Here is a 57671-nt window from a genome sequence, read left to right on the forward strand (position 1 = left end):
TACACCGTCACCACCATGCCGACGCGGCGCCGGCCCGACCGGCCCTTCGACCCGCCGGCCGAACTGCTCGAAGCCCGCCGCCACGGCCCCATCAGCCGCTACGTCTTCCCCGGCGGCGTGGACGGCTGGCTGGTCACCGGATACGACCTCATCAGGTCCGTACTGGCCGACGGGCGGTTCAGCTCACGCTGGGAACTGCTGCGCCACCCGACCGTCGACCACGGGAACGTCGAACTGGAACCGGCGCCCCCGGGCGAGTTCCTCTTCATGGACGAACCCCGCCACGGCCGCTACCGCAAGCCGCTGATGGGCAAGTTCACCGTCCGGCGCATGCGGCTGCTCACCGAGCGCATCGAGGAGATCACCGCCGAACACCTCGACGCCATGGAACTGGCCGGACCGCCCACCGACCTCGTGACCGCGTACGCCAAACCCATCCCCGCGGTCACCATCTGCGAACTGCTGGGCGTCCCGCACGACGAACGCGCCTCGTTCCAGAAGCAGGTCGACGCCTTCCGGGACCTGGAGTCCGACCGCGACGACCTCATCGCGGCCTACCACGCGACCCGCACCCACCTCGGCGCACTGGTCGCCGCGAAACGCGCCCACCCCACCGACGACGTGCTCAGCGAACTGACCGACGGCGACCTCACCGACGAGGAACTGGTCGGGATGTCCCTCTTCCTGCTCGCCGCCGGACTCGACACCACCATGCACATGATCGGCCTCGGCACCTTCGCACTGCTGCGCCACCCCGAGCAGCTCGCCGCGCTGCGCGCCGAACCCGCCCTGGCCGAGCGGGCCGTGGAGGAACTGCTGCGCTACCTGAGCGTCGGCAAGACCTTCATGCGCACGGCACTGGCGGACGTGGAACTCGGCGGGCACACCATCAGGGCAGGCACCTCGCTGATCCTGTCCTACAACACCGCCAACCGCGACCCCGACCGCTTCACCGACCCGCACGTGCTCGACCTGCACCGCCAGGAGGGCGCCCACATCGCCTTCGGACACGGCATCCACCAGTGCCTGGGGCAGCAACTGGCCCGCGTCCAGATGCGGGTGGCATTCCCCGCCCTGGTCGGCCGCTTCCCCACCCTGCGTCTCGCCGTACCCGCCGAGGAGATCGCCCTGCGCCCCGAGGCGGAGATCGCGGACGTCTACGGAGTGAAGAGCCTCCCGGTCACCTGGGACGCGTAACTGTGGCGAACGTGGATGCCGTTCGGCGGCCGGCGCGGCAGATTGTGACGCAATCCGCTGCCTCTCCGTTCCCCTGTGAGGGATGTCGCCATGGGTGATCAGACCGTGACCCGAGCACCGCGCCGGTACAAGTCGCCGCAACAGGACAGTGCCCGCTGGGACGACTTCCCGCTGCGCGAGGGCGACATCGTCGTCAGCAGCCCCGCGAAGTCCGGCACGACCTGGGTGCAGATGATCTGCGCGCTGCTCGTCTTCCAGACCCCCGAACTCCCCAAGCCGCTGTCGGCCCTGTCACCGTGGCTGGACCAGCTCTTCACCCCGCAGGACCAGATGTACGCGCAGCTCGCCGAGCAGGAGCACCGGCGCGTCCTCAAGACGCACGTCCCGCTCGACGGACTGCCGCTCGACCCGCGCGTCAGCTACCTCGTCGTCGCCCGGCACCCCCTCGACCGGGCCCTGTCCATGTACCACCAGGCCGCCAACGTCCGCGCCGAGTGGCTGCACGCCTTCAACAGCGACCAGGACTCCACGGAGTACTCGGGGCCGGCCTCCCTCACCCTCCCGCCGGCCCGCGAGTACCTGCTGAACTGGTGCCGCGCCGGCGAGTCCGACGCCTGGGAACAGGACGTGGCCGCCGCCGAACTCCACCACCCGCTCGACGCCTGGAACCGGCGCGAGGAGCCCAACATCAGGCTGCTGCACTACGACGACCTGAGCGCCGACCTGGAGGGCCAGATGTCGGCGCTGGCCGGCTGGCTGGGCATCACCGTGGACGAGACCGTCTGGCCCCAGCTGGTGCGGGCGGCGACCTTCGACGAGATGAAGGGCCGGGCCGCCCATCTGGCGCCGGACAAGGAGATCCTCACGGACCCCGCGGAGTTCTTCCGGGCCGGACGCTCCGGCGGTGCCCGCGACATCCTGACCGAGGACGACCTCGCGGCCTACCACGAGCGCGTCGCCGCCCTCGCCCCGAAGCCGTTCCTGGACTGGCTGCACGGCGGAACGGCGGGCACCCGCCCGTGATCCCCGCCGACGCTTCGGCCCGCCGCCCCCACCACTCGAAGGAGACCCCGCTGTGACCCCGTCCGCAGCACCGCAGCCCGCCACCCGCACCGCGCCCGCCGACGACCTCGACATCCGCCGCGTCTCCGGCGCCCTCGGCGCCGAGGTCCGCGGAATCGACCTCGACGACCTCACCGACGCCCAGTTCGACCGGATCCACGAGCTGATGCTCGAACACCTCGTGCTGTTCTTCCCGGACCAGGAGAAGCTGACCCCCAAGGGGCACGTCGCGTTCGGCCGGCGCTTCGGCGAGGTGGAGGTCCACCCCTTCCTGCCCAAGCTCGCCGACCACCCCGAGATCACGGTCATCGAGCCCGACAAGGGCGGCAAGGCCGACGAGTGGCACATCGACGTCAGCTTCAGCCCCAGCCCGCCGATCGCGTCCATCCTGCACCTGATCGACACCCCCTCCGCGGGCGGCGACACCATGTGGAGCAACCAGTACCGGGCGTACGAGACGCTCTCCGAGCCGTTTCGCGACATGCTCGAAGGACTCACCGCCGTCCACGTCCTGAAGATCCCGCCGGTCGTCGAGATGTCCGCCGAGCACCCCGTCGTACGCGTCCACCCGGTGACCGGACGCAAGTCGCTCTACGTCACCCGGATGTGGACCTCGCACATCCCGCAGCTCACCCGGCAGGAGAGCGACACCGTCCTCCAGCACCTGTTCGAGCACTCCGAACAGCCGGCCTTCACCCTCCGGTACCGCTGGAACCCGCACACCGTGGCCCTGTGGGACAACCGCGTCACCCAGCACATCGCCATCAACGACTACCAGGAGCACCGCCGCGGCCAGCGCGTCACGGTCAACGGCGACCTGCCCTCCAGCAGCACCCCGCGCCGGCCCGAGTACCGGCGCAACGGCGACGAGCGGTACTACCCGCGCCGCATCAACGCCAAGGTCGGCTACTGAGCGAGCCGGCCGGGCCCGCCCGGCCACCGGGCCGTCGCCACCGGACCACGCGCCCCACGGAGGAAGAAGTGCGCGCAACCCAGCAACCGGTCGGCTGGGCACCCGGCCCGCCGCAGCGAGCGGCCGCCGGCCCACCGGGACTGGTCGGTGTCGGTACCGCCGTACCGCCCCTCTCGTACACCCAGCGGGAGGTCCTCGACATCTTCGGCATCACCGACCGCCGCATCCGCTCCGTCTTCCTCGGCGGCGGCATCGAGCGCCGCAGCCTCACCCTGCCGCCGATCGGCCCCGACGGGACGCCCGTCGAGGAGTCCCAGGGCGACCTGCTGCGCAAACACACCGAGACCGGACTGCGGATGGGCCGGGAGGCCGTCGAACGCTGCCTGGCGGACGCCGGTGCCGAACTCGCCGACATCCGCTACCTGTGCTGCGTCACCTCCACCGGACTGCTCACACCCGGCCTGTCCGCGCTGCTCATCGGCAACCTCGGCATCCACCCGTCCTGCCAGCGCCTGGACGTTGTCGGCATGGGCTGCAACGCCGGGCTCAACGCGCTCAACGCCGTCGCGGGCTGGGCCGGCGGCCACCCCGGCGAACTCGCCCTCATGGTCTGCGTCGAGGCCTGCTCCGCCGCCTACGTCTTCGACGGCACCATGCGCTCCTCGGTCGTCAACAGCCTGTTCGGGGACGGCGCCGGAGCGGTCGCCGTCCGGGCCCCCGCACGCCCCGGCGACGGGGCGCCGCCGCCCGGCCCCGAACTGCTGAGGTTCACCAGCCACATCATCCCCGAGGCCGTCGCCGCGATGCGCTACGACTGGGACGACGCGCACGGCAAGTTCAGCTTCCGTCTCGACGCCGACGTGCCCTACGTCGTCGGCGCCCACGCCGAGACCGCGGTCGCCCGCCTCCTCGACGGCACCGGACTGCGCACCGGGGACATCGCCCACTGGGTGGTGCACTCCGGCGGCAAGAAGGTCATCGACGCGATCCGGGTGAACCTCGAACTGTCCCGGCACGACGTGCGGCACACCACCGGGGTGCTCCGCGACCACGGCAACCTCTCCAGCGGATCGTTCCTGTTCTCCTACGAGCGGCTGCGCGACGAGAAGGCCGCCGTCGCGGGCGACCTCGGAGTCCTGATGACCATGGGGCCGGGCTCGACCATCGAGACCGCCCTGGTGCGCTGGTGAGAAAAGGAGCTGGTGCGACCATGAAGACCGGACCCGACCGGACGGGACTGCCCGAGGAACTGGGCATCCTGGTCCGGCTGGACGGCGGCAGCGCGCTGCCCGAGCTGACCGCGGCGCTGGACGCGGTCTGCGAACAGGCCGGGCGACAGCGCGAACGCACGGTCGTGGTCCTGCGGTTCACCCCGTCGCCCCTCCAGTCCCGCGAGTGGCCCGGAAGCGTCTCCATCCGGGACGTCAAGCGCTGGGAGCGCGCCCTGCGCCGCATCGAGCAGCTCGACCACGTCAACATCGCCGTCGTCGAGGGCACGTGCGGCGGCCCGGCGCTCGACCTGCTGCTGGCCGCGGACTACCGGATCGCGGGACCCGACCTGCGGCTGATGCTGCCCGTCAACGAGGGCCACTTCTGGCCCGGCATGACCCTGTACCGGCTCGTGCGGCACATCGGGCTGGCCCGCGCCCGCCGCATCGTGCTGTGGGACAGCGCCGTCGAACTGACCGACGCCACCGAACTCGGCATCGTCGACCAGGTCAGCGAGGACCTCACCGAGGCCGTCCACACCGCGGCCGTGCTGCGCGGCCGGCTCTCCGACCGGGAGACCCGCATCCGCCGACGGCTCCTGGAGGAGGCCGCGTCCGCCGAGTACGACGACGCGCTGGGCGTCCATCTGGCCGCCTGCGACCGAGAGTTGCGACGCCTGGCCGGCAGTGGACCGGACAGCCCGGAGCACACGGAGGCGGCGCGATGAGCACCCGTATCTCCGACCACACCGCCGACCGGACCTCCGCCACCCACACGTCCACCGGCACCCCCGTCGGCCTCACCGGCCACTTCGACGACGACGCACGACACCTCGCCCGGTGCGCCGCCGACGCCGAACAGGCCCTCGCGGCACTCCCGTCGGTACCCGGACGCTCCCGCGACCAGCGGGAGCGCGCCGCGACCGTCCACACCGAAGTCCGCCGCGTGCGCCGGGACTTCCTCGCCCGGCACACCGAGACCGTCTACGCCCTGCTCACCGACGGCCTGACCCGCCGCCCACGCCTGCCGGAGCTGGTGGACGCCGCCGCCGCCCGGATACCCGGACTGGTGCCGACCCGCGAACAACTGGCCGCCGAACGCCGCCTCGTCCAGGCGGAGAAGGAAGGCCGCGAGATCGACCAGGGCCGGTTCTGCGGCGCCGTGCTGCGCACGCCCACCGCCGGACGGCACCTCGTGGAGACCATGCTCGGACCCACGCCGCGCGCCCTGGAACTCCTCGACGGCTTCCGCGCCGAGGGCCGCGTCGCACTGGACACCGTCCACGTCGAACGCCGAAGCGCCGCCGCCCACGTCGAGTTCCGCAACCCCGGCCGGCTCAACGCCGAGAACGCCCGCCTCATCGCCGACCTCGACACCGCCGTCGACCTCGTCCTGCTCGACGACACGGTCCGCGTCGGCGTCCTGCGCGGCGGCGTCGTCGACCACCCCGCCCACCGGGGCCGGCGCGTCTTCAGCGCCGGCGTCGACCTCACCGACCTGCGCGACGGCCGGATCCCGCTGGTCGACTTCCTCCTCGGCCGCGAACTCGGCTACGTCAACAAGCTCCTGCACGGCCTGCTGACCGACCCGGCCCCCGGCGCCGGCGGCGAACGGGGCGTCAGCAAACCGTGGATCGGCGCCGTCGACACCTTCGCCATCGGCGGCGGCATGCAACTCCTGCTCACCCTCGACCACGTCGTCGCCGAAAAAGGCGCCTACGTCAGCCTGCCCGCCGCCGAGGAGGGCATCGTGCCCGGCGTCGGCAACCTACGGCTCACCCGGCAGACAGGAGCCCGCCTCGCCCGGCAGGTGGTGCTCGGCGGACGCCGGATCGCCACCACCGACCCCGAGGCCGCCACCGTCTACGACGAGGTCGTGCCCGCCGACCGCATGGACGAGGCCGTCGAACGCGCCGTGGCCGCCCTGTCCGCCCCCGCCGTCGCCGCCAACCGGCGCATGCTCGCCCTCGCCGAGGAGCCCCTCGACCACTTCCGCGCCTACCTCGCCGAGTTCGCCCTCGCCCAGGCGGAACGCGCCTACGCCCCCGATGTCCTCGACAAGGTCGAACGGCGCTGGCAGGAGCGCGAGCGCCGGCGCGCCGCACGAGGGAGCCGGGCATGACCGGCGCCCCCGACCTGCGCGCGGCGGACCTGCACGGCTGCCTCGCGGACCCGGTGCTCGGCGCCATCGGCTTCCTCAACGAGGTGATGGACCGCCACCCCGACGCCATCTCCTTCGCACCCGGCGCCCCGCACCCCGACTTCGTCCAGGGCCTCGACCTGCCCGCCCTGACCGCCCGCTTCCTCACCCACCTGCGCACCGAGCGCGGCCTCGCCCCGTCCCGCGCCGAGCGCCTGCTCTACGAGTACGGGCCCGCCCAGGGCCTCATCAACGACCTCGTGACCGAGGCCCTCCGCACCGACCAGGGCATCGACGCCGCGCCGGACGACGTTGTGATCACCGTGGGCGCCCAGGAGGCCATGCTGCTCACACTGCGGGCGCTGTACCGGGACACCCGCGACCTGCTCGCCGTGGCCGACCCCTGCTTCCCGGGCATCGTCGGCGCCGCACGGCTCCTCGACATCCCCGTGACCGACATCCGCGAAGGCGCCGCAGGACTCGACGTGGACCACCTCGCCGCACGCTGCCGGCAGGCCCGCGCCGAGGGCCGCCGCGTCCGCGCCTGCTACGTCGCCCCCGACTTCTCCAACCCGGGCGGCGCCCGCATGCCGCTCGCCGCCCGGCACGCCCTGCTCGACCTGGCGGACCGCGAGGACCTGCTGCTCGTCGAGGACAACGCCTACGCCTTCACCGCCCCCGAGGACGAGACCCTGCCCGGCCTCAAGGCCCTGGACACCCGGCGCCGCGTCGTCCACCTGGGCACCTTCGCCAAGGTCGGCTTCCCCGGCGCCCGTGTCGGCTACGCCGTCGCCGACCAGCGGGTCGGCCACCGCACCGGCGAACGCTCGCTCGCCCGGGAACTCGCCGACCTCAAGACGATGGTCACCGTCAACACCTCACCGCTGTCCCAGGCCGTCGTCGGCGGCCTGCTCCTGGAACACGGGCGCTCCCTGCGCGCCCTCGCCCGGCGCAAGGCCGAACGCTACCGGGCCAACCTCGGCCAGCTGACCGGCGCCCTGGAACGGCACCTGGCCGACGGCATGCCGCCGGGAGTCTGCTGGCACCGGCCGGCCGGCGGCTTCTTCGTCCGCGTCGACCTGCCCGTCCCCGCCGACCACGCCCTCCTGGAGGTCTCGGCGGCCCGGTACGGCGTGCTGTGGACGCCGATGCGGCAGTTCTCCCTCACCGCCCGCGGCGACCGGCAGATCCGGCTGTCGTGCAGCTATCTGGAGCCCGACCGGATCGAGACCGGTGTACGGCGCCTGGCCGCCTTCCTCGCCAAGGAGGCCGCAGGATGACCAGCGCTCACCGCACGCGGGCCGTCACCCCCCAACGCCCCAGGAAAGGCCCCCGCCGATGCGCCTGAACAGTTACGACGACTTCACTGCGCTGAAGGAGGTCGTCCTCGGCTCGGCGGACGGCTACCTCGACCGGGTGCGCGACATGTCGTTCGACATGTTCATCAGCGACAACCTCTCCGGAGCCCGCGGCTACTACCCCTCCATCTCCACCTGGCGCGACGGACCGGAACGCCGCGACCGCAACACCCCCCACCGCCTCGCGCTGAAGGAGCGCTTCCTCGGCGAACTCGTCGAGGACGTTCGAAGGCATCGCCGCACAACTCACCGCGCTGGGCGTCACGGTGCACCGGCCCCTGCCGCCCGCCCCGCAGTCCACCCGGGTCGCCACCCCCGCCTTCGAGGCCGCCGTCACCCCGCCGCTCAACCTGCGCGACAACACCCTGATCATGGGCGACGAGATCATCGAGACCCCGCCCATGCTGCACGACCGCTACTTCGAGACCCAGTTCCTCAAACCGATCTTCCTGGAGTACTTCCGGGCCGGCGCCCGCTGGACGACCATGCCGCGCCCCATGATGACCGACCACTCCTTCGACCCGGCCAACACCGCCCACGCCGCTCCCAACATCGAAGTCCCCCTCGAACCGGGAGAGTCGCCGTACGACGTGGGCCTGGAGCCGATGATCGACGGCGCCAACTGCCTCCGGCTGGGGCGCGACCTGATCGTCAACGTCTCCAACGCCAACCACGCCCTCGCCCTCGACTGGCTGCGACGCCACCTCGACGGGCGGTTCCGCGTGCACCGCATGGACCGACTGACCCAGAGCCACATCGACTCCGTCGTGGTCCCGCTGCGCCCCGGCACCCTGCTGCTGCGCGACCCGGGCGTCGTCGACTACCTGCCCGGCGCCCTGCGCGGCTGGGACATCGTCGTCCCGCCGCCGCCCGGCGTCGACGACTACCCGCAGTACGAGAACGACGACCCGATCCCGGCCAGCCCCTACATCGACCTGAACGTGCTCTCCGTCGACGAGGACACCGTCATGGTCAACGACGCCTGCCAGACCCTCGTGGCCACCCTGGAGAAGCACGGCTTCACCGTCGTCCCCGTCCGGCACCGGCACCGGCGCCTGTTCGGCGGCGGCTTCCACTGCTTCACCCTCGACACGGTGCGCACCGGCGGCGCCGAGGACTACCTGACCTGAGCGTCCCACCCCGTCCGCATGCCGGTTCAACGATCAGCAGGAGCCCCCGATGCAGGAAACAGCGCCCGACCCGGTCACCGGACAGCCGTCGGCACCCGCCCTGCCGCAGGACGCCGTCGCGGCCCTGGCACGCGCCTGCGCGGCGGACGCGGCCTCGGTACGGCTCGCGGCACGGCTGAAGGTCGCCTCGGTGCTGCTCGGCACCAACTCCCCGGCTCCCGACGCCTCCTGGCGCGACCTGGTGCGCCACGTGGGCACCGACGAGGGACGCTCGCAGGCGGAGCGGGCCTGGGCGAACGCGTCGGCGACGGCCGGCACGGGCGCGGAGCGCCTCGGCCGCTACGAGACGCGCGCGCTCCACCTGATGACGGCGGACCCCGACCAGCCGCACACCCGGCACGGCCTCCTGTCGACCGAGGAGACCGAGGCCGTCGTCGCACGCGGCGCGGGCCCCGTACGGCCGCTGCCCGGCCGCCGCCTGCACGAACTCTTCGAGGAACGCGTGCGCCGGCACCCCGACGCCGTGGCCGTCGTGCACGGCACCACCACCCGCACCTACCGCGAACTCAACGACGAGGCCAACCGGATCGCCTGGGCGCTGCTGCGGGCGGGCCTCGCCCCCGAGGACGTGGTGGCCGTCGTCACCGAACGCCACGCGCGGTGGCCGGCCGCGGTGCTCGCCGTGTTCAAGGCGGGCGGCTGCTACCTGCCCCTCGAACCGGGATTCCCCGCCTCACGCATCGCGAGGACCCTCACCCGCAGCGAGTGCCGCTGGGTGCTCGCCGACCCCGACGTGCCGTCCCTCGACGAGGCCCTGGCCGGCCGCGACACGGTCCGCCGGATGTCCGTCGGAGACCTCGCCGGCGGCGACGGGCCCACGCACGACCCCGAGACCGCCGTGGCCGGCGACCAACTGGCGTACGTGTACTTCACCTCGGGATCCACCGGTGAGCCCAAGGGCGCCATGTGCGAGCACGACGGCTTCCTCAACCACCTGTACGCCAAGATCGAGGACCTCGGCATCCAGGAGGGCGACACCGTGGGGCAGACGGCACCGCAGTGCTTCGACATCTCCCTGTGGCAACTGGTCTCGCCCTTCCTCGTCGGCGGCCGGGTACTGCTGGTCGGGCAGGAGGCCGTACTCGACGTGGGCCGGTTCGTGGACCTCGTCGACCACCATGGCGTCCAGGTGCTCCAACTCGTGCCCACCTACCTCGAACTCGTCCTCACCGAGGCCGCCCGGGGCCGCGCCCGCCTTCCGCACCTGCGGGTCATGGCCGTGACCGGCGAGGCACTCAAGAAGGAACTGGTCCGCCGCTGGTTCGAGAGGTTCCCCGGCGTTCCCCTCGTCAACTGCTACGGCCTCACCGAGGTCAGCGACGACTCCCACCACGGCGTCATGCGCACGGTGCCGGACCACCGCTCCGTGCCGCTCGGCGACACCATCCGCAACTGCCGCGTCTACGTCATGGACGAACAGCTCCACCTCGTCCCCGACGGCGCCCCCGGCGAGATCGTCATCGCCGGCGTCTGCGTCGGCCGCGGCTACGTCAACGACCCCGACCGCACCGCCGCCGTCTACCGCCCAGACCCCCTTCGGCCCGCCGAACGCCTCTACCGGTCCGGCGACTTCGGCCGCCGGCTCCCGTCCGGCGAGCTGGAGTACCTCGGCCGGCGCGACGCCCAGGTGAAGATCAGCGGCTTCCGCATCGAGATCGGCGAGATCGAGGACCGCCTGCTCCAGGTCCCCGGGGTGCGCGACGGCGCCGTGATCGTCGCCGGCACCGACGACGACCCCCAACTCGTCGCCTACTACACGGGCGAGGACGCCCCCGACGCCGAGGAGACCGCACGCGCCCTCGGCACCTCCCTGCCCCACTACATGGTGCCGCCCAGGCTCCACCGGGTCCGCGAACTCCCGCTGTCCGGCAACGGGAAGATCGACAAGAAGGCCCTCGCCGGACGCGCCCGCGACAGCGCGCACACCCGGGCCGGCGCCGGCGCCGCGAAGCCCGGCACCGCCACCGAGCGGCGGGTCGCCGCCGTATGGGCACGGCTGCTGCGCGTGCCGGAAGAGCGCATCGGACGCGACAGCCGCTTCACCGACCTCGGCGGCACCTCGCTCTCCGCGATCCGCCTCGCCATCGAACTCGACCGCCGGGTCACCGTCGCCGAACTCCGCGGCACCCCCACGGTCGCCGAGGTCGCCGCCCTGCTGGACAGCAAGTCCGCCCCCGCCGCGACCACCGCCCCGGCCCGCCCCGCCGGGGGACCGGCCCCGCTGTCCGTCCTCGACGCCCGCACCGCCGGCCCCGACCCGGCCGCCCGCGCCGGCGCACACCGCGCCGCGGTCCTGGACACCCTCGCCGCCCGCGGTGCCGTCGTGCTCAGCGGCGTCGGCGCCCGCACCCCCGCCGATGTCGCACGCGTCGCCGCCGCGCTCGGCATCGAGCCGCTGACCGAGCGGGAGGGCTTCGCGCCCCGTACCCTCCTCGCACCCGGCGTGTACTCCGGCAGCCACTGGCCGGCCGAGGACCCGATGTGCATGCACCACGAGCTGAGCCACGCCGCCACCGTCCCCGGCACCCTGCTCTTCGCGTGCCTCACCGCGCCCGGCAGCGGCGGACGCACCACCGTCGCCGACTCCCAGCAGGTCCTCGCCGCGCTCCCGCCCGACCTGACCGCCCCCTTCGCCGAACACGGCTGGCTGCTGCGCCGCGCCTACCACGACGTCGGCCTCTCCTGGCCCGAGGCGTTCGGCAGCACCGACCGGACCTCGGTCGACGCCTACTGCGCCGAAGCCGCCGTCGCACACACCTGGCTCCCCGACAGCCGCCTGGTCACCCGCCAGCGCCGGGCCGCCGTGGTGGCCCACCCCCGCACCAAGGTGCCCGGCTGGTTCAACCAGATCGCCTTCCTCAACGGCCTCACCCTGGAACCCGCGATCCGGGAGTACCTCACCGACGTGTACGGCCCCGACGGGCTCCCCTTCGACACCGCCGCCGGCGACGGCACCCCCGTCACCGCCGACACGGTCGAGAAGATCAACGCCGTCTACGACCGGTTCACCGTGGGCCGGCCCTGGCAGGAGGGCGACATCCTCCTCGTCGACAACATCCGCACGGCCCACGCCCGCGAACCGTACGAGGGCGCCCGGGAGATCGCCGTCGTCCTCGGCGACCCGGTCCGGCTGCCCGGCCACGTACTGCCGCTCGCCGACGGCGCGGCGTCGTGACGCGTCCCGGCCCCGCCGTCCGCGACGACCGGCCCGCACCCGGGGCCGCCGGGCCGGTCACCGTCCCGGCGACGTACGCCCAGGAACGCGCCTGGCTGGCCTCCCGCCTGGCCCACGACCCGCCCACCTACTGCGCCGTCGACGAGTTCCCCCTGCACGCGGCCGTGACCGGGAACGACCTCGTGCACGCCCTCCACGTCCTGATGGACCGCCACGAACCCCTGCGCACCGTCCTGCGCACCGTGGACGGACGGCTCTGCCAGGAGGTGCACCCCAGCCCCGAGCCACAGATCGAACTGCTCGACCTGAGCGCGCACGACCACGCCGCACAGGCCGAGGAACGGCGCTCCCTGCGCGCCCGGCTGGCCCGCGGCCCGTTCGACCCGCACCGGGCACCCCAGTGGCGCGCGGCCGTCCTCGACCTGGGGGAGGGGTCCCTGTCGGTGGTGTTCGCCGCCCACCACACCGTGTACGACACCGCCTCCGGGTTCAACGTCCACGCCGAACTCACCGAACTCTGCGCCGCCGCCGAGGAGGGCCGCCCGCCGCGCCTGCCCCGGCTGCCCCTCGGCTACGCCGCCCACGCACGGCGCGAACGCGAGCGGACCGGCTCCGGCGGCGACGCGCCCGCCGCGCACTGGCGGGCCCGGCTGCGCGGACTGCCGCCCGTGCACACCGTGCCGCTGGACCGGCCGCGCCCGCCGGCCCGCACCTTCCGCGGGGCCGAGGTGCGCACCGCGCTGCCGGTCGGCGTCACCGCCGCCCTGACCGGCGCCGCCCGTCTCCACGGCACCCGGCCCGTGATGCTGCTCCTCGCCGCCTGGACCGCCCTGCTGCACCACCACTCCGGCGCCGACGACCTCGCCGTCGGCCTGCCCGTCGCCGGACGCGACGACCCCGCGACCCGCGCCATGGTCGGCACCTTCGTCAACATGCGGGTCCTGCGGGCCGACCTCGGCGGCGACCCCGACGGCACCGAACTCGTCCGCCGCACCGCCACCGCCGTCCGGGCCGACGAACCCCACGACATCCCCTTCCAGAGCCTCGTCGAACTCCTCGCGGTGCCGCGCCTGCCCGGCGTACCGCCCCTCTACCAGCTCGCCTTCAACCACAGCCCGGCCGGCACCCTCGGCCCGCCCGTCTCCTCCTGCGAGGAGGACCTCCTCCTCGACATCGCCGGCACCGGCGTCCGCCTCGTCTACGACGCCGCCCTCTTCGACCGCTCCAGCGCCGACACCCTGCTCGCCGACTACGTCCGGCTGCTCGCCACCCTCCTCGACGCCCCCGGCACCCGCCTCTCCGAGCTGCTCCCCGGCACGGCCCCCCGGCACACCCCCCGCCCCGCCGACGCCCCGCCCCGCGCGCGGACCGCCCCGCGCGACGCCGCCGAGGAACGGGTGGCGGCAATCTGGCGGACGGTGCTCGGCACCGACGCCGGCCCCGTCGACGTGCACGAGGACTTCTTCACCGCAGGCGGCCACTCGCTCCAGGCCCTGCGCCTGCTCGCCCGCCTCGCCCCGGAGCAGGAGGGCGGCATCACACTGCGGACCTTCTTCGCCGACCCCACGGTGGCCGGACTCGCCGCCGCCCTCGAACGCACCCCCGACGGGAGGACGGCATGGCGGTGACCGGCCGGATCGACGGCACACCGAGCGACGTGTGGCACGAGGAGGTGCTCGCCCCGCAGTTCGCCCACGAAGCCGAACACCTGCTGCCCCACTACGTCGCCGTGGAACGGGCCCTGCTGCGCGAGTACCTGCGGATGGGACTGGTCGACACCGCCGGAGCCGCCGCCCTCGACGCCCGCCTCGGCTCCCTCGACGCCGACGCGATACGCGCCGACCCCCGGCGCAACATGTCCGACATCTCATTCGCCCTGGAGCACCACGCACAGTCCGGCCCCACCCCGCCCTTCGCCGCCTGGCACGTCGACCGCAGCCGCAACGACGCCCAGGTCTGCGCCCAACTCATGGCTGCCCGCGCCAACTTCACCGCCGTCGCGGGGGACCTGCTGGAACTCGGCCGGGCCGTCACCGCACTCGCCGCCCGGCACACCGACACACCCATGCCCGGCTACACCCACGGCCAGGCCGCACAGCTCATCACCCCCGGCTACCACCTCGCCGCCCTCGCCGCCGAGACCAACGCCGCACTGCGCCGCATGCTGCACACCCACGACGAGACCGACGCCTGCCCGCTGGGCTCCGGCGCCATGGCCGGACAGGAACTGCCCTGGGACCGCGCCCGGCTCGCCGCCCACCTCGGCTTCGCCCGCGCTCAGCCGCACGCGCTGGTCGCCGTCGCCTCCCGCACCTGGACCACCGCCATGGCCTCGGACCTCGCCGGCTACGCAGCCGTCCTGAGCCGCTTCACCACCGATCTCATGACCTGGGGCGGCAGCGGCTTCGCCTTCCTCGACCTGCCCGACGACCTCGTCGGCATCTCCGCCGCCATGCCGCAAAAACGCAACTTCCCCGTCCTCGAACGCATCCGCGGACGCTGCGCCCACGTCGTCGGCCGGTCCGCCGACCTCACCGCCGGACAGCGCAACACCCCGTACAGCAACACCGTCGAGGTGTCCAAGGAGACCGGCGCCCACCTGCACACCCAGGCCGCGGCCATGCGCTCCCTGCTGCGCCTGACCCACGCCGTCGTCACCGGCGTCACCTACCGCACCGACCGGATGCGCACGGCCTGCGCCGAGGACCACCTCGGCGGCTTCACCCTCGCCAACCGCCTCACCCTGGACTGCGGCATCCCCTGGCGCACCGCCCAGATCGTCGCCGGACGCTATGTCAAGCACGCCGTCGAGCGGGGGCTGCGCGCCGAGAGCCCCGACGCCGACCTGCTGCGGGCCTGCGCCGCCGAGTCCGGGTACGCGGCGGAACCGGCCGCCGAACTGCTCGCCGAGTCCTTCGACATCGACCGCGGACTGCGCGCCAAGCGCTCGGCCGGCTCCGCCCACCCCGACCGGGTCGGAGAACTCCTCGCCGACGAGGAGCGCGAACTCGACCGCCTCGACGCCGAGTGGACGCGCCGCACCGCACACCGGACCGCGGCGGCCCGGCGGCTCGAAACCCCCCTGGACGCGGAGGTCCCCGCATGACCGGGCCGCCGGCGGCCGCCCGCCGGGTGGCCGTGGACATCGACGAGGGCACCGGCGCCGCCTGCGGCACCTTCGGAGAACTCCTCCAGGGCGTCCTGCCCGACGGCACGGCCTTCCTCGTCACCCTTCCCATCAGCCTCGGCAGCCGCGCCCGGTTCCGCTACGACCGGCACGGCCCGCTGCACGTCTACCCCGCGCACAAGACCAAGTCGCTCACCCTGGCGCGGGCCATGCTCGACACGCACGGAGCCGGCGGCGGGGGAACCCTCCTCCTGGACAGCGACCTGCTCGTCGGCAAGGGCCTGGCCAGCTCGTCCGCCGACCTCGTCGCCACGGCCCGCGGCGTCGGCACGGTACTCGGCCTCGACACCTCACCGGCCGCCGTCGAGGACTGGCTGCGCCCCCTCGAACCCACCGACGGGGTCATGCACCCCGGCGTCGTCGTCTTCGAACACCGCGCCGTCCGGCTCCGCGCCCACCTCGGCGTGCTGCCGCCCGTCACCGTCGTCGCGGTCGACGAGGGCGGACACCTCGACACCGTCGCCCACAACCGGCGCCCCGGGCACGTTCCGCCCGGACTGCGCCGCGAGTACGCGCGGCTCGTCGACGACCTCGCCCTCGCCGTCCGCGGCGCGGACCTGGGCGCCGTGGGCGCGGTCACCACGCGCAGCGCGGTCCTCAACCAGCGCCGGCTGCCCAAACGCAACCTCGACGCCATGACCGGCATCGCCGAACGCGTCGGCGCGCCCGGCGTGGTGTGCACGCACAGCGGCACGATGCTCGGCCTCCTGCTCGACGCCACCGCCGACGGGCACCGGGACAGGATCGAGGCCGCGCGCGCGGCCTGCGCCGCGCTCCCCGGAACGCTCTGCGTCTACCGGTCGGCCGCCGCGGACCGCTAGACGCGGAGCGGGGCCGGGCCGCTCACACCGCGGCGGACTGCGCGCTCCTCGTCCAGTGCATGCCGTCCTGGGCGACGACCAGCCCGTCCTCGACGGCCGGAGCATCCTCGGCCGACTCGCCGAAGGCGGCCTGCATCTGGATGCGGTGGCCCTCCCAGTGGATGTCGCGGGACTGCCGGCGCAGATCCTTCTTGCGCTGCTCCCGGTAGGACTGCGAGGTCAGCGCCGTGTCCTGCGAGGCGCCGCCGCCGACCAGCCCGGCGAACGCCCCGGCGCCGGGCGCGGGGTCGCGGGTGATGCGCCGGGCCTCGTCGAAGTACTGCCGCTCGTCGCGGGTGACGTCGTAGAAGCTGACGAGGAAGTCGTGGAAGGTCTGGTACTCCTTGCGGTACCGGGCCTCGTACTCGGCGAAGCACTCCTGTTCGTCCAGGTCGCCGCGGAGCACGGTGTTGATGGAACGCGCGGCCAGCAGCGCGCCGAACGTGGCCATGTGCACGCCGGAGGAGAACAGCGGGTCGATGAAGCCCACCGCGTCGCCCACCAGCGTCATGCCCGGCCGCCAGAAGGTGTCGTGCAGATACGAGTAGTCCTTGCGCACCCGGACCTCGCCGTAGGGCCCACTGGTCACCCGTTCGGCCCCGGACAGGTACTCGGCGACGAGAGGGCAGTCGGCGATCATCTCGGCCAGGGCCTTGCCGCGGTCGCCGCGGATCCGGTCCGCGCACTCCTTGCGCACCACCGCGCCCACCGAGGTGAGTGACTCGGTCAGCGGGATGTACCAGAACCATCCCGACTCGAAGGCCACGCACGTGATGTTGCCGCTGTTCGGCGCGGGCAGCCGCTTGCCGCCCTCGAAGTAGCCGTAGAGCGCGATGTTCTGGAAGAACTCCGAGTAGTGCCGCCGGCCGCCGATCCGCCCCTGGAGCCGGCTCTGGTTGCCGGAGGCGTCGACGACGAACCGGGCGCGGGTGTCCCGCTCGGCGCCGTCCGCGTCCTCGTAACGGACCCCGCACACCCGGCCGCCGTCCTCCAGGACGTCGCGGACCGCGCAGTGCTCACGGACCACGACGCCCTTGCGCCGGGCGTTGTCGAGGAGCAACTGGTCGAACTTCATGCGCTCGACCTGGTAGGCGTACGAGGTGGGGCCCGCGAACTTCTCGGAGAGCGCGAAGTCGAAGCTCCACGGCTCGGTGTTGGAGCCCCAGCGGAACGTGCCGCCGCGCTTCTTGGTGAACCCGGCGCCGTGCAGTTCCTCGGAGACGCCGAGCAGGGCACATATCCCGTGCACCGTGGACGGCAGCAGGGACTCGCCGATCTGGTGCCGGGGGAAGCCCTCCTTCTCCAGAAGCAGGACCCGGTGGCCCTGCATGGCCACGAACGTCGCGGCCGACGACCCGGCCGGGCCGCCTCCGACGACGATCACATCGAACGACTCCGCCGACTGCGAATCGCCGGTACTGGTCATGGGGGCCCTTCCGGCCGAGGGGGAACCGGCCGACATGAACGGCCGGCGGCGACCATGACGCGGTCGTCCGGACAAGACCCTCGCGGGCCGCGGCCGGCACGGCATCGGTGTGAGCCACCGTTACGCGCGACCGCGCCCCGCACTCACACCATCGGTGCGAAGAAGTACGTGTTGCGGACCTCGAAGAGCAGCTGCTCGTTCAGCCGGAAGAAGTCGGCGAACCGCAGGTCCACCTCGCTGCCGTCCTTCAGCGTCCCGCGGAACTCGCCCTCGACGGCGGCGTCGTGGGGGCCGACCACGAGCCTGACCACCGTGTGACTCCCGCTGTCGATGACCCGCTGGCCACGGTAGAAGGCGTCGAGCCCGGCCCGGCCCACGATGGGGTCGTAGCCCGGCCGCTCGTACACCGCGCGCTCGGCGAAGAGCCCCACGACCCCCGGCACGTCTCCGTCGTCCACCAACGCGTAGTAGCGGTGGACTCGTTCGGCGATCTGCTCCACCTCGAAAGCGGTCATGCCGTTTCCTTCCGGTCAAGGGGCGGTCAGCGCTCCGGGCGACGAGGAGCGGACTGACGCCGAGTGTGGGGGAGAGCAGGGTCCCGTCTGCGGTGCGCGAGCGGACCCGGCGGGGCGACAGGAGAACGGCCTGGCTCCGCAACTGCCCCAAGACTAGGCGTAGTTCACCGCGTTCGGGCAGACCGTCGGGAAAGAAGTGCGGTCCGTGGCCGAGGGCGTCGGCACCGGCGCGGCCCTCAGATCCCCGGCTCGCGGCAGGCGGCGGCCCGCGGCCGTCCCAGCGCGCTCCGCAACTCCTTGCGCCCCGACAGGCCGAGCTTGCGGTAGACGGAGGTGAGATGGACCTCCACCGTACGGCGCGTCACGAAGAGCGCCTCCGCGATCTGCAGGTTGGTCCGCCCCGTCGCCGCCAGCCGCGCCACCTGCTCCTCGCTGCGGGTGAGTTCGCCCGACCTGCGGGCCGCGGCGCGCCGGGGCCGCGCCCCCGCGCTGAGCAGAAGACCGTGCGCCTCGTCGTGCAGGGCGCGGGCCCCGAGGGCGTGGGACTCCTCCCACCCCCGGCGCAGTACCGTACGGGCCTGGCCGGTGTGCCCGGCGCGCAGCAGCGCACGGCCGCGGGCCACGCGCGTGCGGGCCAGTGCCAGCGCGGCGCCACTGTGCGAAAGGACGCTCTCCGCGTCCGCGAACAGTTGCAGCCGCCCGCGCTCGTCGCCCGCCGAGGCCAGCAACTCCAGTGCCGTGCCCAGGGCGACGGGGAGGTCGGCGGGGTGTGCGACATCCACGGCCCGGGTGGCGAGGCGACCGGCCTCCGCGCGGTCGCCGACGGCCAGACGGGCGTGTCCGGCCCAGTACCACCACGGCGAAGCCGCCGGGTTCGTCCGCTGCCACAGGTCCTGCCGGCGGCCGCACTCCGTCAGATCCGCCACGGCGGCCCCGGGATCCCCCTGGACCAGCCGGAGCCGCCCGCGGGCACCGAGATACTCGCTCCACTGCCAGGCGTCGTCGATCGCGTCCGGCGGCACCGTGCCGGCCAGGGCCTCGGCCGCCGCGACCTCGCCCCGGTCGAGCAGTGCGTGCAGCCGCACCGCGAGGGCCAGTGCCTCGTGGTGGGTGATCCGCGCGCCGTGCGCCGCCACCAGGGCCTCGGCCGTGGACCGGAGCGCGTGGTCGAGGCGCCCCATCCGCTGGGCGGCCTCGCCGTCGAGGGCGAGCAGACCGGCCCGCAGCTGGTCGGGCACGGTGTCGGTGCCCTCCAAAAGCTGCTGGTAGACATGGGCGGCGTCGGCGGGCCGGTCCGCGTACGCCAGCGCGGCGGCCGCCGCGGCCAGGGTGACGGGGGAGTCGGTGATCGGCGTGGCGGCCCGCACCACCCGGTTGGCCGCGCCGAGGGCCTGCGGAAGGCGCTCCGTACGGCTCATCGCGATGAAGGCACGGCCCGCGAGCAGGGCCCGCTCCTGCGGGGTCGCGCCGGGCAGGTCCAGGCGCAGGGAGACCGTTTCGAGGAGGCTCGTGCAGGCGTCGAGGCTGTCGGTCGCGGCCAGCAGCATGTCCGCCTCCAGAAGCTGGAGACGCGCCCATCCGGAGGGCGAACCGGTCTCCTGGGCGGCCAGCAGCTCCGCCGCACGTCCCATCCGGCCGGTGCGGGTCAGGGCGCCGACGAGTGAACTGAGCGCCGTCAGCCGCAGGTCGGGGTCGGTCAGGCGGTCCAGCACGGAGGCCAGGTGCCCGATGCAGGCTTCCGCGTCCACCCGGCTCTCGGCGACGCCCAGTTCCATCACCAGGACCGGGTCGCAGGTGTCCTCGCGGCCGGGCGGGACACAGGATCGCAGTAACTCCACCGCGTGTTCCGCCGTCCCGTGGAGCATCGCCGTGCGGGCCCCCTCCCGCAGCACGGCCCGCGCCCACGGCTCGCGCGCCGCGTCGGGCGAGCCGAGCAGGTGCTCGGCGATGTCGCCGGCCGGTGCCCCGCGGTCGTGCAGCAGCCGGGCGGCACGGCCGTGCAGGTCGGTGCGGATCCGGGGCGGGGTGCCCGTCAGGACCGCGTTGCGCACGGCTGGGTGCGCGAGCGACCAGGCGTCCGGGGCGGACGCCCGAGCCAGCCCGATCGTCTCCAGCCGGCGAAGGGAACGGGTGAACGCGGTCGACTCCACCCGCGCCAGATCGGCCCCGGCCGTGGTCGGTGTCCGCTCGCCCAGAACGGCCACCGCCCGCGCGGCGCGTACCGCGACGGGGGACTGCCGGTGCAGCAGGCGCCTCGCCCGCGCGCCGAACACCGGGATGTCCCCCTCGCTCGCGGCCCTGAGCCCGGCGCTCGTCAGCGGCCGGCCCAGCTCGCGCAACCCGGCGACCAGCCCCGTCACCAACGAGGGGTTGCCGCTGGTCGCGGCCAGGCAGTCCGCCTGGAACCCGGCCTCGACGGCGCTCCCCGTCAGCCGGCGCACGAGCCCGCCGATGCCCGCACCGGTCAGCGGCCGGGGCCTGACGACCTCAAGCATCGAGCGGGTCACCCACTCCACGGGCGCGGCCGGCTCCTCGCCGTCGCGCCAGCCGAGGGCCAGCAGCACCGGCAGATCGTGCCGGGCGCGCAGGAGACGGACGAGCGCCCTGACCGATTCGAGGTCGGCGCGCTCGGCGTTGTCGATCGACAGGAGCGTCGGACGCGTCGCCGTGGCACAGCCCACCACCTGCCGGAAGGTGAGGGGCGGGCCGTGCAGCGACGGCACGGTGACGTTGGGCGAGGCGATCGGCGCGCCTGCCCGTCCGGCCCCGGCACGCACCCGACCGGTCCGGACGAAGGAGTGCTCCTCGGCGGCCGTGGTGTCGAACGGGGTACCCGGTGAACGGAAGCGGAGCATCCGTTCGGGCACCTCCGCCGTCTCCACGACGTGCAGTCCTCGGCGCCGTGCTTCTTGGGCGAGGCCCCGCAGGAGCGCCGTCTTGCCGATGCCGCCCGGTCCCTTGACGACGACGAGACCGGTGCGTCCCGAGGCGGTCCGCCGGACGAGGCCGCGCAGGAGCGCCGTCTCACGCTCGCGTTCGACGAGCCGCGCGAAGGACCGCCCGGCCGACAGCTCTTGTTCGTGGGCGCCCGACGTAGCGATACCGACCGCCTTCCTGGGGCGTGCACCCGGCCCCGATCGCACCGTGACTGAGCATGATCGAGTGGCCTCGACCTTAGAAAGCGGAATCCTGTGCGGTCAAGCAAACCCCTGCCCGGTGCGAAAACACTGTGGTCCGGGGGTTCGGTGCGCCGGTCATTTTGTTCCGATGTTCTGCGGCAGGGCGTGGCGTCCGCTGATGTCCAGCTTGCGGTAGGCGTTGGTCAGATACCTCTCGATCATCCGCTTCGACACCTGGAGCCGCTGCGCGATGTCCGCGTTGCGCAGACCGGACGCCGCCAGCCGGGCGACCCGTACCTCGGACGGGGTGAGTTCCTGGCGCCGCTCCGGGACGACGGGGCTCCGGCCGATGTGTGCCCCGATCTGCCGCGTCATCCTCTCCGCGCCGCAGACGACGGAGAGCGCGCGGGCCCGTTCCAGCGCCCTCTGGGCCCGCCGCCCGGCCACGCCCTCCCGGCTGCCGTAGGCGTACAGCGCCCGGCACAGCTCGTCGAGATTCGTGGACTCCTCCAGTACGGACACCGCCTCCGCCAGCAGCTCCGTGCCCCGGCGGCCGGGCGTGACGCGGCCGAGCGCCACCAGCGCGCGCCCCTCCACGGACGGCGCGCCCCATCTGTGCGCCTGCTCCACCTCGAACTGTGCCGAGGCCAGCGCCTGTTCCCGCTCCCCGAGCCGGTGGTGCATCAGGGCGGCGCGGGAGGACCACGGCAGCACGGCCGGATTCGACCAGCCGATCCGCTCCAGCCGCTCGCCGGCCGTACGGAAGTGGTGCAGGGCGATGAGGTCCTGCCGGCGCCGGGCCGCGAGCAGGCCGCGCGCCATGTGCAGGAGGGCGGCGTGGTACTGGTCCTGGTGGTGGGGCAGGTCGCCGGTGAGGAACTCCTCGGCCAGCTCGGGCTCGTCGCTGTGCAGGGTGACGAGGGCGAGGACGGCGGAGCAGATGGCCGGAAGGGCGTTGGTCTCCGGGTCCGGCACGACCTCGGCGCTCACGGTCGTCCGCCTGGCCTCGGCGATCCGGCCGTGGGAGAGGGCCACCACGGCGTGCTCGGCCCGCAGCATGGCCGCCTGCGCGTCCGTGCCCCGGTGGTCGACGCGCCGGCCGACCGCGGCCAGCCAGCGGACGGTCTCCTCGGTGTGCTCCGCGGCGGCCAGGGCGTTCACCGCCAGGGGCAGCGGGGTGTGGGCGTGCCGCGGATGCGGCGGTTCGAGGGCCAGCAGGCGCACCCCGAGGTCCGCCACGCGCCCGGCCGACGCCTTGTTGGTGACGAACGCGATGTGGATCAGCGCGGCGAGCAGTTCCCGTTCGCCCTCCGTCCCCACCGGCGGGCGCGGCCCCAGCCCGTCGAGCCTGCGCAGGGCCGACGGCAGGACCGCGGGATCCTGGGCGCCCAGGACGTAGTGGCGCGCCTCCAGGCGCAGCGCGAGTTCGGCCGCGCCGGCGTCGGCCGCGCCCGAGGCCCGCAGCTCCGTGGCCAGTTCTCGCGTCAGGGCGGCGATGCCGGACTCCGACGGCGGGTACAGCAGCGGACCCAGCTGGACCGCGGCGGCGGCGCGGTCCCGGGGGGAGTCGAACAACGGCAGCGCCTCGACCACGTGCCGCAGTGCGGCGACGGTCGCGAACTCCCTTTCCGCGGCGGCCAGATCGGTCAGCACCCGGGCCCGGAGCAGTCCGGTGCACGAGCCGTCCAGCAGGGCCTGGCGCAGATAACGGGCCGCGTCGCGCTGCGCCCCCCGGGTCAGCGCGCCGGCGGCGGCGCTGCGCAGGATCCGCACGGCCTGGGGGGCCCGCAGGGTGTGCGCCGACATGAGCTGCCCGGCCGCCGCCTCCGCCGGGTGCCCCGCCCGGTGCAGCAGCACCGCGGCGCGATTGCGCATGACGGTGAGTTCGTCCGCCGCGATGCCGTCCGCCAGCGCGTCCCACAGCAGCGTGCCGTACTCCCCGGCCCCCGGCCGGCCCAGCCCCCACAGGTCCAGCGCGCCGACCGCCTTCGCGTACCCCGGCGCGTCCAGGCCCGCCAGCCGGGCCGCGACCCGCTCGTCCCCGTCGCCGCCCAGGACGCACAGCGCGTGCGCGACGCGGCGGACCGGGTCGGGCCGGGACCGCAGGAACGCCGACAGGTACTGGGACAGAATGTCCGAGCGGAGCGTACGCGCGGGTTCGGCGTGTTCGGCCCGGGGACCCAGACCGCGGGAGTACGCCTCGTCCAGCAGGGACCGCAGCAGCAGCGGATTGCCGGCGCAGCGCACCCGCACGGCCGCCATGAACTCCTCGTCCGCGGCGGTGCCCAACGCGTCCTCGACCCACCGGCGCACGGACTCGGGACCGAGGGCGGCCAGCCGGATCCTGAGATCGGCCGCGTCCACCAGCCCGCGCAGGACGGAGCCCGCGCCCGGCACCACACCGGAGGGCAGCGAGAGGGCGAACACGACGCGGCGGCCGTGCCGCCCGGCCAGGCTCCTGGAGAGTTCCGTCAGCGACTGGGGGTCGGACCACTGCAGGTCGTCGACGAGGACGAGCAGCGCCTCGTCGCCGGGCAGACCGTCCGGGCCGCACGCCGGCGGCACCCGTTCACCGACCGGCCCGCAGTGCGCGGACTCCGTCAACTGGTCGATCACCCCGCAGGCCAGCCACCGCTCCGAGCGGGACGCCTGGGCCCTGAGCACGCGGAACCCCTCGTCCCGCGCCCGCTGCGCGAGGGCGTCGAGGAAGGACGATCTGCCGGTGCCGAGCGGCCCTTCGACCAGGAGCAGGGATCCGCGTCCCGCCGCGGCCCGCCGCAGTCCGGCAGCCGCCAGCGCCAGTTCGCTCTCGCGTTCCAGTAACACCAGTGTCGTCCTGTTCCCGTGCGGTCCGGCGGCCGTCGCCGTACCTACTCCTACCCATCCTCGGGCCGACGAGCGCCGGAACACCCTCCAGCTCCCCGCCGTGAGTCACTACGGGCACAGCGTGCAACGGGTGAAGATGTCCGTCAGCTCCCGTGCCAGGCGGCCCGGATCGGCCACGGCGAACAACTCGTGGTGGCGGACCACGTTGTCGAGGGCACCCTGCACGGCCAGCGCCAGCACCGGCGGGTCCTCGATGCGGAACTCGCCCGCACGGCAGCCCTCTTCGAGCAGCACGACCAGACTCTCCACCGACAGGGCGCTGCGCGCCACGTCGTCCAGTCCGAGGGCGGGCCGTTCGCGGACGAGCCCGGCGATCTCGGTGAGTGCCCGAGCGTGGGCCGGGTAGCTGGTCACGAAGTCGAAGTACGAGGAGATGTAGGCGCCCAGTTTCCCGCGATACGTCGTCTCCCGCGCCACCCGGCTGGTCCGCAGCGTCCCCGCCTTCTCCACGATGGTGCGCGTGACTTCCCGCAGCAGTTGCGGCTTTCCCGCGAAATGGTAGGAGATCAGGCCGGTACTGCTCAGATTGGCATGTCTGCAGATCGCCGTGAACGACGTCTTCGTGTAGCCGATCTCGGCCAGCGTCTCGATCGTCGCCTCGACGATCTGCGCCCTTCGCGCGTCCTGGGTGAAGGTGCGGCCGGGCACGGGGCGGGACGGCGGTTCCCTGTACATCGTGTCCTCAAATTGGTGGTGGCAGGCGCGTGTTCGCATCCAGGCCGGGCGCGGCGACCGGCCAGGCCACGGACGCGGCACCCGGGGACGGCGGTGCGGTACGGAGGAGAACTTCCGTTAATACCGCACCAGTTCTAGCAGGGACGGCACGAGTGGGCGGCCCCCGCGCCGCCGTAACGGTGGATCCCACCGAGGACCGGCCCGACCCGCGCCGTGAGGATGACGGCGCCGCGGTGGACCGGCCATCGGGCGAAGACACGGGAAAGGGCGGTGGGACAGGTGAACCCGTTCGACGACCCGGACGCCACCTTCCAGGTGCTCGTCAACGACGAGGGACAGCACTCGTTGTGGCCCGCGTTCGCGGAGGTCCCCGACGGCTGGACCGTCGCGCACGACGAGGACAGCCGCGAGGCGTGCATGGCCTACATCGAGGAGAACTGGACCGACCTGCGGCCCAGGAGCCTGATCGAGGCCATGGAAGGCTGACCGCGGCACACCCGAGGAGCGCGCATGCGATACGACACCCTCGTCGACGCCATCGGAAACACCCCGGCCGTCCGGCTGCGGGTGGACGCCCCCGAGGACGTTGAGGTCTACGCCAAACTCGAACTGCTCAACCCCTACGCCATGAAGGACCGCGTCGCCCGGCGCGTCGTCCTCGCGGCCCGCCGTACCGGCACGCTGCGTGAGGGCGCCCCCATCGTGGAGAGTTCCTCCGGCACCATGGCCCTCGGCGTCGCCCTGGTCGGCACCTACCTCGGGCACCCCGTGCACATCGTCACCGACCCCCGCATCGACCCCGTCACCCTCGCCAAGCTGGAGGCGATGGGCTGCACCGTGCACATCGTGAAGGCCATGACCGCCCAGGGCTGGCAGAGCGCCCGCCTCGAACGCCTCGCCGATCTGATGCGCGAACTGCCGGGCGCCTGGTGGCCGCAGCAGTACAGCAACCCGGACAACCCGGCCGCCTACCGCACTCTCGCCGCCGAACTCCTCGACGACCTGGGCACCGTGGACGTCCTGGTCGGCTCGGTCGGCAGCGGCGGCTCGCTCTGCGGCACCTCCGCCGTGCTCCTGGAACACCTGCCCGATCTGAAGGTGGTCGGCGTCGACTGCGTGGGCAGCGTGCTGTTCGGCCAGCCCGACGTCGCCACCCGCAAGCAGAGCGGCCTCGGCAACAGCCTCCATCCCGACAACATCGACCACCGGCTCTTCGACGAGGTCCACTGGCTCAACGACGACGAGGCCTTCGACGCCACGAAGAGCCTCGCGCGGGAACAGAAGATCTTCGCCGGCAACACCTCCGGCTCGGTCTACCGCGTCCTCACCCACCTCGCGGCCCGCTCCGCGCCGGGAACCCGGCTCGTGGGCATCATGCCGGACCGCGGCGACCGCTACGCCGACACCGTCTACCGGCACGAGGCCACGGGCCCGATCGCCACGGCGCCCACCGAGGTGACGTTCGGCACGACCGTCCACCACTGGTCCTGCGCGGCGATTCCACGCGGGCGGCGCCCCGTCCTCGTGTTCGTCGAGTCCAACACCACCGGCACCGGCATGCTGGCCCTGCGCACCGCGACCCGGCTCGGCCTCGCCCCGGTCCTGCTCACCAAGGACCCGTCCCGCTACCCGAAACTGGACGACACCGGCTGTCGCGCCGTCCTGTGCGACACCGAGGACGAGACGGCCCTGCGGGCCGCCGCCGACTCGGCCGCCGCAGGGCGCACCGTCGCCGGAGTCACCACCACCAGCGACTTCTACCTCGTCCACGCGGCGGCCCTGGCCCGGTCGTTCCGACTGCCCGGACACGCGTCCGACACCGCCGCACTCTGCCGCGACAAGTCCCTGGCCCGCGCCCTGCTGAGCGAAGCGGGGGTCCCGCAGCCCGCCCACGCCGTCGTCGCGTGCGCCGACGATGTCGCGGCGGCCGTCGCCCGCGTCGGACTGCCCTGCGTGGTGAAACCGACCGACGGCTCCGGCTCCCAGGACGTGCGCTGGTGCCCCGACGGGGCGAGCGCCCTCGCACAGGCCGCGCACATCCTCGCCGCCGCCGAGAACGTCCGGGGACAGGCGCGTGCCGGCAAGGTACTCGTCGAGGAGTTCGTGGACGCCCCCGAGTACAGCGCGGAGATGTTCTGCGCCGAGGGCGAGGCCGTGTGCGTCGGGGTCACCGGGCGGACCACCACCGCACTGCCGTACTTCGTCGAGACCGGGCACCTCTTCCCGGCGGCACTGCCTCCCACGGCGGCGGCGGAAGTCGCGGAGTGCGCGCGGCAGGCCCTCAAGGCGATCGGCTTCGAACTCGGCCCCGCCCACGTCGAGATACGGCTGACCCCGGCGGGACCCGTCGTCATCGAGATCAACGGCCGCCTCGCCGGCGGCATGATCCCCGAACTGGTCCGCGCCGCGACCGGCGTCGACCTGCTGGACCAACAACTCCGCGCCGCCACCGGGCGCCCCCTCGCACCGGCCGCGGACCGTGCCCGGCACGCCGGGCTGCGGTTCCTGACGGCGACGGAGACCGGCCGGCTGACCGGCATCACCGGTACCGCCGAGGCCGCCCGCGTCCCCGGCGTCGAATCCGTCGTGACCGCCGCGGTACCCGGCCGCACGGTCCGGCCGCCCCAGGACGCCTACGACCGCCTGGGCCATGTCATCGCCGTCGGCGCGACACCACAGGAGGTCGAGACCGCCCTGGACACCGCGACGGCACTGATCCGGGTCGAAACCACCCAGGAGCCGTGAGAGTCCGCCGCCGGTGAACCCGCCGAGTGCCCTGGGGAGGGGCCGCCACAGGGCCGAGGCGGCGCGGTCGGGGGCGCCGACCGACACCCAACGCCCGCTCCCGCCCGGGACGCGCCCGTACTGCATGACTACGCGCCCCGCAGCTCCGGCCGCACGGGACCACCCCCGACCCGCACACTGCGCAGAACCTCCCGCGGATCGGCCAGCCGCCGCAGCGCCACGGCCGCCGCGGACGCCGGGGCGCCCGCCTGCTGCTGTGCCGCCCACGCCGCGATGTGCGCCCGGGACCGCAGCCCCAGCGTGGTGCGGATATGGCGGATGTGCGTCTCGACGGTACGCACCGACACATGGATCCGCGCCGCAATCTGACGGTTGGTCAGCCCCTCCACGACCAGTGCGGCCACGTCCCGCTCCCGCCTGCTCAGCGGATGCGCGGCCCCCTCGCCCCGGGGCTCGGCCGCCTCGTCGCCGAGTGCCAGGCCCAGTGCCTGCCGCCACGGCATCACCCGGCCCGCCTCAAGCCAGGACTCGGCCCGGCCCACCGGCAGCGCCCGCAGCGCGGTCTCACGCGCCTCCTGCACCCGGCGCCGCCACCAACCGCTCTCCCCGGATCCGCCGCCACGCACCCGCTCCGCGACGCCCAGCAGCCGCACCCCACGGTCGAACCGGTAGCCGCGGGCCGCGACCAGCGCCAGCCCCTCCAACGCCCGTGCGGTGTCCGCGTGATGATGCGCACGACAGCGCAGCGCCTCGGCGAAGCGCTCCTCCGCCCGTTTCAAGTCGCCCTTCTCCAGCGCCAGCGCGCCGGCGGTGGACAGAACGGAGCCCAGCCACTGCGGCGCCACCCCACCGCGGAGTACGGGAAGGGCCTGTTCGAGTTCGCGTTCCGCGCCGGCCGGGTCGCCGCTCTCCAGCCGATGCCGGGCGAGGGCGCCCATGCTCAGTGCCACGAGGGTGTCGAGCTGCGACCGCAGCCCGATCTCCAGCGACTCCTCCAGATCGTCGACCGACGCCCGGCGCTCGTCCCGCGCCTGGCGCAGGATCCCGCGCACCAGCAGCAGCCGCCCCAACAACGGTGACCGGCCCCGCCGTCGCTCCTGACGCACCGCCTCGTCCATCCGCCGTGCCGCCCCGCCGGGCTCGGCGCCCTGCGCGGCCAGCGCGGTCGCCTCCAGCGCGAGGGCACGGTAGTCGGAGTGCGGCGCGGTCTGCTCCAGGGCATGCTCCACGAGGGCGGCCACCTCGGCGCCCCGCCCCCGCGCCCCCTCCACCGCCGCCAACGCCGCGACCAGGAGCAGCTGCCGCTCGTCGGACCCCTCTCCCAGCCGGCGCACCGCGTGCGCGAGATTGGCGCGCTCCTCGGCCAGCCGGTCCAGCGTCGCCACCGGTACCACGGCCTCGCTCCGCAACGGCAGAGACAACGATGTCAGCCAACCGACCAGCCGTTCGTACGTCGCCTCGTCCTCGTCCTCGGCGACGAGCCGCTCCTGCCCGAAACACCGCGTGGACTCCAGCAGTTGGAAGCGGGCGGCCCCGGCACCGGTGCCCGCCGGGGCGGTGATGACGGACTTCGACTCCAGGGCGACCAGGAGTTCCGACAGCGCGACCGCCGCCTGCGGCACGTCCGCCGTGACCGCCGCGACCGCGTCGGGGCCGAACCCGCCCGGCAGCACCGACAGCCTGCGCAGCAGAGCCTTCTCCACCGGGCTCAGCAGCGTGTACCCCCACTCCAGCGAGGCGCGCAGACTCTGGTGGCGGTCGTCGGCGAGCCGCCATCCGTTCGTCAGGAGCGCCAGCCGGTCGTGCAGCCGGGAGCGGATCTCGGCCGGCGGAAAGACCCGGATCAGCCGGGCGGCCATCTCGATGGGCAGCGGCAGCCCGTCCAGACGCATACAGATCTCGGCCACGTCCGCGGCGTTGTCCCGGGTGAGCCGGAAGTCCGGGGCGACCGCGCGGGCCCGGTCCACGAAGAGGGCCACCGCGTCGGAACGCAGGCTGTCGGCCGGCGAGTTGACGGACTCCGGGTCGCTGAGCGCCAGACCGGTCACGGAGAACACCGACTCGCCGGGCAGCCGCAGCGGCTCCCTGCTGGTGGCGAGCACACTCAGCCGTGGCCGCCCCGGGAGCAGCTCGGTCAGCAGGGTTCCGCACGTGTACAGCACATGGTCGCAGTCGTCCAGGATGAGCAGCCGGTGCCGGGCCGGGGGCCCCGCGGCGCCCTCGTCGGGTTCGTCGCCGAGCGCGTCGAGGATCCGCCGGCGCACCGCGTCGGCGTCGGTGACCGCGCCGAGCCGCACCACCGAGACCTCGCTCCGGCGACCGCGCGCCTCCTGGCCGGCCACTTCCAGCGCCAGCCGGGACTTGCCCACGCCGGCGGGCCCGGTCAGCGTCAGCAGCCGCACCTCGTGCAACAGGCGGGTCAGTTCCACCAGTTCGTCGGTGCGGCCGACGAAGCTGCTGAGTTGGGTCAGGAGTTCGCTGCTCAGCCCGGCCTCCACACCGCCGGACTTCTGCCGCAGCCGGTACGAGCGCTGACGGCAGGCGTTGGAACAGTAGCGGGCCCGGGGCTGCGAGGCGCGGGACTGCTTGGTACGGGTCAGTGAGGTGCCGCAGGTGTCGCATGTGACAGTCGTGGGGGTGGACATGGCACACACCTTTCGTGGGGTCGGCGGGTACGGTGCCGTGCTGGATTCCGGAAGGGGGAATGCCCGGGAATTGAAAAGAAACTTTCCAGTGAAACCCGCACGGGGCATCTGCAATGCGGGTGGTCACTCGGCTGTGGGGGGGGATTGCGCACAACGAATACGGTGACAAGGGGCGGTCGATTCGTTCCGCGCTATTTCCTCCGAGCCTAGGAATGGCCGCGTCCGCGGGTCAAGCAATGCTTTGCACGCACCCAAAAGACTGTGGTCCGGAGGTTCGGTGGGGTGCTTTGCCCGCTTGTCCGGTGCGCGGAGTCCGTTTCACGCCCGCCTGGAGAAGCGCCCCCGCGTGGTCCGCAGGGGCCTGCTGTCAGGCGGGGCCCGTTCGGCGGCAGGAGCGCGCCGCATCCTCTCCGCTTCCGTGCCACGGCGTCCGGCGCGGCATGGGAACGGACACCTCGGACCGGCGGGCCGAGGTGCGTCGCCCTGCGGCACAGCTCTGGCAGGGGTCCGCTTGCGGGGGCACGGGCGCTGCGTTTGGCTGGACGAAAGCGTCGCGTACCGGGAGTTTCCATGTCGATGTCGACATTCGGTTTTGGTTCGTCGGATCCGTTCAGTGAAATGCTCAATCGGTTCTTCGGCACGTCACCGATGTCATCGCCACCCGCGGTGCAGCGCGTGCCCATCGGGCGGCTCCTGAGCGAGCCCTCCCGGGAACTCATCAACCGCGCCGCCCAGCGGGCCGTCGAGGACGGGACCTCCGACCTCGACACGGAACACCTCCTCTGGGCCGCCACAAAGGTCGACCCCGCCCGACGGACCCTCACCCGGGCAGGCGTCGATCCGGACACCCTCGCCGCCGAGATCGCCCGGATCCTGCCCCGGGAATCGAGCGAGCCGTCGGCCGAGCCCGCTCTGACGCCCGCGGCCAAGCGCACCCTCGCCGCGGCCTACGCGCACTCGCAGTCGGCGGGGGTGTCCTACATCGGCCCCGAGCACATCCTCAGCGCACTGCTCGAGGACGGCGACACGGGCGCCGCCCGGCTGATGCGCGCGGACGGCGTCGACCCGAAGAAGCTCGCCGGTCTCGCCGAGCAGACGCCCCGTACCGAAGGCGCGCCCAACGGCCGGAAGAAGCCGACGACGACCTTGGACGAGTTCGGCCGTGACCTCACGGAAGAAGCCAGGGCCGGAAAGCTCGACCCGGTGGTCGGGCGTGCCGAGGAAATCGAGCAGACCGTCGAGATCCTTTCGCGTCGCTCCAAGAACAACCCTGTTCTCATCGGTGAGCCCGGAGTCGGTAAAACCGCCATTGTCGAAGGGCTGGCCCAGCGCATTGTGGCAGGTGAGGTGCCCGCCACATTGAAGGACAGGCGGGTCGTCGCGCTCGATCTGTCCGGCATGGTCGCCGGTGCGCAGTACCGGGGCCAGTTCGAAGAGCGCCTCAAGAACGTCATCGAGGACGTCCAGAAGGCCGGCGGCGACATCATCCTGTTCATCGACGAACTCCACACGGTCGTGGGAGCGGGCGCGACGGGCGAGGGGTCGATGGACGCGGGCAACATGCTCAAGCCCGCGCTGGCCCGCGGAGACCTCCACGTGGTGGGCGCGACGACCATCGACGAGTACCGCAAGCACGTCGAGAAGGACGCCGCTCTCGAACGCCGGTTCCAGCCCGTGCTCGTTCCCGAACCGACGGTCGAGGAGACCGTGCAGATCCTGGAGGGGTTGCGCGACGCCTACGAAGCACACCACCAGGTCCGCTTCGCGGACGGCGCGCTGACGGCCGCGGCGGAACTGTCCGACCGGTACATCAGCGACCGCTTCCTGCCCGACAAGGCCATCGACCTGATGGACCAGGCCGGTGCTCGCGTCCGTCTGCGCGGCGCAGAGCGTTCCACTCTGGTCGTCAGCCGTGAGGACCGCATCGCCAAACTGCGCCGTGAGCTGGACCAGGCCGTGGCCGCCGAGGACTTCGGCAAGGCGTCCGAACTCAAGCAGCAGATCGCGGAGGTGGAGGGCGAACTCGCCGGCATCGAGGAACGGCGCGAGGGCGTCGTCTCCGTCACCGCGGCCGACATCGCGGACATCGTCTCCCGCCGCACGGGCATCCCCGTCTCGCAACTCACCGCCGGCGAGAAGGAGAGGCTCCTCGGACTGGAACAGGAGATGCACGACCGGATCGTCGGCCAGGACGAGGCCGTGACCGCGGTGTCGCAGGCGGTGCGCCGAAATCGCGCGGGCATGGGCGATCCGAACCGTCCCGTGGGCTCCTTCCTCTTCCTCGGGCCCACCGGAGTCGGCAAGACCGAACTGGCCAAGACCCTCGCCGAGCTGCTCTTCGGCGAGGAGGACCGCATGATCCGCTTCGACATGAGCGAGTTCCAGGAGAAGCACACCGTGGCGCGTCTCGTCGGAGCGCCTCCCGGCTACGTCGGCTACGAGGAGGCCGGGCAACTCACCGAGAAGGTCCGCCGGCAGCCCTACAGCGTCGTACTGTTCGACGAGGTGGAAAAGGCACACCCGGACGTCTTCAACACCCTGCTGCAGATCCTCGACGACGGCCGCCTCACCGACGGACAGGGCCGCACCGTCGACTTCCGGCACTGCGTCGTCGTCATGACGTCCAACATCGGCGCCCGCCGCATCCTCGACCACAAGGGCGACGCGTCCGAACTGAAGGACCAGCTGATGGACGAACTACGGGCACGCTTCCTGCCCGAGTTCCTGAACCGGATCGACGACATCATCGTCTTCCACAGCCTCACCCAGGACGATCTGACCGAGATCCTGGACCACCTCCTCGCCCAGAGCGAGCACCGCGTGCACGCGCAGAACATGTCGCTCGAGGTGACCGAGGCCGCCAAGAAGCTCCTCATCGCCCACGGCTACCAGCCCGAGTTCGGCGCCCGCCCACTGCGCCGCACCATCCAGGCCGAACTCGACAACCGCATCGCCGACCTCCTCCTCGGCGGCGAGGCCGACCCCGGCGACACCATCGTCGCCGACGTACGCCAGGACGCACTCGTCTGCACGGTGCGCAAGGCGCCGGCCTAGCCCACGGGAGTGCTGTCGTGCCCCCGGCGTACGGCGCCCGGGGCGTAGGCGGGCTTGTGCTCGCTCAGGCGCGCGGTCGAGGCGAGGTGCCAGGGGACGGAGACCAGTACCACCCCCGGTACGAACAGGAGACGGGTGCGGAGCCACAGGGTGGACCGGTTGTGGAGCATCTGCTCCCACCAGTGGCCGGTGACGTAGTGGGGGATGAGCACCGCGACCAGGGCGTCGGACGCGTTGAGTGAACGGACGTAGCCGACCAGGGGGCGGGTGATCTCCCGGTACGGGGAGGCGAGGGTCTTCAGCGGAACGGTGACGGCCGAGCGCTGCCAGCGGGCGTTCAGGCTGCGGGCCTCGGCGTGGTCGACGGCCACGGTGACCGCCTGCACGGAGTCCGGCCGAAGGGCCATGGCATAGGCGAGGCCGCGCAGTGTCGGCGCGTCGAGGTCGGAGACGGGGACGACGGCGTGGGTCAGACGCGGCGGCTCGGGGCGGGAGTGCGCCTCGTCGACGGCGAGTTCGTCGGTGATCGCGGTGTAGTGGTGGTGGATGGCCCGCATCACGGTCCACAGGAGGAAGGCCGCGAGGACGGTCAGCCAGGCTCCCTGGGTGAACTTGGTGATGAGGACGACGACGAGCACGCCCCCGGTGACCACCGCCCCGAGGGCGTTGACCGCTCGCGAGACGTGCCGGCGCCTGCGGGTGAGCGGATCGCTTTCCGTGGCGAGCTGCCGGTTCCAATGGCGGACCATGCCCGCCTGGGACAACGTGAAGGATGTGAAGACGCCGAGGATGTACAGGTGGATGAGGTCGGTCACCGAGGCGTCGAAGGCCCACAGGAGCGTGATCGCGGCCATCGCGAGGATGATGATGCCGTTGGAGAAGACCAGGCGGTCACCGCGGGTGTGGAACTGCCGGGGCAGGTAGCTGCGGCGCGCGAGCAGGGAGGCCAGCGGGGGGAAGCCGTTGAACGCGGTGTTGGCGGCGAGCACCAGGACCAGCGACGTCGCCGCCTGGATGTAGAAGAAGCCCACACCGTCGGCTCCGAAGACGGCCGCCGCCAGTTGGGCGATGACCGTGGGCTGGGGTGTGTTCCGGCAGTCGGGAAGGCCCGTGAGGTCGCAGGAGTCCGCAGCCACGTGCACGTGGGCGACCATCGCGAGCAGGGTGATGCCCGCAAACATGCTGATCGCTAGCAGGGCCATGACCGAGAGGGTCGTGGCGGCGTTGCGGGACTTCGGCTCGCGGAAGGCGGGCACCCCGTTGGAGATGGCCTCGACCCCGGTCAGGGCCGTACAACCACTGGAGAACGCGCGCAGCACCAGCATGACCAGGGCCGCGCCGGCCAGCTCGTTCCCCGACGAGGTGGCGGCGATGCCGTACCGGGCGCTCTCCGCCGTGGGGGCGTCACCCAGTACCCATCGGATCAGACCGGTGGCGCACATCAGGAGAATGCCCGCGACGAAGAGATAGGTGGGCGCGGCGAAGGCCCGTCCCGACTCGCGGACCCCCCGCAGGTTCACCACCATCAGCAGCAGGACCAGCAGCACGGCCAGTTCGATGCGGTACTCGTCGGCCGCGGGCACGGCCGACACGATGTTGGCGACGCCCGAGGCCACCGAGACCGCCACGGTCAGCACGTAGTCGACCAGGAGGGCCGCGCCCACCGCGAGCCCGGCGGAGGGGCCCATGTTGACGGAGACCACCTGGTAGGAACCGCCACCGTCCGGGTAGGCCCGCACGACCTGCCGGTAGGAGATGACCACCACCGCCAGCAGCACCATGACGGCGCCGGCGAGCCACGGAGTCAGATAGAGAAGAGACAGCCCTCCGACGCTCAGGACCAGCAGCATCTCCTGCGTGGCATAGGCGACCGACGACAGAGGGTCGGAGGCGAAGACCGCGAGAGCCAGTCGCTTGGGCAGCAGCGCGGTACGGGCCTCACCGCTCCGTAAGGGCTTTCCGAGCAGCAGGCGTTTGACGAAGATTCGGGCCACGGTGGGACTGTAAACACACAGAATGAACCTTTATGTCAGATTCGCTCGTGTTGTGGCTGAATCTCTGCGGTGAACCGCCTCCGTCCACAGGGACGGGGCAGGGGCCCACTCACGTGGTGGGACCGGTACTCAGGCTGCCGTGTTCCGAGCCCTCCCGGCGCCAGGACGGCTTGCGCCGGGCGTAGATGAGCAGGGGCAGGCCGGTGAAGACGATCGTGCCGCCGACCACCAGCAGCACATAGACGGCGGGATTGCCGACGGGGAGCTGAGTGGGCGGGATGAAGGAGACGACGAAGGCGAAGGCGACGGCCAGGAAGCCCACCCCGGCGAAAATCCACATGCCGGTCCGGCCGCCGGGGATGCGGAAACTGCGCGGGAGATCCGGCTGTGTGCGGCGCAGCCGGATCGCCGAGGCGTACATCAGCAGATACATGATGATGTAGAGGGTGATCGTCATGGAGGACACGAGGAAGAACACCGTGCTCACATCGTCGATGAAGAGGTACAGCGACGAGACCACGGTGACGATCCCGCCCTGGATCAACAGGATGTTCCGCTGCACTCCGCGACGGTTGGTGCGCTGCATGAAAGGCGGCAGCGCCCCGTCGTGGGCCGTGGTCAGCAGGCCCTTGCTGGGTCCGGCCAGCCATGCGAGCGCCCCGCCGATCGCTCCGTAGCCGATGAGCAGTGACAGCACGTAGACCGGCCACTGGACGTCCGCCAGCGTGGCGAAGGCCCGTTCCAGCGTGGTGAAGACGCCGCTTTGCAGATTCATCTCGTGGTACGGGAGGATCGCGGCGACCGACAGAGCGCCCAGGGTGAAGATCAGGAACGACAGGCCCGCCGCGATGAGGATCGCGATCGGGTAGTCCCGGGAGGGGTTGCGCATCTCCTTGATGTGCACGGCCTGGGACTCGACGCCCGCGAAGTTCAGCAGAATGGCGCCCAGGAACGACAGTGACCCGAGGCCGACCAGGTAGGGCGACCAGCGCGGGTGCGAGTGGTCGTCCTGGTGCACCGCCACCGCCGGGTCGCTCGCGGCGTCCCAGCCGAGGGTCTGCCCGGACGCCCACCACCAGACGAAGAGAACGACCAGGGCCGCGCCCGGCAGCGCGGTCCCCAGGGCGAAGCCGTACTTCGTCACCTTGGCGAGCAGGCCGGTACCGGTCAGAGCGACCAGGGTCGCCACCCAGTAGGCGGCGATGCAGAACAGGCCGGTCCAGATGTTGCTGTCGGCCAGGCCCTTGTCGTCGAAGGTGTAGGCGAGCGCCGCGGCGGCGAAGGACAGGCCCGTGGGATACCAGACCACGTTCTGGATCCATTGCAACCAGATCGCCAGGAAGCCGAAGCGCGCCCCGTACGCCTCGCCCACCCAGGTGTAGACGCCCCCGGCCCGGTCGGCGAAGGCGCCGCCGAGTTCCGCGGAGACCAGCCCCGCCGGGATCAGGAAGAGCAGGGTGGCGAATCCGATGTAGAAGAACATGGTGAGTTCTTCCTGCGCCATCGCCGGCAGCCCGCGCAGACTGGTGACCACGCTCGCCGCGGTGACCAGGCCGAGCGTGGTGGCCGAGAGACGGGCGGGTGCCGACCGGGGCCTCTTCCCGCGCTCGGCCATCAGTGATGGAATCCGCTCTGGGTGCCGGGCGACGCCGCTCCGGAGCGCAGCGCCTCGACCGAGGTGCCGATGTCGCGGGCGAGCAGGGACAGCTTGTCGATCCCCGTGCCGTGGCGCACCAGGACGCGCTGGATCACCGTGCTGTCGCGATCGGCGGGCAGTTCGTAGGCGGGCACCTGCCAGCCCCGGCGGCGCAACTGGTCGCTGAGTTCATAGAGGGTGAAGCCCGCCGTGCCGGGGTCGGACAGGGTCCAGGAGACGGCCGGCAGTGCGCCGCGCCCGTCGTACAGCAAGGTGAACGGCCCCAGAGCGGTGACCCGCTCACCGAGCGCCTGAGCGGCCTCGGCCGCCGCCTGGTAGACCTTGCGGTAGCCCTCACGGCCGTATCGCAGCAGGGTGTAGTACTGGGCGACGACCTGTCCGCCGGGGCGGGAGAAGTTGAGTGCGAAGGTGGGCATCTGCCCTCCCAGGTAGTCCACCTTGAAGACCAGCTCCTCGGGGAGCATCTCCGCCGTACGCCACACCGCCCATCCGCAGCCGAGCGGCGCCATGCCGTACTTGTGTCCGGAGGCGTTGATGGAGACGACCCGTTCGATCGCGAAGTCCCATTCCAGGTCCGGATGGAGGAAGGGCGCGATGAACCCGCCGGAAGCGGCGTCGACGTGGATCGGTACGTCGAGGCCGGTGTCACGGCAGATGGCGTCCAGCTCGGCCGCCAGCTCCTTCACGGGCTCGTAGTCGCAGGTGAACGTGACGCCGAGGATGGCGACCACGCCGATGGTGTTCTCGTCGACATGGGCGCTCAACTGATGCGGACGCAGACCGGTCGCTCCCGGCTCGAGCGGCACCTGTCGCAGTTCGAACGTCGAAGTAGCGGGCGAACTTCTCCCAGCACACCTGCACCGGACCGCACACCAGGTTGGGGCGGTCGGCGGGCAGGCCCGCGGCCTGCCGGCGCCCCCGCCACCGCCACTTGAGCGCGAGACCGCCCAGCATCGCCGCCTCACTTGACCCGGTCGTCGAACAGCCGACGGTCGTGCTCCCCGAGGGGGCGTGCCACAGGTCCGCCAGCATGTGCACACAGCGTTCCTCGATTTCCGCGGTCTGCGGATACTCGTCCTTGTCGATCATATTCTTGTCAAGGCACTCGTCCATGAGGTCGCGGACCTCCGGCTCCACCCAGGTGGTGCAGAACGTCGCCAGATTCTGTGCGGAATTCCCGTCCAGAGCCAACTCGTCATGGACGACCGACTTGACCGCACGCGGCGAGGACTCGTGCTCGGGAATCCGGTACTTGGGCAGTGCGACATCACTGATCGGCATCGCGTAGAAATCGTCAAAGGCGTTTGCGTGCTCAGAATTCACCGAGTGGACTGCCATGGCTCCTCTTTCCCGGTTCGCCGCGGACGCGCCCGACGCTAAGGCCGCTTCGGGCGCTCCTCACGGTACGGCGCGCAGGGGCGTCCCTCGAACAGCCGCACGCACCGTCCGTGCTCCATGGCCGCGTGCCGCGGCGCGGGCCGTCGTCCCGCGGCCCCATAGCCCGGCGGGAGGGAGGGAGAGGCACACGGCATAGTGGATATATGAGGCATGTGTGGACGTCTCGCATCGGAGAGTGCCAGTGACTACGCCGCGTATCGACTACCAGGAGCTGTTCTTCGTCTCTCCCAGCCCGTGCCTGGTGCTGGACCCCGATCTGGTGATAATGGACGCCAACAAGGCGTATCTGCAGGCCACCCAGCGAACGCGGAAAGACCTGGTGGGGCGGTACTTCTTCGAGGCGCAGCCGGGTCGGCCGGGGCAGTCGGGTTCCGACGGCGTCCGAAATCTCCGCAGGTCCCTGCGGCAGGTGCTGCGCTCCAAGAAGCCCGATGTGATGGCCATGCAGAGGTACGACGTGCCGGTCTCCGGCCGTCCCGGTGTCTTCCGTGCGAAGTGGTGGTCGCCCATCAACACGCCCGTCCTCGGACCCGACGGAGAAGTGGCATGGATCATGCATCGCGTCGAGGACATGACAAGATTTGTGTCGAGCAGGTCCACGAGTTCCGCGAGGATGAACCCCGCGGTCAGTGACCAGGAGGTCATGGAGGCCGAGCTGTATGAACGTGCTCATGATCTACAGCGCTTGAACGAAGATCTCCGCGAGGCCAATGAGCGGGAGCGCCGCGTCGCGCTCACCTTGCAGGACGCCATGATGCACTGCCCCGACCTCGCCCACCACAGCGACATCGCCGTCCGCTATCTGCCGGCCACCCGCTCCCTCAACGTGTGCGGAGACTGGTTCGACGTGATCGACCTGGCCGACGGCAGGTTCACCCTCACCGTCGGCGACGTGGTGGGGCACGGACTGGAGGCCGCCGCGATCATGGGTGTCCTGCGCAGCGCCCTGTCCGCGGCAGGCCGGGCCATCCAGAGCCCCGGTCGGACGATGGACCTGCTGAACCAGTACGCGGAGTCCTTCGACAGCGCCTTGGCCACCACCGTGGTGAACGCCCTCATCGACCCGGCCCGGCAGGCCATCACCTACGCCAACTCCGGTCACCTCCCTCCCGTGCTGGTGCACGCGAACGGCGAGACCGACCTCCTGAGCGACGGCGCCGCGCCGCCTCTCGGCGTACTCGTCGAGGCGACCCCCAGGCCGCAGGCAACCGTGGCGTACGCCCCCGGAGACACCCTCGTGCTGTACACCGACGGGCTCGTCGAGCGTCGGGGCGAGGACATCGACGCGGGCATCGACCGTCTGGCCGACCTTCTCGGCCGCCACACCGGCATGGCTCCCGAAGGCCTGGCCGACATGCTCCTCAAGAGCTTCGGTGTGGCCGGCGGCGGACGCGACGACGTGGCGCTGGTGATCGTTCAGCTGTAGGACGCCGAGGAGGACCCTCGGCCGGGGTGCCGCCCGTTGTCTCAGGGGTCCGGGTGGTCCGCTCCGGTCGCCCTGTCGGGCACGAGGGCGACGCTGATGACGTGGCGGACGCGGCCGTCGCCGGGCGAGTGGCCGGTACGGCGGGCGACCAGCGCCTCCAGTTCCCCGACCAGCGCGGTGAACTCCTCGGGGGTCGCCCACACCGCTCCTTTCCGGTAGAGGACGCCTTCGCGCGCGGGGTCGGCGTCGTCGTGGGAGAGGTAGCGGTCGAAGTCGTCCATCAGCGCGCCGGTGAAGACGGTGACGGCCTGCCGGTGGTCCTGCCTGGTCATGGCCGCGCGGGCGTCCCCGTCGATCAGGGCCGCGTCCTGCCGGACCCGGTAGCTGCGCTCCACCGTCCCGCGTACGGGCGTCTCCTGGACCACTTCGATGACGCCGGCCTTGGCGAGGGTGGCGACGTGCCGGTACATGGTCGCCGGTGCGACATCCGGAAGGCGTTGCCGCAGCTGGGCGGTGGTCAGCTCACCCGCGCCGACCAGGGTCTGGAGGATGCGCATCCGGACGGGGTGGAGGAGGAGGTTCACGGTTGCCATGAGGCCATGATCTCATATCTGATAACGTTCTCGTAGTTGAGAATGTAACGCGTCCGCAGGCACGCCTTCGGCGACGCGTGACACAAGAAGGGCGGAGCCTTGCGCGACATCGACATGACGGTCACCGCGGACGACGGGACTTCGTTGGCCGGCAGTCTGACGCTGCCCGCGGTCCCCGGACCGCACCCGGCCGTCCTGCTGCTGCACGGCTCCGGTCCGCTGGACCGTGACGGCAACGCCCCGAGGCTCAGGACGGACCTGGCGCGGCCGGTGGCCGAGGCCCTCGCGGCCCGGGGGATCGCCACCCTGCGCTACGACCGGCGCGGGACCGGCGCCACTCCCGGCGACTGGCGGACCGCCGGGTTCACCGGCAATCGCCGGGACGCCGCGGCGGCCGTGCGCGCCCTGGCGGACCGGGCCGACATCCGCGCGGACGCGATCGGTGTGGTCGGCCACAGCGAGGGCGCGCTGCACGCCATGGCCCTGGGCTCGCGGACGGACGTGCGGGCGGTGGTGCTGCTGGCCGGCTTCGCCAACGTGGGCGAGGACGCCTTCCGTTGGCAGGGCCGCTCGATCGTGTCGAGCATGCCCGCCCCCGTCCGGCTGCTGCGCCGGCCGCTCGCGGGACTGGGCGGCCATGTCCTCGCCCGGGTGAAGAAGACCCGTACGGATGTGGCGCGCGTGGCCGGGAACAGGGTCAACGCCCGCTGGCTGCGGGAGATACTCGCCCATGACACCCGGGAGGACCTCGCCGCCGTCGACGCCTCGGTCCTCGCCGTCACCGGTGACAAGGACCTTCAGACCGACCCGGACGATCTGCGGGTGATCGCCCGGCTGGTCCCCGGCGCGGAGATCCACCGTGTCGACGACCTCACCCACGTCCTGCGGCGCGATCCCGGACGCCCCGCCCTCAGCCACTACCGCCGTCTGCTGCGCGAGCCGGTGGACCCCGAGCTGCTCGGCCTCGTCACCGACTGGCTCGTCCGCCGCCTGGACGCGGGGGTGCGTCGGACGACCGCCGAGGGCCGGCCCGCCGGTAAGCACCCGGGCCGCCTCGGGCGTTGATCCCGGCTCCCCCCGCGGGACCGGTGCACACGCCGACCACCCGGTCCCGGGGCAGGGTCCGGCGCACGTGACGGACCGGCTCCGCCCCCTCAGCGCCGCAGCGCCGCGGTGTTCCCGTGGCCGGGGCCGTGCGGGGCCGGCGGCTCGTGCTGGGCGGGACTCGTCAGGATGGAGGCGGTGACCAGACCGCTCAGCACCGCGATCGCGCCGGCCACCGTGCGGGTGAGCACCCGGGTACGGCGCTCGCTCTCGGCGCGTACCGCGGTGGCCGTGGGCACGGTCGCACTCGCCGCGTTGTCCACCAGGGTCCTGACCTGCCGGCGCAGCCCGCCCACGTCGTCGCACCGGGGGAACTGCGCCGCCAGCGCGGCGTGCGCGTGAAGCAGCCTGTTCCGGGTGGCCGTCGGGGAGGCCTCCAGCTCCACCGCGGCCTCGGCGATCGTCAGGCCCAGGCCGTCGCACATCACGAGCGTGCGGCGGTGCAGCGGGGGCAGCCGCAGCAGCGCGCCCCTGATCGGGCTGCTCGGCGCGGGCGCGTCGCGCTCCACGGTCGCCCGGAACCGGTGCCACGGCGAAAGCGCGTACTCGTAGGCGCACGCGCGGACCCAGCTCACCGGGTCGGGGTGCGCCGCGACCTCCGGCCAGCATTCCCAGGCACGGCAGAACGCGTGCTCGACCGATTCGAAGGCGCGATCGCGGCGTCCGGTCAGCAGATGTGTCTGATGGACCAGCCCAGGCGCGGCGTGCAGATACAGCGCGTCGAAGACGGCCTCGGGCGTCGGGGTGGAGCGAAACGAATCTGCAGATCGCAAGCGAGCACTTCTTTCTGAACGCGCGAATATTGCTGTCCGTATCCGGACGGACAGTGCAGGACCGTCAACGACCGTCCCTGCCAGGGGTCACCCGGACCGCCGGCCGCACCCCGGTGTGCCGCGGCACTCCCTCGCGTCGTTCACCCGATTGCCGCACATCCGGCGGGACGCAGAACCGTTACTCCGGTCATGACCAAGAAGACAGGGGATGGGGTTCTCCGGACGCCGGGGAACAGCGCGAGCGTCCGGCACCGGCCACGACCGGCCGTCACAGACCCGAGGACGGCCCGGTAATCCACGGTCCCATGCACCACGAACGCGGCACACGCCACCCGCACCACCAGTACTTCCCCGGCCGGACGCGGTACCCCGAGGGGAACGGCCGACACCGGGCGCGCATCGAGGAGTTCACCCCACCCGCCGACGCGGTCACCCATCCCCACCCGGCCGCCCCGTTCACCGAACCGCCGGCCCCGCCCGACGCCGACTGGGACCCGGGCGAGGAACTGGCCTTCCTGCTCCAGGGCGCGAACGAGCACCAGCCCGCCGGCCACTACGAGGACGAAACCCCCGCACACACCCCGGCGGCCGGGACACCCGCGGAGAACCTCCGACAGATCACCGCGCGGCTCCCGCCGCTCCCACGCCGCCGCCGACGACGACGGCGCAGGGTCCGCAACCGATCCGGCCCCGGCGCTCTGCGCGTCGCGAGCCTGACCGCCGCCGCACTGGCGGCCGTCATCGCCTCGTCCGTGAGCCTGCTCAGCGGCATGGCGGCCTACGAGCCGCTGCGCCTCACGGCCGCCGCCCAGGCATCCCACGGGGTCGTGTCGTGGTGGCCGCTGCTGGTGTACGGCCCCTGGCTGGTGGCGTCACTGGCCGTGCTCCGAGCGGCGCTGCACCAGCGCCGCGCCGTGCACTCCTGGGCCGTGGTCCTGCTGTTCTCGCTCATCGCGATGCTGCTGTGCGTCCTCCAGGCGCCCAGGACCGTCGAGGACGCCGCGGCAGCGGCGCTGCCCGGACTCGCGTCCCTGGTGTGCTTCCAACAGATCGTCCGGCAGATCACGTTGAGCCGCCCGCCCCGGCGGACCACGCCCCGCCACCGGCAGGCGCAGGACACCCGGCCCACCGCCCCCGGTGAGCCGGCGAGCAGCCGAGGCAAGGGCGGCGGGGCCCAGGGACCGTCCTCCTCCTCACGCACCCCGCGGCCCCGCCCACGGGTCACCACCCCGAACCGGGGCCGCACCCCGCGCACCGGCTCCTGAACCGCACGCGCACGGCGAGGGGAACCGGCGCTCAGTCCGAGGCGCGGTCGCCGATCACCAACTCGACCTCGTCCCCCGCCAGGACGAGATCCCGGACGGTCCAGCGGCGCCCGTCGATGTGGGTGCCGGCGCCGGTGGTGTGCTCCGGGACGGCGAGCACACCACCCGCGGTGCTCCCGGTCCGCAACTCCGCCTCGGCCACCACGTCGTCGGAGAACCGCAGAACCAGGTCGACCGGCCGTGGCCGCGCCGCGAACGAACCGGGATCGGGCAGCCCTTGAACACGGCAACGCGCACCGGGAAACAGATGGCTGTGGCCGCACACGGCCAGGAAGGCGTCCGGTCCGGTCGGCCCGGCGGGGGACTGGGGCATGAGGAGGCTCCGGAATCTGCGTCGGCGACGGGTCCTTGACTCGGCTACCGAGCACTCAAGCACGACCACCCCTCCGGCGCGCGCACGCACGCCGGGGACGGTCAGCCCTTCAGCGGTCCCCCGTTGATCGCGACGCGCCGGCCGTAGCGGGTCTGCGGGTAGTAGTCGTACGTCGCGTGGTGCTGGACGCACCGGTTGTCCCAGAAGACCAGGGTGTTCGGAGTCCAGCGGACGCGGCAGGTCAGCAGCGGGCGTTGCGGCACCAGGGCGAAGAGCATGTCGAGCACCGCTCGGCTCTCGTCCTCCGACAGCTGCGGGATGCGCGCGGTGTAGGCCTGGTTCGCGTAGAGGATCGGACGGTCGGTCACCGGGTGACGCACCACGAGCGGGTGCTCGCTGACCGGGATCTCGTAGCCCGGCGGCACGGTGTAGCCGCGGAAACTCAGCGCGCCGTCGTGCACGGCGCTCAAGCCGTCCAGGAGCCCGCGCCAGGTGGGGGAGAGCATCTCGTAGGCCAGGTGCATGTTGGCGAACAGCGTGTCACCCCCGCTGCCGCCCTGCGGAGTCTCGGTGATGTAGAGCATGGAGCCGAGGGAGGGCTCGGCGTCCGCGGTGCCGTCGGCGTGCCAGGCGTTCCCGGCGACGTTCGCCGCCGCCGCACCGGTCTTGATCTCCAGGACGTACGGGTCGCCCTCCGGCGGCGGGTTGACCGGGCGCAGCTCGCCGAAGTGGCCGGCGAAGCGCTTGTGTTCCTCGACGGTGATCTCCTGGTCGCGGAAGACCAGGACATGGTGGTCGTGGAAGGCGGTCCTGACCTCCGCCAGCTGTCCGTCGGACAACCGGCCGAGGTCCACACCGGAGACCTCGGCACCGATGACGGGGGTCAGCGGCGCCACGGAGATCTCCTGGTAGTTCCTCGGCGGCCGGGTCGTGATGGCGTTGAGGGCGTCCAACTCGTACTGCTCCACGGCGTTCTCCTGAAGGTTGCGGCGGTCGTGGGTATGGCTGCTGTGCGGGGCGTCCAGGCGGCACGGCACCTGGGGGAAGGGGGCGCGTCAGGGGCTGCTGCGCGCCACGGCGTCGCTCGCGGCGTTGATCGCCGCCGCCACCGCTCCCGCGTGCGGTGACCGGACGATGCCGTAGTGGTCTGTGGCCAGCACCTTCCACTCCAGCGGTGGTGGCAGGTGGGAACGCCACCGGGCGCGCTGTCGCGCCGGGCTGCCGAGCGCCGGCAGCCCTTCGAAGGGCCGCTCGGCCTGCCAGAGCACGGTGGGAGTGGTGGCGATCCGGGGCACCTGGTGGGTGGCCATGCTGCGCAGGTTGGCGCGGCAGCACCGGGCGAGCCGGTCGGCGTACGCGCGTGCCCGTCCACCCGCCCGGCCGTCGGCGCCGGCGCCCAGTTCGGCGTCGAACACCGTGCTCAGTTGCGTGTCGTCGTAGTCCTCGAAGACCCGGCCGCTGCCGGGCGGCGGCGGGTCGATCAGATGCAGTGAACCAGCCGGGCACCCGGCCGCCTCGGCCTCGGCCGCCATGTCGGCGCTCACCCAGGCGCCGAAGGACCAGCCCGCCAGGTGCCAGCGGTACGCGCTCTGCGGGAACCGGGTCCGCAGGGCCGACGCGTACCGCCGGGCACGCTCGCCCAGCGTCCACCCGGGAGGGTCCGTCCGCCGCAGCCCGGGGTCGGCGATCAGCGCGACGGTCAGTCGCGGGTCGAGGCCGGCGACCAGGGAACGGTAGGACTGGATGTCTCCGCCGACCGGGTGCACCAGGCACACCACGTCCGCTCCGGTGCCCTCCTGCCACACCTCAAGCGTGACCTCGGCCGGGTCGCGAGTGGTCTCCGCGCGGGGCGGGTCCGCCGGACCGCCGCGCTGCTCGGCGAGCAGTTCCAGGATCTCGACGAGGGTGGGGCGGTGGCCGAAGGAGGCCAGGTCCAGCTCCACGCCGCAGTACTGGTCGATCTTCTCGATCAGGTCCAGCAGGGTCAGCGAGTCGGCCCCCAGGTCGTACAGGGACGCCCCGGGGTCGAGGTCGTCGAACGTCCAGCATGGCGCGCACCCACCCGGCCAGCAGTTCGGCGGGCACTTCGGCGGGTGCGGTGTCCGGCCGTGCCCGGCCGTGCGCCGGTCCGGCGTAGAAGACCCGTGACCTGTCGAGGTCGGTGGTGGACACGAGCAGATGCGGCAGCCGGAGCCCGAGCGCCCGCGCGAACGTGCGCCGGCCCTCCGCCACGGTCAGGCCGACCCCGAGGTGCGCCTGGTGCCGGCTGTCGCTCCGCGGGGCACGCAGCGCCATGCCGGTCTCCCGCCACACGTCCCAGCCGACGGAGATCCGCGTGGTCCTCCCGGCCTCGTCACCACCGTGGTGGGCGAAGGCGTCGAGCAGGGCGTTGGCCGCCGCGTAGTCGTACTGGCCGACACCGCCGAGCCGCGCCGACATGGAGGAGCAGTAGACCGCGAGGTCCGGCTGGAACTGCTCGACGAGAAGCTCCACCAGCAGGGCGCCGCGCGTCTTGGCCGCCTGGGCCAGGTGCGCGGTGCCCGCGTGGCGCAGGGACAGCAGACCGCCCCCCGCCGCCCCGACGGCATGGACCACGGAGGCCAGCCCCACCGTGCGGGCGGCGATCAGGCCCGCCACCTCCTTGGGTGCCGCGACGGCGAGATCCGCCTCGACGAGGTCGACGCGATCCGCCCAGCGGGTCAACTCCTCGGGCAGCCGGGGCCGTCGGGACAGCAGCAGCACGCGCCCCTCGGTGTGGTCCAGCAGCCACGACGCGATGCCGGTACCCAGACCTCCGGTACCGCCCAGCACCAGGTGATCGCCCCCCGACGGGGCCACCAGGTGCCCGGCGGGCTCCGGCACCGCCCGCACGGGCAGTGTCACCTGCTCCCACCAGTAGCCCTCGCGCAGCGCCAGATGGCGTGGCGGCGGTGCGGTGGCGGCGGCCAGCAGCGCGGACAACGGTCCGGCCCAGCCGTCCGGATCCTCCACGTCGACCCAGTGGCCGTCCGGGGCGCCCTCCTGCGGCGCGACCTCGGTGACGCCGGCGAGCAGCGCCGCCTCGGGGCGGGCGACACCCCGAAGCACCGGCCGGGCTCCGCAGGACAGCCACCACGGGCGGACGGTCAGCTCCCCGGGTGCCCCCTGGAGGGCGCGGACCAGAGCGGCGGGGGTGTCCAGACAGGCCCAGACGGCCCGGTCGAGCGCCGTGTCTCCCACCGGCCCGTCGATGCCGAGCGCGAGCGTGTGCAACCAGTCCACGTCCGCGCGGCCCTCCGCGGCGAGCGCGTCCAGGACGCGACGCAACTGCTCGGGGTCGGCCGGGTCGGCCTCGAAACGGTCTTCCGCCCGGCGGGCGAAGCGCTTCGCCGCCCCGATCCACACCGTGCGACGGTGACCCGCGGCGAGCACGGCCGGGGCCGCGCCGTCGGCAGCGCCGTCGGTCACGACGACCAAGGTCCGCGCGCACGGCGCGCCGGCGCCCGTCCGGGCCCGCCACAGCCGGGTCCACTGCGGCTGGCGCAACCAGTCTTTCTCGGGCAGGCGTTCCGGCACCGCCACGCCGTCGGGCGCGGCCTCCCGGCCGGTCGCCCGCGGCGGCGTGGGCACGGTGCGCGCGCGGGGGAGGCCGTAGTCGGCGAGGTCGAACGCCGGTGCCGGGAAGTCCCACGGAGGCTGCGCCGTTCCGTCCGGCCAGGCGAGCGTGCGGCCCGCCAGCCAGGCGGCGGCCAGCTCCGCCGCCGGGCGCCCCGGGGTCCGCAGCGGGGCCTCGGGAGAGGGCTCGGGCCGTGCCACACATGTGGACGCCGTGCGCAGCCAGGCGATCGCGGACGCCGCGTCCGAACAGACCGCGGCCGCTCGCAGCGGGCCCTGCGGCCGGCCCGCCTGAAGGTGCCGCAGGGTTTGCGCGTAGGTGTGGGGATGCCGCGCGAGATGGGCGGCGACCCGCTCGGCGTCCGCGGCGAGCCGGGCCTCGCTCACGGCCGACAGCACGAGGAGCGGTACCGCGGCGGACCCCGTGGCCCGCTCCGGCGGCGCGGACGGAGGGGCCGCCTCCAGAATCACGTGCGCGTTGGTGCCGCCGATACCGAAGCTGCTCACCGCCGCCACCCGGTCCCGGCCCCGCGGCCAGGGCAGCGCCTCCGTCGGCACATAGAAGGGGGCCGGGTCGGAGCCGATCTCCGGATTGAGCGCGCGGAAGTCGCGGGTGGGCGGAATCCGGCCGTGGTGGACCGCGAGCACGGCCCTGATCAGACCCACCGCCCCGGCCGCCGCGCCCAGGTGGCCGATCTGGCTCTTCACCGAGCTGAGGGCGCAGTGGTCCGGCTCCCGCACGCCGAGGGCCTGGCGCAGCGCCCCCGCCTCCACCGGGTCACCGAGCCGGGTACCGGTGCCGTGCGCCTCGACGTACGCCACATCCCTTCCCGCGCGGCCGCTGCGAGCCAGCGCGTCACTGATCACCGCACGCTGGCCCGCCTGCGACGGGGCGCTGTAACTGAGCTTGGCCGAACCGTCGTTGTTCACCGCCGAGCCGCTGAGCACCGCGTAGACGGTGTCGCCGTCGCTGCGTGCGCGGGCGAGCGGCTTGAGGACGAGCACACCGGTACCGCTGCCCCCGACGGTGCCGTCCGCGTCGTCGCTGAACGGCCGGCAGTGGCCGTCGGCGGAGAAGATGTGCTGCGGGCGGTAGCGGTACCCGTCGGTCAGCTCCAGGTCGACCAGCACGCCGCCCGCGAGCATCACGTCGGCGTCGCCCTGCCGCAGCAGGGACGCCGCCAGGTGCACGGCGACGAGCGAACTGGAGCACGCCGTCTGGCTGGTGAGCACCGGGCCGGTGAGCCCGAGGTGGAAGGCGGCCTTGGTGGCGAGGAAGTCCTTCTCGTGGTGGAGGGCCAGCTGGAAGTCGTCGGGCAGCGCCTCGGGGTCGGTCTCGCGGAGCATCGCCCGGAAGTAGGTGTTCTCGCCCGCGCCCGCGACCAGTCCGGTTCGCGCCCTGCCGGGATCGGCGATGCCCGCGTGGGCGAGCGCCTCGACGCAGGCCATCAGCAACTGGCGCTGTTGCGGGTCCATGAGCCGGGCTTCCTGGCGGCTGATGCCGAACAGCCCGGGGTCGAAGGCCAGCGGCCCCTCCAGTTGACTGCGTGCGCCGACCAGGCCCGGCGGCGCCTCGAAGTACTCGATGCCGCTCCTCCCGGAGACCGTCAGATCCCAGAAGGCCGCCAAGTCCGGTGCGCCGGGCGCCCGGACGGCCATCCCGACGACGGCGACACCGTCGTCCCGCGCCGCCGCCGGCCCGGAGCCGGCCGGTGGTACGTCCGTCGTCGGCCCCGTCCTCTCCAGGAAGTCCGCCAGCTTCCGGGGGGTGACATGGTCGAAGAGGTCGGCGACGGTGAAGCGCAGGCCGAGTCCGGCGGTGCAGCGCAGATGGAAGCGCATCAGGGCGATGCTGGAGGCGCCCGCCGCGAAGTACGTCTGGTCGGGTGCGATGGGTAGGCCGGTCACCTCCTCGAAAACGGCGGCGAGCCGGGCCGCCCGCTCGGACGCCGGCGGTGCGGTGTCCCGGCCGCCGGCGCCGGTCAGGTCCCGGCCGGGTGCGTGCAACGCGGCGGTGCGGTCCAGCTTTCCGCTGGGGGTGCGCGGCAGCCGCTCCAGGAGCCGGAAGCGCTCGACCCGCACGTGCGCGGGCAGTAACCCCGCCAGGTGCTCCCGCAGCTCCGCGGGGGCCGGTGCGTCGCCCCGGCACTGGACGCAGGCGGTCAGCGAGGACCCGTCGGCGCAGACGACGGCCCCGATGACGGCGTCGTGCCGCAGCAGCGCGGCCTCGACCTGGCCCGGCTCCAGACGGTGGCCGCTCAGTTTGATCTGGTCGTCCAGGCGGCCGAGGCAGTGCAGCACACCGAAGTGGTCGAAGCGAGCCCGGTCGCCGCTGCGGTAGAGCAGTCCGTCGGCGGGTGAGCGGACGAACCGTTCCTGGTTGAGCGGGGTGTCGCCCAGGTAGCAGGGGTCGTGGAGCACGCCGCCGATGAGCAGTTCGCCCGTGCAGCCGGGGGGCACCGCGAGGCCGGCCTCGTCGACGACGCGCAGCACCGCGCCGGCCACCGGGTGTCCGACGGCGGGGCGCTCCGGCCAGTCGGCGGGATCCCCGTCCAGGCACAGGCTGCTGACGACGTGCGTCTCGGTCGGGCCGTAGTGGTTGAACAACCGTGCGCCGGGCAGACCGGCGAACCACCGGCGGATCGCGTCGGTGCAGACCAACTGCTCGCCCGCGGTCACCACTTCGCGCAGCCGGGAGGGACGGCGGCCCAGGTGCACGGCGTGCTCGGCGAGCAACTGCAGTGCCACGTACGGCAGAAAGAGCCGTTCGACGCCCTCCGAGTCGAGCTGTTCCAAGAGCGCGGGGACGTCCTGGCGCAGACCGGGCTCGATCAGGCGCAGGCAGCCGCCGGTACTGAGTGTCCCGAAGATCTCCTGGAAGGACACGTCGAAGGAGAGCATGGAGAACTGCTGGGTCAGCGCGGGTGCGCCCAGGCCTCCGGGGCCCGCCTGCCAGTGCAGCAGGTTGCACAGCGTGCGGTCGAAGACCCGTACCCCCTTGGGCCGGCCCGTCGAGCCGGAGGTGAAGAGGGTGTACAGCGGCCGGGTGCCCCGGTGTGCCGGGAGCGGCCGGTCGCCGCGGGCCCTGTCGGATCCGGTGCCGGTCGCCGCGTCGGACGGCGTGACGTGCCGGCGGGGCACCCGGCCGGCGTCCACCCGGTCGAATTCCGTGCCGCCGTCCGGCGGGAGCAGCACGCAGAGCGGGTCGGTCTGCTCCAGCACCTGCCGCAGCAGCTCGGTCGGGTAGGACGGGTCGAGCGGCACCGCCGTAAGATTCAGCCGGGCCAGCGCCAGCAGTGCCACCACGTGCTCGACGGACGGTCCGAGGAACAGCGCGACATGGCCCTCCTCGTCCCCGTCCGGCAGCCGCAGGGTCGAGGCCAGCTGCGCGGCGAGCGTGGCGGCGTACGCGTCGAGCGTCGCGTAGTCGACGCTCCGGGCGGCGGTGCGCAGCGCCGGGGCCGCCGGGGTGCGGGCCGCCTGGCGGGCGAAGCCCTCGGCGACCGTGGTCCACGGCAGTTCGGCGGGCGCGCCGCGGCCCGGCTCCGGCAGCGAGCGCCGGTACGGCGCGGCCAGCTCGGCCGGCGTGGTCTGCGGGGCCCCGGCCAGCGCGGTCAGACCCCGTCGGAAGAGGTCGGCCAGGGCGGCGGCCTGGCCGGCGTCGAGGCGATCGTCGGCGTACTCCCAGAGGCACTCCAGGCCGCCGGGGCGGTCGACCAGCGTCAGGGTCACCGCGCACTTGGCCTGCGCGGGCACCGGCCACAGCGGACGGGCGGAGCAGCCCGGCAGCGACAGCGAGTCGTGATCCGTGTTCTCCAGTACGAGGAGGAAGTCGAACGGCGAGTCGTCGGCGGCGCTGTGCGCGTGCGCGGCCAGGACATCGGCGAGCGCCACGTCGGGACGCCGCATCACCTCACGCACGACGGCGGCGGTGCGCGCCACGTCCTCCCGCACACTCGCCCGCGGGTCCACCGACAGGGGAAGCAGCACGGTGTTGGCGAACATGCCGACACTGTCCGCGAACTCCTGGACGGGCCGGTGGGCGACCGGCGCCGCGACGCGCGGCCGGGTCTGCCCCGTCACCCCGTACAGCGCCCAGGTGTAGACGCCCGCCAACAGTTCGAACCGAGTCAGCTCAAGCTCGCCGCAGAGCCGGTCGAGGGCGGTGCGCTCGCCCGCGTCGAGCATGTCGCACAGCAGCCGGCCGGCGGTGTCGCGGCCAGGCCGGGGCAGCGGGAGCGGCTGCGTGTGCGCGGTGCTCCCGGTGGCGGCGTACAGGTCCGACAGCTCCTCGCGCTGCGTCGCGTACGCGGGACTGGCGTGCCAACGACGCTGCCAGTCGGCGAAGTCCAGCGGCGTCGGCGTACCGGCGGACCCGGTCTCCACGGTGTCGCCGGCGAGGGCCGCGGCGTATCCGGACGACATGTCGCGCAGCAGGACGTTGACCGACCAGCCGTCCACGGCGACGTGGTGCAGATGCAGCAGGAGCGTGCCGCCGTCCCGCGACGGCAGCCAGCACGCGCGCAGCATCCTCGGGCACGCCAAGTCGAACGGCGTGGCGAAGAAGGCCTCGACCGGATCGTGGTGCGTCGCCCCACCGGCCGGTGGGGCGACGGGCTCGGTCCATGGATCGTAGGGCTCGCCCACCTGTTGCAGCAGCCCGTCGGCGCTCGCCGCGAAACCGGTACGCAGGGCCGGGTGCCGTACGACGAGCGCGGCGACGGCCGAGCGCAGGGCCTGCGGACGCACCTCGCCCGCGACGGCGAAGGCCAGCCGCACGTCGTAGGCGCGGGAGTCGGGGGAGCGCTGTTGCAGGAACCACAGGCGTTCCTGCTCGCCGGTCGCGGGCCCGGACAGGTTCCCGGCGGCGAAGGCCTCCGGATGGACGGGCGCGGCCTCGCGGCGGGCTTCGCGCACCCCTTCGGCGATGCCGGCGAGGTCGCCGTGCAGCACGAGGTGCGCGGGCACGTCGCAGTCCAGGCGGCGCCGGATTCCGTAGCGCAGGCGCAGGGCCTTGAGGGAGTCGCCGCCGCACGCGATCCACCGGTCCTCGGGCCGCAGGCCGGGTGTGCCCAGGATCTCGCCGGCGAGGTCCAGTACCGTCCGCAGCGGTTCGTCGTCGTCGTGCGGGGCGGCGGCACTCGGGCCGTCCACGGTCTCGGGCCGCCACGGCTCGGCGCCGAGCGCGAGAAGCGCCGCCTCGTCGACCTTGCCGTTGGCGGTACGCGGCAGCGCGGGGACGCGGTAGAGGTGGTGCGGGCGCATGTAGCCGGGCAGGCCGGCCGCCAGGTGCTCCTGGAGGGCGGCCCAGGACAGGCCGGGGTCGGCGACGAGATGGGCCAGCAGTTCCGCCGGGCCGCCCTTCGCGTCCCGGCGGGCGCACACGTGCACCTGCCGTACGCGGGAGTGCTCGGCGATGTTCCGCTCCACCTCACCCGGCTCGATGCGGAAACCGCGGACCTTGACCTGGCGGTCGGCGCGACCGACGTACACGAGGTCGCCGTCGGCCGGGCGGCGCACCAGGTCGCCCGTGCGGTAGTACCTCGTGGCCGTGCCGTCGTCGCCGGTGACGGTGGTGAAACGGCGGGCGGTCTCCTCGGGCAGGTTGCGGTATCCGGCCGCCAGGCCGTCGCCGGACAGGAGTAGTTCGGCCGTCTCGCCGGGTGCGGCCGGCCGGGTCGTGCCGGGTACGACGAGTTTTGCGCCGGTCCTCGGCAGCGGCCGTCCGAGGGGTACGACCGGGCCGTCGAAGTCGCGGGGTATGGGCCGGCAGAGCGCGAAGGTGCTGCACTCGGTGGGCCCGTAGACGTTGTGGAGCCGGGTGCGGCTGCCCGCGTTGTGGCGGTACCAACGCCGGATGAGCGGTGCGTTGAGCTGCTCGCCGCCCACCAGCAGTGCTGTCAGGCCGGAGAAGCAGCCGGGCTCCGTGTCCACCACCGCGTTGAACAGCGCGGTGGTGACGAAGGCGGTGTGGACGCGTTCGCGCCGCAGTACCGCGGCCAGCCGCTCCGGGGACTGCACGTCCGCGTCGGCGAGGACGACGCAGCACCCGCCGGTCACGAGCGGCACCCAGGTCTCGAAGCTCAGCGCGTCGAAGGCCGGGTTCGACAGACAGGCGAAGCGGGCCCCTCGCGAGTCCGGCAGGAACCCCGGGTCGGCCAGGCGCAGGATGCCGGCGTCCCGCACCAGAACACCCTTGGGGCGCCCGGTGGTGCCCGAGGTGTAGAAGACGAAGGAGACCGGCGCGCTCGCGACCGGCGGGGGACCGTCCGACGAGTGGACCGGCTCGTTGAGCAGCGCGTCGGCCGGCAGCGTGGCGACCGAGTCGGGGAGGCCGGAGGGGAGCGTGCCGTCGTGCACCAGGAGCCGGGAGCCGGAGTCCTCCAGGATGTACCCGAGGCGGTCGGCGGGGCTCTGCCGGTCGGCGGGGACGACCCGGGCGCCGAGGCGCAGCACGCCCAGCATGACGCACACGAGCCGCCACGACCGGGCCAGTCCCACGGCGACCGCGTCACCGGGACCTATCCCGTGTGCGCGCAGGCCCGCCGCGACCGCGGCGGCCGACGCGTCGAGCGTGGCATGACTCAACGTCCGCCCACCGTCGCTGACGGCCGGGGCCTGCGGGGTCCGCAGGCTCTGTTCGTGCACGGCTCGGGCCAGACCGGCGGAACGGGAGGTGGCGCGCATCAGACCCCGTTCGTGACGGTCGAGGCGGACAGGACGGCGGGCCTGGCGAGCCGCTCGGCGATCAGGCCGGCGATCACGGGTATTCGCTCCCCCTCCAGAACGTCCCAGTGGCCGCCCTCCACCGTCTCGACGGTGAGGCCGCCACGGGCGCGTTCGCGCCAGAACCGCCGCAGTGCCTCGCCCGCCACCGCGCCGTCGTCGCCGTCGGAGACCTCGGCCTCGGAGGCCTGGACGAGGAGGAGCGGGGCCGGTGAGGGGCCCGGCACGTAGTCGCGGGCGGCCGTCCGGTTGTGGTTGTAGGTCCGGAAGTACCGGTCGATCTGCGCGTCGTCGATGCCGGGGTACATGCCGTTGAAGCGGACGAGTTTGTCACGGAACTCGGCGGCGTCGACCGGCGCGAACTTCTCCCGCTGTGCCGGGTCGTCCGTGGCGTGCGTGTCGAGCAGCACCACGGACACCCCGCGATGGCCGGCCCGCGTGAGCTGCCGGCCCATCTCGTGCGCGACGAGTCCGCCGAAGGAGAGGCCGCAGAGCACCAGCGTCTCGTCCGGCTCCGGCCGCAGCAGCGTCAGATAGTGCTCCGCCATCGCCTCCACCGAGCGCAACGGCTCCTCGCCCGGGTCGATGCCCCGCGCCTGGAGACCCTGTACGGGGATGCCGTCCGGCAGAGCGCCGGCCAGCGGGAGATAGCAGAAGGCGGTACCGCCCGCCGGGTGGACGCAGACGACCCGCCGTCCCTCCCGGCCCGCCCGCAGCTCGACGAGGCCGTTGTCCGGCGCCGGCGGTGTCCGCTCGCGCAGTCGCGCGGCCAGCCGTTCCACGGTGGGGTACTGCAAAACGTCCCGGATCGGCAGCGTGCGGCCGAACTCCTCGCCGATCAGGTGCGCCACCTTGATGGCCGACAGGGAGGTTCCGCCCACCGCGAAGAAGTCGTCGGTGATGCCGATGTCGTGGTGCACCAGTACCTGTCGCCAGATCCGGTACAGGGCCATCTCCGTCCGGTCGCGCGGTGCGAGGGCGTTGACCTGGTCGCTGCGTGCCGCGCGGGCCTGGTTCAGCACCTCCGCGCGGTCGAGTTTCCCGCTGCGGTTCAGCGGGAGTCGCGAGAACTCGGCGAAGACCGACGGCATCATGTAGTCCGGCAGCCGCTCGGCGAGGGCGGCGCGCCACTGGGCGGGCGTCGACCGCGGAGCCTCGCCCCGGCCGACGGCCGCGACCAGCCGCAGTTCCCCGGCCTCGTCCCGGTCGGCGAGGACCGCGGCCTCCCGGACTCCGGGCAACTCCCGCAGGGCCGCCGCGACCTCGCCGGGTTCGATGCGGAACCCGCGCAGCTTGACCTGGTCGTCGGCGCGGCCGGCGAACTCGTAGTTCCGGTCCGGGAGCCGGCGTGCCAGGTCGCCCGTACGGTACATCCGTCCGCCCGGGACGAACGGGTCGGCGAGGAAGCGCTCCTCGGTCAGGTCCGGCCGGTTCAGATAGCCGCTCGTGACGCCGGCGCCGCCGATGTACACCTCGCCGACGACCCCCGGAGGCACCGGCTCACGATGCCCGTCGAGCAGGTAGACGCGGGTGTTGTCGACCGGACGCCCGATCGGGCAGCGCCGGTCCGTGTCCTGCGGTTCGTTGTAGGTGATGCTGTAGACGGTGGTCTCGGTGGGCCCGTAGACGTAGCAGACGCGCATCTGCGGCCTGGCCTCGCGCAGCCGTCGCAGCACCCGCTCGGGTAATGGCTCGGCTCCCGTGGTCAGTTGACGCAGCGACAGCCCCGCGAGCCGGGTGTGCGGGTCCTCGTCGATCCAGGTGACGTACGAGGCGGGCAGGAACGCGTGCGCGATCCGGTGCTCCCGCATCCAGTCGAGCAGCGCCGCGGGATCGCCCCGGAGGTCGTCGGGCACGAGGTGGAGCACGCCTCCGGTCGTGAGCGGCAGGAACAGCTCGTGGACGGACGCGTCGAAGCCGATGCTCGCCCACGCCGAGGACGGCCGGCCCGGCAGGGCGCCGTAGGCGGCGAGCCAGTTCTCCAGCAGGTTGGCGATGTTGCCGTGGGTCGCGGCCACGCCCTTGGGACGTCCGGTCGAGCCCGAGGTGTAGATCACATAGGCGAGTTGGGACGGCGACGGCGGCCGTCCGGGCGCGTCCTCGCGACGTGCCTCGGCCTCCACGTCCGTCAACGTGAGCCACGGCCCGGGTGGGTCCGCGACATCGCCGATCACCAGGGCGGGTTCGGCTTCCTCGACGATGGCCCGCAGCCGTCCGTGGGGCTGGCCGGGGTCCAGCGGCAGATACGCGGCACCGGCCTTCAGGACACCCCAGATGCCGACCATCAACTCCGCCGTGCGGCCGCAGTGCAGGCCCACGACCTGGCCCGGCCGCACGCCCCGGGCGCGCAGGGCGTGGGCGAGCCGGTTGGCGCGCCGGTCCAGTGCGGCATAGCTCAGCCGGGTGCCGCCGCTGACCAGCGCCGGCTCGTGGGGCCTCAGACGTACCTGCTCCGCGAAGCGTTCGACGGGGCCGGCCACCGGGCCGGAGGTGATCCGGCCCTGCCCCTCCGCCAGCAGTTCCGCGCGCTCGTCCGCGTCGAGCAGGGAGTACCGGGTGATCTCACGCTCGGGGTGCCCGGCCAACTGCTCCAGTACGCGGGTGAGATAGCGGGAGAATCTCTCGGCCGTGCTGTGGTCGAACAGCGCGCGTGCGTAGTCGAGGTGTCCGGCGACGCCGCCGTTCTCCTCGTGCAGCGACAGCGTGAGGTCGAACTTGGCGGGGGCGTGGGGGATTTCGAGGGGCTCGACCCGGGCTCCGGGCAGCCGGAGTCTGCCGTGACGGGTGGTGCCCCAGGCGAGCATCGTCTGGAACAGCGGGCTGTGGGAGAGGCTGCGCCGCGGGTTCACCGCGCTCACCACTCGCTCGAAGGGCAGGTCCTGGTGGTCGAGCGCACCGCGCAGCGCCGCGCGCACCCGGCCGAGCGCCTCGGCACCGGTCGGATCGCCGGACAGATCCACGCGCAACGGGAGGGAGTTGACGAAGAAGCCGATCAACCGGGCGTACTCCGGCCGGTGTCGACCCGCCACCGGAATCCCGACAACGATGTCGGTCTCCCGGGACAGGAGACCGAGCAGGACGTGCCAGCCGGTGAGGAGCGCGGTGAACAACGTGCCGCGTTCCGTGCGGGCGGCGTTCCGCAGCGCGTCGGTGAGCGGGCGGGAGAGGCTGACGGGGACGCGCCCGCCCGAGTGGTCCTGGAGCAGGGGACGCGGCCGGTCGGCCGGGAGCGCCGACAGCTCCGGAGCATCGGCCAGCCGGTCCCGCCAGTACGCCGTCTGCGTCACGGCCTCCCGGGTCTCGACCCACGCGCGCTGCCGTGCGGCGTGGTCGGCGAACTGCGCGGGCAGCGGCGGCAACGGGTCCGGCGAGCCGTGCAGCAGAGCGGCGTAGACGGCGCCCAACTCCGTCAG

The 57671-nt window shown here is 72.9% G+C and carries 32 protein-coding genes and 2 pseudogenes (2 of these 34 cut by a window edge); 18 read left to right on the forward strand and 16 right to left on the reverse strand.

Annotation, left to right across the window (positions count from 1 at the left end; translation table 11 throughout):
• The 12 genes from AC4IHM_RS33145 to AC4IHM_RS33200 form a co-directional block, all read left to right on the forward strand.
• Nucleotides 1–1197: the 3' portion of a cytochrome P450 gene (locus tag AC4IHM_RS33145; protein WP_490871006.1), read on the forward strand. Its footprint begins 21 nt before the window's first position; only the last 1197 of its 1218 coding nucleotides appear in the window; its start codon lies beyond the left edge, outside the window; it ends in the stop codon at nt 1195–1197.
• Nucleotides 1198–1287: 90 nt separating this feature from the next.
• Nucleotides 1288–2220, forward strand: a complete 933-nt coding sequence (locus tag AC4IHM_RS33150) for a sulfotransferase domain-containing protein (protein ID WP_490870662.1) — start codon at nt 1288–1290, stop codon at nt 2218–2220.
• 52 nt (nt 2221–2272) lie between these two features.
• Nucleotides 2273–3172 carry a TauD/TfdA dioxygenase family protein gene (locus tag AC4IHM_RS33155; RefSeq protein WP_490870663.1) on the forward strand — a complete coding sequence of 300 codons (900 nt, stop codon included), beginning with the start codon at nt 2273–2275 and terminating at the stop codon, nt 3170–3172.
• Nucleotides 3173–3240: 68 nt separating this feature from the next.
• Nucleotides 3241–4362 (forward strand): 3,5-dihydroxyphenylacetyl-CoA synthase DpgA, encoded by a 1122-nt coding sequence (dpgA, locus tag AC4IHM_RS33160; RefSeq protein WP_490870664.1) that lies wholly within the window; start codon nt 3241–3243, stop codon nt 4360–4362.
• Between the two features lie 20 nt (nt 4363–4382).
• On the forward strand, nt 4383–5108 hold the full coding sequence (gene dpgB, locus AC4IHM_RS33165; RefSeq protein WP_490870665.1) for an enoyl-CoA-hydratase DpgB: 726 nt from the start codon (nt 4383–4385) through the stop codon (nt 5106–5108).
• Entirely contained in the window at nt 5105–6502 is a 1398-nt protein-coding gene (dpgC, locus tag AC4IHM_RS33170; protein ID WP_490870666.1) for a (3,5-dihydroxyphenyl)acetyl-CoA 1,2-dioxygenase DpgC, read from the forward strand. The genes dpgB and dpgC overlap by 4 nt, the downstream gene beginning before the upstream one ends.
• Entirely contained in the window at nt 6499–7800 is a 1302-nt protein-coding gene (locus AC4IHM_RS33175) for an aminotransferase-like domain-containing protein (protein ID WP_490870667.1), read from the forward strand. Before dpgC ends, AC4IHM_RS33175 begins: the two co-directional genes overlap by 4 nt.
• A 344-nt stretch (nt 7801–8144) precedes the next feature.
• Complete coding sequence (locus tag AC4IHM_RS33180; protein ID WP_490870668.1) at nt 8145–9008, forward strand: glycine amidinotransferase; 864 nt, start codon at nt 8145–8147, stop codon at nt 9006–9008.
• A 49-nt stretch (nt 9009–9057) separates the two neighbouring features.
• Complete coding sequence (locus AC4IHM_RS33185) at nt 9058–12243, forward strand: non-ribosomal peptide synthetase (RefSeq protein WP_490870669.1); 3186 nt, start codon at nt 9058–9060, stop codon at nt 12241–12243.
• Nucleotides 12240–13871: a condensation domain-containing protein gene (locus AC4IHM_RS33190; RefSeq protein WP_490870670.1), complete on the forward strand. Its 1632-nt coding sequence runs from the start codon at nt 12240–12242 to the stop codon at nt 13869–13871. The genes AC4IHM_RS33185 and AC4IHM_RS33190 overlap by 4 nt, the downstream gene beginning before the upstream one ends.
• Nucleotides 13862–15349 (forward strand): lyase family protein, encoded by a 1488-nt coding sequence (locus AC4IHM_RS33195; RefSeq protein WP_490870671.1) that lies wholly within the window; start codon nt 13862–13864, stop codon nt 15347–15349. The genes AC4IHM_RS33190 and AC4IHM_RS33195 overlap by 10 nt, the downstream gene beginning before the upstream one ends.
• Complete coding sequence (locus AC4IHM_RS33200; protein WP_490870672.1) at nt 15346–16251, forward strand: GHMP family kinase ATP-binding protein; 906 nt, start codon at nt 15346–15348, stop codon at nt 16249–16251. The genes AC4IHM_RS33195 and AC4IHM_RS33200 overlap by 4 nt, the downstream gene beginning before the upstream one ends.
• A 22-nt stretch (nt 16252–16273) precedes the next feature.
• Here the strand turns inward: AC4IHM_RS33200 and AC4IHM_RS33205 are convergent, their stop codons facing one another.
• The 5 genes from AC4IHM_RS33205 to AC4IHM_RS33225 form a co-directional block, all read right to left on the reverse strand.
• Nucleotides 16274–17716 carry a tryptophan 7-halogenase gene (locus AC4IHM_RS33205; RefSeq protein WP_490870673.1) on the reverse strand — a complete coding sequence of 481 codons (1443 nt, stop codon included), beginning with the start codon at nt 17714–17716 and terminating at the stop codon, nt 16274–16276.
• A gap of 143 nt (nt 17717–17859) precedes the next feature.
• Complete coding sequence (locus tag AC4IHM_RS33210; RefSeq protein WP_490870674.1) at nt 17860–18231, reverse strand: nuclear transport factor 2 family protein; 372 nt, start codon at nt 18229–18231, stop codon at nt 17860–17862.
• 236 nt (nt 18232–18467) lie between these two features.
• A complete protein-coding gene (locus tag AC4IHM_RS33215) occupies nt 18468–21374 on the reverse strand; it encodes an AAA family ATPase (RefSeq protein WP_490870675.1) in 2907 nt (968 codons plus the stop codon).
• Between the two features lie 111 nt (nt 21375–21485).
• Complete coding sequence (locus AC4IHM_RS33220; protein ID WP_490870676.1) at nt 21486–24176, reverse strand: LuxR C-terminal-related transcriptional regulator; 2691 nt, start codon at nt 24174–24176, stop codon at nt 21486–21488.
• A gap of 108 nt (nt 24177–24284) precedes the next feature.
• Complete coding sequence (locus AC4IHM_RS33225; RefSeq protein WP_490870677.1) at nt 24285–24911, reverse strand: TetR/AcrR family transcriptional regulator; 627 nt, start codon at nt 24909–24911, stop codon at nt 24285–24287.
• 279 nt (nt 24912–25190) lie between these two features.
• Here AC4IHM_RS33225 and AC4IHM_RS33230 point away from each other — a divergent pair, with 279 nt between their 5' ends.
• Both AC4IHM_RS33230 and AC4IHM_RS33235 read left to right on the forward strand, forming a co-directional pair.
• Nucleotides 25191–25397 (forward strand): MbtH family protein, encoded by a 207-nt coding sequence (locus tag AC4IHM_RS33230; protein ID WP_490871007.1) that lies wholly within the window; start codon nt 25191–25193, stop codon nt 25395–25397.
• A 24-nt stretch (nt 25398–25421) separates the two neighbouring features.
• Complete coding sequence (locus AC4IHM_RS33235; RefSeq protein WP_490870678.1) at nt 25422–27656, forward strand: pyridoxal-phosphate dependent enzyme; 2235 nt, start codon at nt 25422–25424, stop codon at nt 27654–27656.
• 128 nt (nt 27657–27784) lie between these two features.
• Here AC4IHM_RS33235 and AC4IHM_RS33240 read toward each other — a convergent pair whose 3' ends face one another.
• Nucleotides 27785–30301 carry an ATP-binding protein gene (locus AC4IHM_RS33240; protein ID WP_490870679.1) on the reverse strand — a complete coding sequence of 839 codons (2517 nt, stop codon included), beginning with the start codon at nt 30299–30301 and terminating at the stop codon, nt 27785–27787.
• 570 nt (nt 30302–30871) lie between these two features.
• Here AC4IHM_RS33240 and AC4IHM_RS33245 point away from each other — a divergent pair.
• Nucleotides 30872–33355 carry an ATP-dependent Clp protease ATP-binding subunit gene (locus AC4IHM_RS33245; protein ID WP_490870680.1) on the forward strand — a complete coding sequence of 828 codons (2484 nt, stop codon included), beginning with the start codon at nt 30872–30874 and terminating at the stop codon, nt 33353–33355.
• On the opposite strand, the gene AC4IHM_RS33250 is transcribed toward AC4IHM_RS33245, so the two are convergent.
• From AC4IHM_RS33250 to gad, 3 genes and pseudogenes are all read right to left on the reverse strand, one after another.
• Nucleotides 33352–35349, reverse strand: coding sequence for an APC family permease (locus AC4IHM_RS33250; protein WP_490870681.1), 1998 nt, complete (start codon nt 35347–35349; stop codon nt 33352–33354). The two genes, AC4IHM_RS33245 and AC4IHM_RS33250, sit on opposite strands and share 4 nt — an antisense overlap.
• A 109-nt stretch (nt 35350–35458) precedes the next feature.
• Complete coding sequence (locus AC4IHM_RS33255) at nt 35459–36964, reverse strand: amino acid permease (protein ID WP_490870682.1); 1506 nt, start codon at nt 36962–36964, stop codon at nt 35459–35461.
• Nucleotides 36964–38344: pseudogene (gene gad, locus AC4IHM_RS33260) on the reverse strand (glutamate decarboxylase). The gene AC4IHM_RS33255 and the pseudogene gad overlap by 1 nt, the downstream one beginning before the upstream one ends.
• Before the next feature lie 241 nt (nt 38345–38585).
• On the opposite strand from gad, the gene AC4IHM_RS33265 reads away from it, so the two are divergent.
• Nucleotides 38586–39830, forward strand: coding sequence for a SpoIIE family protein phosphatase (locus AC4IHM_RS33265; protein WP_490870683.1), 1245 nt, complete (start codon nt 38586–38588; stop codon nt 39828–39830).
• Between the two features lie 41 nt (nt 39831–39871).
• Here the strand turns inward: AC4IHM_RS33265 and AC4IHM_RS33270 are convergent, their stop codons facing one another.
• Nucleotides 39872–40423 (reverse strand): helix-turn-helix domain-containing protein, encoded by a 552-nt coding sequence (locus AC4IHM_RS33270; protein WP_490870684.1) that lies wholly within the window; start codon nt 40421–40423, stop codon nt 39872–39874.
• 99 nt (nt 40424–40522) lie between these two features.
• Here AC4IHM_RS33270 and AC4IHM_RS33275 point away from each other — a divergent pair, with 99 nt between their 5' ends.
• On the forward strand, nt 40523–41488 hold the full coding sequence (locus AC4IHM_RS33275) for an alpha/beta hydrolase (RefSeq protein WP_490870685.1): 966 nt from the start codon (nt 40523–40525) through the stop codon (nt 41486–41488).
• An 89-nt stretch (nt 41489–41577) separates the two neighbouring features.
• Here the strand turns inward: AC4IHM_RS33275 and AC4IHM_RS33280 are convergent, their stop codons facing one another.
• Nucleotides 41578–42300, reverse strand: a complete 723-nt coding sequence (locus AC4IHM_RS33280) for a sigma factor-like helix-turn-helix DNA-binding protein (RefSeq protein ID WP_490870686.1) — start codon at nt 42298–42300, stop codon at nt 41578–41580.
• A 305-nt stretch (nt 42301–42605) separates the two neighbouring features.
• On the opposite strand from AC4IHM_RS33280, the gene AC4IHM_RS33285 reads away from it, so the two are divergent.
• Nucleotides 42606–43565 (forward strand): DUF1109 domain-containing protein, encoded by a 960-nt coding sequence (locus tag AC4IHM_RS33285; RefSeq protein WP_490870687.1) that lies wholly within the window; start codon nt 42606–42608, stop codon nt 43563–43565.
• Between the two features lie 31 nt (nt 43566–43596).
• Here AC4IHM_RS33285 and AC4IHM_RS33290 read toward each other — a convergent pair whose 3' ends face one another.
• The 5 genes and pseudogenes from AC4IHM_RS33290 to AC4IHM_RS33310 form a co-directional block, all read right to left on the reverse strand.
• Complete coding sequence (locus AC4IHM_RS33290) at nt 43597–43938, reverse strand: hypothetical protein (protein WP_490870688.1); 342 nt, start codon at nt 43936–43938, stop codon at nt 43597–43599.
• Nucleotides 43939–44039: 101 nt separating this feature from the next.
• Nucleotides 44040–44906, reverse strand: a complete 867-nt coding sequence (locus AC4IHM_RS33295; protein WP_490870689.1) for a TauD/TfdA dioxygenase family protein — start codon at nt 44904–44906, stop codon at nt 44040–44042.
• Between the two features lie 87 nt (nt 44907–44993).
• The gene (locus AC4IHM_RS33300; RefSeq protein WP_490871008.1) at nt 44994–46118 is read right to left on the reverse strand and encodes a thioesterase domain-containing protein; all 1125 of its coding nucleotides are present in this window, start codon (nt 46116–46118) and stop codon (nt 44994–44996) included.
• A 181-nt stretch (nt 46119–46299) separates the two neighbouring features.
• Nucleotides 46300–54219 (reverse strand): annotated as a pseudogene (locus AC4IHM_RS33305) (amino acid adenylation domain-containing protein); the annotation flags it as partial.
• Nucleotides 54219–57671, reverse strand: partial view of a non-ribosomal peptide synthetase gene (locus AC4IHM_RS33310; protein ID WP_490870690.1) — the 3' portion only. Its footprint extends 492 nt past the window's final position; only the last 3453 of its 3945 coding nucleotides appear in the window; its start codon lies beyond the right edge, outside the window; it ends in the stop codon at nt 54219–54221. The pseudogene AC4IHM_RS33305 and the gene AC4IHM_RS33310, both read right to left, overlap by 1 nt.

The sequence above is a fragment of the Streptomyces sp. SL06 genome (assembly GCF_058244745.1).

Bases quoted from the DNA above. Each gene is read 5' to 3' on its own strand.
- AC4IHM_RS33185 (WP_490870669.1), top strand. From the start codon at position 9,058: ATGCAGGAAACAGCGCCCGACCCGGTCACCGGACAGCCGTCGGCACCC.
- AC4IHM_RS33150 (WP_490870662.1), top strand. From the start codon at position 1,288: ATGGGTGATCAGACCGTGACCCGAGCACCGCGCCGGTACAAGTCGCCG.
- AC4IHM_RS33240 (WP_490870679.1), bottom strand. From the start codon at position 30,301: ATGTCCACCCCCACGACTGTCACATGCGACACCTGCGGCACCTCACTG.
- AC4IHM_RS33175 (WP_490870667.1), top strand. From the start codon at position 6,499: ATGACCGGCGCCCCCGACCTGCGCGCGGCGGACCTGCACGGCTGCCTC.
- AC4IHM_RS33245 (WP_490870680.1), top strand. From the start codon at position 30,872: ATGTCGATGTCGACATTCGGTTTTGGTTCGTCGGATCCGTTCAGTGAA.
- AC4IHM_RS33235 (WP_490870678.1), top strand. From the start codon at position 25,422: ATGCGATACGACACCCTCGTCGACGCCATCGGAAACACCCCGGCCGTC.
- AC4IHM_RS33285 (WP_490870687.1), top strand. From the start codon at position 42,606: ATGCACCACGAACGCGGCACACGCCACCCGCACCACCAGTACTTCCCC.
- dpgC (WP_490870666.1), top strand. From the start codon at position 5,105: ATGAGCACCCGTATCTCCGACCACACCGCCGACCGGACCTCCGCCACC.
- AC4IHM_RS33270 (WP_490870684.1), bottom strand. From the start codon at position 40,423: ATGGCAACCGTGAACCTCCTCCTCCACCCCGTCCGGATGCGCATCCTC.
- AC4IHM_RS33205 (WP_490870673.1), bottom strand. From the start codon at position 17,716: ATGACCAGTACCGGCGATTCGCAGTCGGCGGAGTCGTTCGATGTGATC.
- AC4IHM_RS33210 (WP_490870674.1), bottom strand. From the start codon at position 18,231: ATGACCGCTTTCGAGGTGGAGCAGATCGCCGAACGAGTCCACCGCTAC.
- AC4IHM_RS33195 (WP_490870671.1), top strand. From the start codon at position 13,862: ATGGCGGTGACCGGCCGGATCGACGGCACACCGAGCGACGTGTGGCAC.
- AC4IHM_RS33200 (WP_490870672.1), top strand. From the start codon at position 15,346: ATGACCGGGCCGCCGGCGGCCGCCCGCCGGGTGGCCGTGGACATCGAC.
- dpgB (WP_490870665.1), top strand. From the start codon at position 4,383: ATGAAGACCGGACCCGACCGGACGGGACTGCCCGAGGAACTGGGCATC.
- AC4IHM_RS33255 (WP_490870682.1), bottom strand. From the start codon at position 36,964: ATGGCCGAGCGCGGGAAGAGGCCCCGGTCGGCACCCGCCCGTCTCTCG.
- AC4IHM_RS33290 (WP_490870688.1), bottom strand. From the start codon at position 43,938: ATGCCCCAGTCCCCCGCCGGGCCGACCGGACCGGACGCCTTCCTGGCC.
- AC4IHM_RS33225 (WP_490870677.1), bottom strand. From the start codon at position 24,911: ATGTACAGGGAACCGCCGTCCCGCCCCGTGCCCGGCCGCACCTTCACC.